53 protein-coding genes, 1 tRNA gene and 1 other RNA gene (2 of these 55 cut by a window edge) are annotated in these 57671 nt (G+C 58.6%); 19 read left to right on the top strand and 36 right to left on the bottom strand.

Going from position 1 to position 57671, the window contains the following annotated elements:
- From bamA to FHP24_RS19075, 10 genes are all read right to left on the bottom strand, one after another.
- Positions 1-392, bottom strand: the beginning of a protein-coding gene (bamA, locus tag FHP24_RS19030; protein ID WP_139677810.1) for an outer membrane protein assembly factor BamA. The gene continues 1945 nt to the left of window position 1, outside the view; the window shows 392 of its 2337 coding nt (coding positions 1-392); it begins with the start codon at positions 390-392; its stop codon lies beyond the left edge, outside the window.
- Between the two features lie 194 nt (positions 393-586).
- Entirely contained in the window at positions 587-1708 is a 1122-nt protein-coding gene (rseP, locus tag FHP24_RS19035) for an RIP metalloprotease RseP (protein WP_139677811.1), read from the bottom strand.
- 39 nt (positions 1709-1747) lie between these two features.
- Complete coding sequence (locus tag FHP24_RS19040; RefSeq protein ID WP_139677812.1) at positions 1748-2581, bottom strand: phosphatidate cytidylyltransferase; 834 nt, start codon at positions 2579-2581, stop codon at positions 1748-1750.
- Complete coding sequence (locus FHP24_RS19045; RefSeq protein WP_139677813.1) at positions 2581-3324, bottom strand: isoprenyl transferase; 744 nt, start codon at positions 3322-3324, stop codon at positions 2581-2583. The genes FHP24_RS19040 and FHP24_RS19045 overlap by 1 nt, the downstream gene beginning before the upstream one ends.
- A 49-nt stretch (positions 3325-3373) precedes the next feature.
- Positions 3374-3934, bottom strand: coding sequence for a ribosome recycling factor (gene frr / locus FHP24_RS19050; protein WP_139677814.1), 561 nt, complete (start codon positions 3932-3934; stop codon positions 3374-3376).
- A gap of 63 nt (positions 3935-3997) precedes the next feature.
- Positions 3998-4720: a UMP kinase gene (gene pyrH / locus FHP24_RS19055; protein ID WP_139677815.1), complete on the bottom strand. Its 723-nt coding sequence runs from the start codon at positions 4718-4720 to the stop codon at positions 3998-4000.
- 115 nt (positions 4721-4835) lie between these two features.
- Positions 4836-5762, bottom strand: coding sequence for a translation elongation factor Ts (gene tsf, locus FHP24_RS19060; RefSeq protein WP_139677816.1), 927 nt, complete (start codon positions 5760-5762; stop codon positions 4836-4838).
- A 243-nt stretch (positions 5763-6005) separates the two neighbouring features.
- Positions 6006-6773, bottom strand: coding sequence for a 30S ribosomal protein S2 (gene rpsB / locus FHP24_RS19065; protein ID WP_139677817.1), 768 nt, complete (start codon positions 6771-6773; stop codon positions 6006-6008).
- Between the two features lie 188 nt (positions 6774-6961).
- Positions 6962-7159: a hypothetical protein gene (locus FHP24_RS19070; RefSeq protein WP_139677818.1), complete on the bottom strand. Its 198-nt coding sequence runs from the start codon at positions 7157-7159 to the stop codon at positions 6962-6964.
- A 115-nt stretch (positions 7160-7274) separates the two neighbouring features.
- Positions 7275-8117, bottom strand: coding sequence for a cell envelope integrity EipB family protein (locus FHP24_RS19075; RefSeq protein WP_139677819.1), 843 nt, complete (start codon positions 8115-8117; stop codon positions 7275-7277).
- A 109-nt stretch (positions 8118-8226) separates the two neighbouring features.
- Here FHP24_RS19075 and FHP24_RS19080 point away from each other — a divergent pair, with 109 nt between their 5' ends.
- From FHP24_RS19080 to FHP24_RS19095, 4 genes are all read left to right on the top strand, one after another.
- Positions 8227-8697 carry a RidA family protein gene (locus FHP24_RS19080; protein WP_139677820.1) on the top strand — a complete coding sequence of 157 codons (471 nt, stop codon included), beginning with the start codon at positions 8227-8229 and terminating at the stop codon, positions 8695-8697.
- Positions 8694-9422 carry a glycerophosphodiester phosphodiesterase family protein gene (locus FHP24_RS19085; RefSeq protein WP_139677821.1) on the top strand — a complete coding sequence of 243 codons (729 nt, stop codon included), beginning with the start codon at positions 8694-8696 and terminating at the stop codon, positions 9420-9422. The genes FHP24_RS19080 and FHP24_RS19085 overlap by 4 nt, the downstream gene beginning before the upstream one ends.
- Before the next feature lie 21 nt (positions 9423-9443).
- Positions 9444-10640: a GNAT family N-acetyltransferase gene (locus FHP24_RS19090; protein ID WP_139677822.1), complete on the top strand. Its 1197-nt coding sequence runs from the start codon at positions 9444-9446 to the stop codon at positions 10638-10640.
- A 121-nt stretch (positions 10641-10761) separates the two neighbouring features.
- Positions 10762-11184: an HIT family protein gene (locus FHP24_RS19095; protein ID WP_139677823.1), complete on the top strand. Its 423-nt coding sequence runs from the start codon at positions 10762-10764 to the stop codon at positions 11182-11184.
- Here the strand turns inward: FHP24_RS19095 and FHP24_RS19100 are convergent, their stop codons facing one another.
- The 7 genes from FHP24_RS19100 to FHP24_RS19130 all read right to left on the bottom strand — a co-directional run bounded on the left by FHP24_RS19100 (position 11185) and on the right by FHP24_RS19130 (position 17709).
- A complete protein-coding gene (locus tag FHP24_RS19100; RefSeq protein ID WP_139677824.1) occupies positions 11185-11523 on the bottom strand; it encodes an AzlD domain-containing protein in 339 nt (112 codons plus the stop codon).
- On the bottom strand, positions 11523-12272 hold the full coding sequence (locus FHP24_RS19105) for an AzlC family ABC transporter permease (RefSeq protein ID WP_139677825.1): 750 nt from the start codon (positions 12270-12272) through the stop codon (positions 11523-11525). The genes FHP24_RS19100 and FHP24_RS19105 overlap by 1 nt, the downstream gene beginning before the upstream one ends.
- 93 nt (positions 12273-12365) lie before the next feature.
- Positions 12366-14891 (bottom strand): ATP-dependent Clp protease ATP-binding subunit ClpA, encoded by a 2526-nt coding sequence (gene clpA / locus FHP24_RS19110; RefSeq protein ID WP_139677826.1) that lies wholly within the window; start codon positions 14889-14891, stop codon positions 12366-12368.
- A 10-nt stretch (positions 14892-14901) separates the two neighbouring features.
- Positions 14902-15255: an ATP-dependent Clp protease adapter ClpS gene (gene clpS, locus FHP24_RS19115; RefSeq protein ID WP_139677984.1), complete on the bottom strand. Its 354-nt coding sequence runs from the start codon at positions 15253-15255 to the stop codon at positions 14902-14904.
- Positions 15256-15663: 408 nt separating this feature from the next.
- Positions 15664-15870, bottom strand: coding sequence for a DUF3126 family protein (locus FHP24_RS19120; RefSeq protein ID WP_139677827.1), 207 nt, complete (start codon positions 15868-15870; stop codon positions 15664-15666).
- Positions 15871-15984: 114 nt separating this feature from the next.
- A complete protein-coding gene (cysE, locus tag FHP24_RS19125; protein WP_139677828.1) occupies positions 15985-16809 on the bottom strand; it encodes a serine O-acetyltransferase in 825 nt (274 codons plus the stop codon).
- Positions 16810-16923: 114 nt separating this feature from the next.
- Entirely contained in the window at positions 16924-17709 is a 786-nt protein-coding gene (locus FHP24_RS19130; RefSeq protein WP_139677829.1) for an alpha/beta fold hydrolase, read from the bottom strand.
- 146 nt (positions 17710-17855) lie between these two features.
- Between FHP24_RS19130 and FHP24_RS19135 the strand changes: the two genes are divergently transcribed.
- Together FHP24_RS19135 and FHP24_RS19140 are read left to right on the top strand one after the other, a co-directional pair.
- Positions 17856-18101, top strand: coding sequence for a zinc-finger domain-containing protein (locus FHP24_RS19135; RefSeq protein WP_139677830.1), 246 nt, complete (start codon positions 17856-17858; stop codon positions 18099-18101).
- Between the two features lie 25 nt (positions 18102-18126).
- The gene (locus tag FHP24_RS19140; protein ID WP_139677831.1) at positions 18127-19290 is read left to right on the top strand and encodes an FAD-dependent monooxygenase; all 1164 of its coding nucleotides are present in this window, start codon (positions 18127-18129) and stop codon (positions 19288-19290) included.
- Here the strand turns inward: FHP24_RS19140 and FHP24_RS19145 are convergent, their stop codons facing one another.
- Positions 19291-20478 carry a cystathionine beta-lyase gene (locus FHP24_RS19145; protein ID WP_139677832.1) on the bottom strand — a complete coding sequence of 396 codons (1188 nt, stop codon included), beginning with the start codon at positions 20476-20478 and terminating at the stop codon, positions 19291-19293.
- A gap of 358 nt (positions 20479-20836) precedes the next feature.
- On the opposite strand from FHP24_RS19145, the gene FHP24_RS19150 reads away from it, so the two are divergent.
- The 4 genes from FHP24_RS19150 (at position 20837) to FHP24_RS19165 (ending at position 25136) form a co-directional block, all read left to right on the top strand.
- Positions 20837-21859 (top strand): amino acid ABC transporter substrate-binding protein, encoded by a 1023-nt coding sequence (locus FHP24_RS19150; RefSeq protein WP_139677833.1) that lies wholly within the window; start codon positions 20837-20839, stop codon positions 21857-21859.
- Between the two features lie 119 nt (positions 21860-21978).
- Positions 21979-23178, top strand: coding sequence for an amino acid ABC transporter permease (locus tag FHP24_RS19155; RefSeq protein ID WP_139677834.1), 1200 nt, complete (start codon positions 21979-21981; stop codon positions 23176-23178).
- A gap of 38 nt (positions 23179-23216) precedes the next feature.
- A complete protein-coding gene (locus FHP24_RS19160; RefSeq protein WP_394344651.1) occupies positions 23217-24335 on the top strand; it encodes an amino acid ABC transporter permease in 1119 nt (372 codons plus the stop codon).
- A 27-nt stretch (positions 24336-24362) separates the two neighbouring features.
- On the top strand, positions 24363-25136 hold the full coding sequence (locus FHP24_RS19165) for an amino acid ABC transporter ATP-binding protein (RefSeq protein WP_139677836.1): 774 nt from the start codon (positions 24363-24365) through the stop codon (positions 25134-25136).
- A 53-nt stretch (positions 25137-25189) separates the two neighbouring features.
- Here FHP24_RS19165 and FHP24_RS19170 read toward each other — a convergent pair whose 3' ends face one another.
- From FHP24_RS19170 to FHP24_RS19185, 4 genes are all read right to left on the bottom strand, one after another.
- The gene (locus FHP24_RS19170) at positions 25190-25846 is read right to left on the bottom strand and encodes a hypothetical protein (RefSeq protein WP_139677837.1); all 657 of its coding nucleotides are present in this window, start codon (positions 25844-25846) and stop codon (positions 25190-25192) included.
- Positions 25847-26520: 674 nt separating this feature from the next.
- Positions 26521-26597: transfer RNA gene (locus FHP24_RS19175), tRNA-Arg, on the bottom strand.
- A gap of 29 nt (positions 26598-26626) precedes the next feature.
- On the bottom strand, positions 26627-26932 hold the full coding sequence (locus tag FHP24_RS19180) for an ETC complex I subunit (protein ID WP_139677838.1): 306 nt from the start codon (positions 26930-26932) through the stop codon (positions 26627-26629).
- A 179-nt stretch (positions 26933-27111) separates the two neighbouring features.
- Positions 27112-28236 (bottom strand): ATP-dependent DNA helicase, encoded by a 1125-nt coding sequence (locus tag FHP24_RS19185; RefSeq protein ID WP_139677839.1) that lies wholly within the window; start codon positions 28234-28236, stop codon positions 27112-27114.
- Between the two features lie 191 nt (positions 28237-28427).
- On the opposite strand from FHP24_RS19185, the gene FHP24_RS19190 reads away from it, so the two are divergent.
- On the top strand, positions 28428-29270 hold the full coding sequence (locus FHP24_RS19190) for an aldo/keto reductase (RefSeq protein ID WP_139677840.1): 843 nt from the start codon (positions 28428-28430) through the stop codon (positions 29268-29270).
- On the opposite strand, the gene FHP24_RS19195 is transcribed toward FHP24_RS19190, so the two are convergent.
- From FHP24_RS19195 to FHP24_RS19205, 3 genes are all read right to left on the bottom strand, one after another.
- Positions 29267-30298: a capsular polysaccharide export protein, LipB/KpsS family gene (locus tag FHP24_RS19195; protein WP_246091838.1), complete on the bottom strand. Its 1032-nt coding sequence runs from the start codon at positions 30296-30298 to the stop codon at positions 29267-29269. The two genes, FHP24_RS19190 and FHP24_RS19195, sit on opposite strands and share 4 nt — an antisense overlap.
- A gap of 71 nt (positions 30299-30369) precedes the next feature.
- Positions 30370-30942 carry an acetolactate synthase small subunit gene (gene ilvN / locus FHP24_RS19200; RefSeq protein ID WP_139677841.1) on the bottom strand — a complete coding sequence of 191 codons (573 nt, stop codon included), beginning with the start codon at positions 30940-30942 and terminating at the stop codon, positions 30370-30372.
- 46 nt (positions 30943-30988) lie between these two features.
- A complete protein-coding gene (locus FHP24_RS19205; protein WP_139677842.1) occupies positions 30989-32776 on the bottom strand; it encodes an acetolactate synthase 3 large subunit in 1788 nt (595 codons plus the stop codon).
- A gap of 425 nt (positions 32777-33201) precedes the next feature.
- Here FHP24_RS19205 and FHP24_RS19210 point away from each other — a divergent pair, with 425 nt between their 5' ends.
- Positions 33202-35271, top strand: coding sequence for an ATP-binding protein (locus FHP24_RS19210; RefSeq protein WP_139677843.1), 2070 nt, complete (start codon positions 33202-33204; stop codon positions 35269-35271).
- Here the strand turns inward: FHP24_RS19210 and miaA are convergent.
- A complete protein-coding gene (gene miaA, locus FHP24_RS19215; RefSeq protein ID WP_139677986.1) occupies positions 35256-36176 on the bottom strand; it encodes a tRNA (adenosine(37)-N6)-dimethylallyltransferase MiaA in 921 nt (306 codons plus the stop codon). The genes FHP24_RS19210 and miaA overlap by 16 nt on opposite strands.
- On the opposite strand from miaA, the gene serB reads away from it, so the two are divergent.
- Entirely contained in the window at positions 36177-37067 is an 891-nt protein-coding gene (serB, locus tag FHP24_RS19220) for a phosphoserine phosphatase SerB (protein ID WP_139677844.1), read from the top strand.
- Positions 37064-37642: a GNAT family N-acetyltransferase gene (locus FHP24_RS19225; RefSeq protein WP_139677845.1), complete on the top strand. Its 579-nt coding sequence runs from the start codon at positions 37064-37066 to the stop codon at positions 37640-37642. The genes serB and FHP24_RS19225 overlap by 4 nt, the downstream gene beginning before the upstream one ends.
- Positions 37643-37650: 8 nt before the next feature.
- Here the strand turns inward: FHP24_RS19225 and FHP24_RS19230 are convergent, their stop codons facing one another.
- The 5 genes from FHP24_RS19230 to FHP24_RS19250 all read right to left on the bottom strand — a co-directional run bounded on the left by FHP24_RS19230 (position 37651) and on the right by FHP24_RS19250 (position 43019).
- The gene (locus FHP24_RS19230) at positions 37651-39300 is read right to left on the bottom strand and encodes a Do family serine endopeptidase (protein ID WP_139677846.1); all 1650 of its coding nucleotides are present in this window, start codon (positions 39298-39300) and stop codon (positions 37651-37653) included.
- Positions 39301-39505: 205 nt separating this feature from the next.
- Positions 39506-40441 (bottom strand): protease modulator HflC, encoded by a 936-nt coding sequence (hflC, locus tag FHP24_RS19235; protein WP_139677847.1) that lies wholly within the window; start codon positions 40439-40441, stop codon positions 39506-39508.
- Entirely contained in the window at positions 40438-41553 is a 1116-nt protein-coding gene (hflK, locus tag FHP24_RS19240; RefSeq protein WP_139677848.1) for an FtsH protease activity modulator HflK, read from the bottom strand. Before hflK ends, hflC begins: the two co-directional genes overlap by 4 nt.
- 141 nt (positions 41554-41694) lie before the next feature.
- On the bottom strand, positions 41695-42225 hold the full coding sequence (locus FHP24_RS19245; RefSeq protein WP_139677849.1) for a dihydrofolate reductase: 531 nt from the start codon (positions 42223-42225) through the stop codon (positions 41695-41697).
- Entirely contained in the window at positions 42225-43019 is a 795-nt protein-coding gene (locus FHP24_RS19250) for a thymidylate synthase (protein ID WP_139677850.1), read from the bottom strand. The genes FHP24_RS19245 and FHP24_RS19250 overlap by 1 nt, the downstream gene beginning before the upstream one ends.
- 152 nt (positions 43020-43171) lie before the next feature.
- Here FHP24_RS19250 and ssrA point away from each other — a divergent pair.
- From ssrA to FHP24_RS19270, 4 genes are all read left to right on the top strand, one after another.
- Positions 43172-43536: a transfer-messenger RNA gene (ssrA, locus tag FHP24_RS19255) on the top strand.
- Between the two features lie 119 nt (positions 43537-43655).
- Positions 43656-44159 carry an SspB family protein gene (locus FHP24_RS19260; RefSeq protein ID WP_139677851.1) on the top strand — a complete coding sequence of 168 codons (504 nt, stop codon included), beginning with the start codon at positions 43656-43658 and terminating at the stop codon, positions 44157-44159.
- Between the two features lie 26 nt (positions 44160-44185).
- The gene (locus tag FHP24_RS19265) at positions 44186-44380 is read left to right on the top strand and encodes a DUF4169 family protein (RefSeq protein WP_139677852.1); all 195 of its coding nucleotides are present in this window, start codon (positions 44186-44188) and stop codon (positions 44378-44380) included.
- Positions 44381-44463: 83 nt separating this feature from the next.
- Positions 44464-44754, top strand: a complete 291-nt coding sequence (locus FHP24_RS19270) for a ribbon-helix-helix domain-containing protein (RefSeq protein WP_180356054.1) — start codon at positions 44464-44466, stop codon at positions 44752-44754.
- A 3-nt stretch (positions 44755-44757) separates the two neighbouring features.
- Here the strand turns inward: FHP24_RS19270 and FHP24_RS19275 are convergent, their stop codons facing one another.
- The 4 genes from FHP24_RS19275 to FHP24_RS19290 form a co-directional block, all read right to left on the bottom strand.
- The gene (locus tag FHP24_RS19275; protein WP_139677854.1) at positions 44758-48426 is read right to left on the bottom strand and encodes an AsmA family protein; all 3669 of its coding nucleotides are present in this window, start codon (positions 48424-48426) and stop codon (positions 44758-44760) included.
- 52 nt (positions 48427-48478) lie between these two features.
- Positions 48479-49897 carry an FAD-binding oxidoreductase gene (locus tag FHP24_RS19280; protein ID WP_139677855.1) on the bottom strand — a complete coding sequence of 473 codons (1419 nt, stop codon included), beginning with the start codon at positions 49895-49897 and terminating at the stop codon, positions 48479-48481.
- A gap of 109 nt (positions 49898-50006) precedes the next feature.
- Positions 50007-53195: an efflux RND transporter permease subunit gene (locus tag FHP24_RS19285; protein WP_139677856.1), complete on the bottom strand. Its 3189-nt coding sequence runs from the start codon at positions 53193-53195 to the stop codon at positions 50007-50009.
- The gene (locus FHP24_RS19290; RefSeq protein WP_139677857.1) at positions 53192-54376 is read right to left on the bottom strand and encodes an efflux RND transporter periplasmic adaptor subunit; all 1185 of its coding nucleotides are present in this window, start codon (positions 54374-54376) and stop codon (positions 53192-53194) included. Before FHP24_RS19290 ends, FHP24_RS19285 begins: the two co-directional genes overlap by 4 nt.
- A 293-nt stretch (positions 54377-54669) precedes the next feature.
- On the opposite strand from FHP24_RS19290, the gene FHP24_RS19295 reads away from it, so the two are divergent.
- The gene (locus tag FHP24_RS19295; RefSeq protein WP_139677858.1) at positions 54670-57195 is read left to right on the top strand and encodes an ATP-dependent helicase; all 2526 of its coding nucleotides are present in this window, start codon (positions 54670-54672) and stop codon (positions 57193-57195) included.
- A 64-nt stretch (positions 57196-57259) separates the two neighbouring features.
- Here FHP24_RS19295 and FHP24_RS19300 read toward each other — a convergent pair whose 3' ends face one another.
- Positions 57260-57671: the 3' portion of an alpha/beta hydrolase gene (locus tag FHP24_RS19300; RefSeq protein WP_139677859.1), read on the bottom strand. 464 nt of this gene lie beyond the right edge of the window; only the last 412 of its 876 coding nucleotides appear in the window; its start codon lies off the right edge, out of view — the gene reads right to left on this strand; its stop codon occupies positions 57260-57262.

Genomic DNA, 57671 nt, shown 5'->3' on the forward strand with positions numbered 1-57671 from the left:
GTCTGAACAACACCTGCTAGCTTGTCGTCCTTGATCTTGCGGTTGCCGTTAAAGACGACCTGGTTGACCAGTTCGTTTTCAGCAACGGTCACGACAAGCGAGCTGCCGGAAACACTGATCTTCACATCAGAGAAGTAACCGGTCGCGTAGAGGCGCTTAACCGATTCATCGATGTCAGCACCGGAAAAGGTAACGCCGGGCTGAATGGTCAGATTGGAACGGACAGCCTCCTCGCCGGCGCGCTGGGCGCCACGCACCTGAACGCTGCGGATGACAGCAGCTTCGGCACTCGCAGCACTAGCAAGCACCATAACGCCCGAACCCGACGCGACAACACTAGCAGACAGCGCAAACGCCGACACTGCGTTCAAAAACTTTGAACCAGCCTTCATTTTCAATTCTTACCTTTTCCCGTTGTCCCTCGGCGGGTGGAGCCCGACTCCGGCCACGTGTGTCGTTTTACCTTCTTTTGCCCTACAAGCAAGCTATCGCGTTAATTTCTATTTACTTCCTTTTGAAGCGTGGCCTTGAGGCCACGCAACATTGGAAACATGGTGAATAAACGATTTATTCACCCGCAGCTTACCTAGCCAATAAGGTTGGTGATATCGTTGAAGGTGGCAAACACCATCAGACTGAGTACCATCGCAAGACCGATACGGAATGCGATCTCCTGGGCTCCCGCACCCAGGGGCCTCCCCCTCACAGCTTCTATTGCGTAGAAAACCAAATGGCCGCCGTCAAGCACCGGAACCGGCATTAAGTTCAAAAGTCCAATGGAAACAGACAGGACAGCGGCAAGCTGAATGACAGCAGCGAATCCGAGCGATGCCATTTGCCCCGAAGCCTGCGCCACACGAACCGGACCACCGAGCTGATCGGCCTTCATCCGGCCGGTCACCAGGTTTCCGATATAGCGGAACGTACCGGTTATGATGTTGCCGGTCTCTTTCACGCCTTCGGCGACAGCTTCAAGCGGAGTGAACGTCTCACGCCGGAAATTGCCACGTTCTTCATTGGTGACGACGCCGATCAGCCCGAGTTCCACCTTGTTGCCGAACTGGTCGTTGATCTCGGTGCGCTTCGGCACCATCGGCAGATCTATATCCTGACCATCCCGCTTAACTGTCACGATGATCGACGTCTCGGGTCGAACACTAACGTAACGGCGAACCTCTTCGAATGTGGAGATCTTGCTTCCGTCGAGTGCGACAAGGCGGTCACCCGGCAGAACGCCGGCGGCGGCAGCCGCGCTGTCTGGACGCACCTCTGCGACGACCGGATCTGCAATCATTTTTCCGTAGACGGAAAACAGGACTGCGAAGATGGCGATCGCCAGTATGAAATTGGCGATCGGGCCGGCGGCGACCGTCGCCGCACGCTTCCAAAGCTTTGCCCCAGCGAGAGTCTGAGCTCTATCGGCTTCGCTCATATGAGCAACGCTTGACGCATCAGGAAGGCTCGACGCATCTTCGTCGCCGAAGAACTTAACATAACCGCCGAGCGGGATAGCCGAAAGCTTCCAGCGCGTGCCGTGGCTATCGGTGAATCCGATCAGTTCTGGACCGAACCCTACTGAAAAGGCGGTGACCCGAATTCCGCTCCACCGTCCCACGAGATAGTGCCCCATCTCGTGGACGAAGACGAGCAGGGAGAGAACGAGGACAAACGGGATGATATAGCCCGTTATGAAACCGAAGATGGCCATCAATGTTTCCGCTTCACAATAACGAGGCTGGTCGCCATCCTACAGACCGAAGATGAAAGCTGCGACCGAATTGCTAACATGGCCCTTCATAGCCGTGTCCACAAGCGTCAGCAGGAATACGGCAAAACACGCAAAAACCAAGCCGTCCACGCGGTCCATCACGCCACCGTGTCCGGGGATGAGATGGCTGCTGTCCTTCACGCCGAAGCGGCGCTTGATGAAGGATTCGAACAGATCACCGACCTGGCTGGCGACAGACAGAAGAAAGGCAAGCGCCATTGTCCACAGGGAAAGCCGCGAAAACACGCCAAGCGTAAGCAGACCGCTGGCAGCGACGCCCGCCACTGTTCCGCCGATAGCACCCGACCACGTCTTGCCGGGAGAGATTCGCGGAGCAAGTTTCGGCCCGCCGATGGCCCGACCGACGAAATAGGCCAGTATGTCCGTACCCCATACGACCGCGAAGATGAAAAGCGTGGCGACGAAACCCGCCTGATTGTCTCCGCGGATTGCAGCAAGGGAAATGCCGCTCAAGCCCGCATAGACAATGCCGCCCGGCAGCCACCAGGAGCCGCCACCGAGAAGCACCATAAGCGCGGCCGTCACCGCACCGCCGCAAAGAAGCGGCATGGACAGCTCGCTGCTTCCAAACACGATATCACCGGCGATGAGCACGACGATGAGCCAGCCGAATGCATTCGTCTTGAAGTTCTGCTCAGCCAGACGGGTGATCGTCGACCATTCATAATAGATTAGCGGTGCGATTGCCGCAGCCACGATGTTGAATGCCGATCCGCCGACCCAGGTCGCGGTCAACACGACCACGGCCAGAACGATCGCGGATGCTATACGAAGCTTGAGTTCCCGTCCCATCAGCCCATGACCGCCGCGGGTCTGGCCGACAAGCCGCCGAAGCGTCGGTCACGCGAGGCGTAGATCTTGAGCGCTTCAATGAAAAGGTCTCGATTGAAGTCCGGCCAGTAGTCGGGCAGGAAGACAAATTCCGAATAGGCTGCCTGCCAGAGCAGGAAGTTCGAAAGCCGCTCCTCACCGCTCGTGCGGATGATCAGGTCCGGATCGGGTATGCCCGCGGTATCGAGATGGTCGCTGATCGTGTCAGCGGTAATCGCGGACGGATCCATGAGGCCCGCGTTGATCTTCTGCGCAATCCTCACGGTTGCACGCGCAATTTCGTCGCGGGAACCGTAATTGAACGCGATCACCAGCGTAAGCGAGGTATTGTTGCGTGTCGTTTCTTCAGCCTCCAGAAGAAGAGGTAGAATATCACCGCGCAGCTTGTCCCGCTCGCCGATAACCTTGATGCGCACGTTTTCGCGATGAAGTTCTGCCAGATCACGGCGGATGAAACGGCGCAGGAGCCCGAGCAGATCGCTCACCTCTGCTTCCGGCCGGTTCCAGTTTTCGGACGAAAATGCGAACAGCGTCAGATACCGGATGCCAAGTTCGCCAGCCGCCCGGACCGTTTCCTTGACGGCCTCGACGCCCTTGCTGTGTCCCATCGTCCGGGCCAGACCACGCTTGTTAGCCCACCGGCCGTTGCCATCCATGATAATGGCAACGTGCTCCGGAATGATCGCAATATCTGGCGTCAGCATATCCTATGCAATTCCTTCAACGGCCAAGGGAGGGAAATGGAGACCCAACCTAGACCTGCATGATTTCCTTTTCCTTATCCGCAAGCAAGCGGTCGACTTCAGAAATCGTCTCATCGGTCATCTTCTGAACCTTTTCCGACTGGGTACGACTGTCGTCCTGACCAATCACACCGTCTTTTTCGGCTTTTTTCAGGCCGTCCATGCCGTCACGACGAACGTGGCGGACGGCAACCTTCGCCTTTTCGGCATAATCATGCGCAACCTTGACGAGCGACTTGCGGCGCTCCTCATTGAGTTCCGGCAGCGGGATACGCAGGTTCTGGCCATCGACGATCGGATTAAGACCGAGATGCGATTCGCGGATCGCACTTTCGACTGCCCTGACCATCGATTTATCCCAGATGGAAACGCCCAGCATGCGCGGCTCGGGCACGGTGATGTTTGCCACCTGGTTCAGCGGTACGCGCGAGCCATAGGCTTCGACGGTGATCGGATCGAGAACGTTGGCCGAAGCACGACCGGTTCTCAAGGAAGCGATATCGCTCTTGAAGGCATTGATGGCGCCTTCCATGCGGCGCTTGATGTCGTTGAGATCGACTGATCCACTCATCGTTGGGACTCCATCTTGTTATCGGCAAACCTGTTTATCGGACAGCAGGTCCGCGGTAGATTCTCAGTTGTCGGATACGATCGTCTTGAGGCCGCCACCGGTCAAGATCTGCGCGAAGCCGCCTGGCTCATGGATCGAGAAGACGACGATCGGAATGTGGTTTTCGCGGGCCAGAGCGACCGCCGCAACGTCCATGACCGCCAGGCCCTTTTCCAGGACTTCGCTATGGGTCAGCGCGTCGAAACGGGTAGCATTCGGATCCTTCTTCGGGTCGGCGGAATAGATACCATCCACCTGCGTACCCTTGAAGATCGCCTCGGCGCCAATTTCGGCTGCACGCAGGGCGGCGGCCGAATCGGTGGTGAAGAATGGGTTGCCTGTGCCACCGGCAAAGATCACCACCCTGCCCTGCGCCATATGATGGAGCGCCTGGCGCTGCGAAAAGCTTTCGCAGATTTCCGGCATGGCGATGGCCGAAAGAACCACGGTGTCGATGTCGAGCTTGCGCAGCGACGTTGCGAGTGCCAGCGCATTGATGACGGTTGCCAGCATGCCCATGTGGTCACCGGTCACCCGGTCGCCACCCTTGGATGCGACAGCCACGCCGCGAAAAATGTTGCCGCCGCCGACGACGACGCCGACCTCGACGCCCATGCTTCTGGCTTCTGAGATATCCGAGGCAATGCGATCCACTACCGCGACATCGATGCCGAAGCCTTGGCTACCCATGAGGGCCTCGCCGGAGGCTTTGAGAAGAACGCGCTTATAGATGGGCTGAGACGACATGACGGCTCCTTGAAGGGCAAGACGATGCGGAGAGATCAAACGGCTTGCGGATACACGAAGGGCACCGGCTTGTCACCGGTGCCCCCAAGCTTTTCACTGCATTAGCGAACGAAAATCAGCCCTTGGCGACAGCAGCCACTTCTGCTGCGAAGTCGGACTCTTCCTTTTCGATGCCATCGCCGAGCAGAAGGCGAGCCATGCCGGTGACTTCGATCGGTGCGCCGACTTCCTTTTCGGCAGCCTTGACAGCTTCGCCGACGGTCAGGTCAGGGTTGATGACGAAAGCCTGCGACAGGAGAGCAACTTCTTCGAAGAACTTGCGCATGCGGCCTTCGACCATCTTTTCGATGATGGCTTCCGGCTTGCCGGATTCGCGTGCCTGTTCGATGAAGACGTGGCGCTCGCGTTCGGCGACGGCAGCATCGACTTCTTCGGCGCGGACGGCGAGCGGAGCCGTTGCAGCAATGTGCATGGCAACCTGACGGCCGATGGCGTTCAGCGCCTCCTTGTTGCCGGTCGACTTCAGGGCGACCAGAACGCCGAGCTTGCCGAGACGGTCTGCAGCAGCATTGTGAATGTAGGTCGCAACGACGCCGTCTTCGACTTCGAGAGCAACCGAACGACGCAGGCTCATGTTTTCGCCGATCGTGGCGATTGCGTCCTTGATCGTGTCGGTGACCGTCTTTCCGGTTGCCGGATAGGTGGCGGCGCCGACAGCTTCGACGGTACCGTCGGTGGTCAGTGCAACATCGGCAATGCCGCGAACGATCGACTGGAAGGCATCGTTACGGGCAACAAAGTCGGTTTCGGAGTTGACTTCGACGACAACAGCCTTGGTGCCGGCAGAAGCGACGCCGATCAGGCCTTCGGCAGCGGTGCGGCCCGACTTCTTGTCGGCCTTGGCGATGCCCTTGGCGCGCAGCCAGTCGATTGCCGCTTCGATGTCGCCGTTGTTTTCGGTCAGCGCCTTCTTGCAGTCCATCATGCCTGCGCCGGACTTTTCGCGCAGTTCCTTCACCAGTGCAGCGGTGATTTCAGCCATTGTGAGCCTCTTGTCGGTTCTTGTTGCGTGCCGCCGAAAAACCTCGGCGGGCTCAAGGTTTTGGGAACGAATGTACCCGGAAGTATGACAGGGTGATGAAAACCACCTCTGGCCTGCCCTCTCAACCGCGATCGGATGGATTGCGGGCGGACAGGAGCTTTAAACAAACTGAGGCCAGGGATGGTCTCTCTGGCCTCAGTCAAATGGAAAAAGCAGGAGCGGCACGCCGCTCCAACCTTGGCCTTAAGCTTCGGCTTCGCCTTCGAGAGCCGGCTCAACCGGAAGTTCGGCGGAAGCGCCGAGGTCACGGCCCGAAGCGCCCTGCTGGCGAGCGATGCCGTCGATGGCAGCGCGGGCGATCAGGTCGCAATAAAGAGCGATGGCGCGCGATGCGTCGTCGTTACCCGGGATCGGGTAGTCGATGAGGTCCGGATCGCAGTTCGAGTCGATGATCGCAACGACCGGAATGCCAAGACGCTTGGCTTCGTCGATCGCGATCTTTTCCTTGTTGGTGTCGATGATGAACATCAGGTCCGGAACGCCGCCCATGTCGCGGATACCGCCGAGAGCCTTGTCCAGCTTTTCGCGTTCGCGCTCGAGGTTGAGGCGTTCTTTCTTGGAGTAACCGGACTGTTCCGAGCCCAGGATCTCGTCGAGCTTGCGCAGACGGGCGATCGAGTTCGAAATGGTCTTCCAGTTGGTCATCATGCCGCCGAGCCAACGCGAGTTGACGTAATACTGGGCAGAACGCTTGGCCGAATCGGCGATCAGATCGGAAGCCTGACGCTTGGTACCGACGAACAGAACGCGGCCACCACGGGCAACGGTGTCGGACACGACCTGAAGGGCGCGCGACAGCATCGGAACGGTCTGGGCCAGGTCGATGATGTGGATGTTGTTACGATCGCCGAAGATGTACGGCTTCATCTTCGGGTTCCAGCGGTGCGTCTGGTGGCCGAAGTGGATGCCGGCTTCGAGAAGCTGGCGCATAGAGAAATCGGGCAATGCCATGCCTTGTTATCCTTTTCCGGTTGAACCTCCGCAAGGCGAACAGCACCCTCTTCGAGAATGCCACCGGGCGGAACGGTCCGGATTTCTCCCGGACAATCCCATGCCTTACGTGTGGAATGGTGGTGCCCATACAGGCGATTACGGGAAATTGCAAGCGCTGCCGGACAGCTTTCGCTATCCGTCCAACATCAGGCCTTGGCTCCGAGCCTCTGGCGCACCTGCTCTATACCCCCGCGAACATAGATCGTGTGCGGCTGCCCGGCGCTGCCAAGCACGGCAAAAGTGACGATCGTCACCCCTTCCTCGAAGGGCATCACATAGAGAATCTGCGCCGGATTGACGTAGACTTCCTGATTGTGGGTATTTTTAAATCCGATCAATGCCATGAATCACTCCTTAATACGGGGCAACTACAGCCATGAATCCAACACTGTGTCGAGTATCCTGACGTACACATTCAGTACTGCGACCGCGTGTGTCAGCCAGATCGAAAGCGTAGCTTCAGCGTGGCACGGCGGGACATGGATCCTGTTGCGTCTTCAGCAATTCCAGCTTTACCAGACTGCCTTCCAGTGAAAAATCGCCATAATCCATGGTCAGATCGCGGGTAATGCCGTTCTCGTAAAGCTTGAACGACATATTATAGACAGGCGTCGGATCTCCGGCTGCACCATCGTTGAAATACGCGATTGTGACCGGCCAGTAGGGGGTCTTGGCAAATTCGCCGGCCGCACCGGCTTCTGCATCGCTTTTTTCCGGCGTCTCCGCCTTGCCGATCACCGTCGAGGTCAAAAGCGCCTGATCGCCGTTCTCCGAGCCGTCGAACACGCGTGTTTCAAAAATCCGCTTGTTCTCCTTGGCCTGCTGAATGATATCGAGCATGTGGCTGGTCGGAAAAGCACTTGCCGGCAAGTCAACTTCCCTGCCATTCGCACCCTGCAGCTCGACCTTCACCCCGCTTTCGGCCTCGCTCGCATCCCCGGTGACGCTCTTGTCGAGCTGCTCGTCGGTGAAGGATTTGGTCTCGAAATGGAACTGCTTCGCCGACAGGTCTTCGAAGGTCTTGGTCTGCTGGTCGCTGACGCGGGTTTCTTCACCCGTGCTGATCTTCGTCACAAGGCGGAAGTTGGTCGTGAACCCCGTGCAGGCGGAACCGTTGAACTCATAGACCATGCGGCCGAACATGCCCTCGATACCCGATCGCTCCGACGCGTCCTTGAGCTTGAGGTCATAGATCGCCCGATGCGGAATAAGCAGACGTGCAGCATTATCGGCGCTGATCGGCGCGGCGGATGCGACACCGGCACTGGTGACGAGGAACAGCGCGAGGCTCGTGCGCAGCATTCACATTCTCCTGTTGGACTCGGGCGCGGGTGTTATAAGAACGCCATCAGCCAAGGTTATGACCTTGATGAAGGATTTTTGTACGCTTGACAACAAACCGGAGACCGAAATGTCCGATGCCATCGAAAGCCGCCTGGCGGAACTTGGAATTACCCTCCCCGTTGCTGCCGCCCCGGCCGCCAATTATCTGCCGACCCGCATCAGCGGCAACATGCTCTACATCTCCGGCCAGCTCCCGCTCGAAGACGGCAAGATCGCAGCGATCGGCCTTCTCGGTGCGGAAATCGACGTAGCCCAAGGCCAGCGCGCTGCAGAACTCTGCGCCATCAACGTGATTGCCCAGGCGAAGGCCGCCCTCGGTGGCGATCTGTCCCGCATCCGTCAGTTCGTCAAGCTGACCAGCTTCGTCGCATCGGCTCCGAGCTTCACCGAACAGCACCTCGTCACCAATGGCGCCTCCAACCTGATCGCCAACGTTTTCGGCGATGCCGGCAAGCATGCCCGCTCGGCCGTCGGCGTAGCCGGCCTGCCGTTCAGTGCCGCCGTCGAAGTCGAGGCCATCATCGAGATCGAAGCATGACCTCCGCATCCTGGATCAAGGACGTCCCGGTCGCCCATCGCGGCTACCACGACATGAACAAGCAGGTATGGGAAAACACGCTCACGGCATTTGCTCGCGCTGCGGATGCCGCTTTCGCCATCGAATGCGATCTCCAGCTTTCCGCCGACAGCGTTCCGATGGTTTTCCACGACGACAAGCTGGACCGCGTCTGCGGCATCAGCGGTGACGTGCGCGAGCGGACCGCTTCCGAACTTGGGCTGCTTTCGGTAGGTGGCACGGCAGACAAGATCCCGACACTGAGACAGATGCTAGACCTCGTTGCCGGTCGCGTGCCGCTCGTCATCGAAATCAAAGGCCGCAACGCCGAGGAAGATGACGGCTTTGTCGAGGATGTGCTGGAGGTTCTGGAAGGATATCAGGGCAAGGTCGCGCTGATGAGTTTCGATCATCACATCCTGCGCGATCTGAAGCGGGTCGAGGCTCCCTATCCGCTGGGCCTTACCGCCATGGGCGACAAGCCGGAGGAATTCTTCCAGCACGACGAGTCGATGCAGCTGGGACTGGATTTCATCTCCTACCATTGGCCGCACCTGCCGAATTCCTTCATCACCGCCCAAAGACGCGCCGGCACGCCGGTCATTACCTGGACGGTAAGGGATGAAAACGCGCTTGTGCATAGCTATCTTCACGGTGACCAGATAACCTTCGAAGGACTGGATCCACGTGAGATTGCTTCACGCTAAGGAAGTCGTGAATAATCGGGAATGACTGCAGACCTGACGATCCGTATCGAACAATCCTTCGCCGCGATCAGCCCGCAAAGCTGGTCGCGGTTGAGCGGTGCCTCGAAGGAAACCTCCTCCCCCGAGGTTCCATACAATCCATTCCTGTCGCATGCCTTCTTGTCCTCGCTTGAGGAATCCGGCTCGGCGATAGCCAAGACTGGCTGGCTCGGCCATCATGTCCTGCTCGAAAACGATGCCGGCACGCTGGTTGGCGCCATCCCCGCCTACCTCAAGAACCACAGCCAGGGCGAATATGTCTTCGATCATGGCTGGGCCGACGCCTTCGAGCGGGCCGGCGGACGCTATTACCCGAAATTGCAATGCGCCATCCCGTTCACACCGGCGACCGGCCCGCGCCTGCTGGTCTCCGCCGGTTATGATCGCGAGGTGATGCAGGCAACGCTGGCAACGGGTCTCCAGGAGGTGACATGCCAGCTCGGGATATCCTCGGCGCATGCGACCTTCGTGCCGAGCAACGAAATCGAAGCCTTCGAAGATGCCGATTATCTGCACCGCACCGACCAGCAGTTCCATTTCATCAACGAGGGTTACGCGAACCATGACGCGTTCCTGGAAACGCTTGCGTCACGCAAGCGCAAGGCGTTGAAGAAGGAGCGCCGCGCGGCGCTGGAAAACGGCATATCGATCGACTGGCTGACCGGCGCAGACCTTACCGAGGAGATCTGGGACCAGTTCTTCACCTTCTACATGGATACGGGCAGCCGCAAATGGGGCCGACCCTATCTCACCCGTAGTTTTTATTCGCTGATCGGCGAACGCATGGCTGACGACATCCTGCTGGTCATGGCCAAACGCGATGGCCGCTATGTCGCCGGTGCGATCAACTTCATCGGCGGCGATACGCTATACGGCCGCCACTGGGGTTGCATCGAGGAGCATCCTTTTCTGCATTTCGAGGTCTGTTATCACCAGGCAATCGATTTTGCTCTAGCAAAGGGTTTGAAACGGGTGGAAGCCGGCGCGCAGGGCGAACACAAGCTGGCCCGCGGTTATCTTCCCGCCACCACCCATTCCATGCATTACATAGCCCATCCGGGCCTGCGCCGCGCGATTGCCGACTATCTGGAGCGTGAACGTCAGGAAGTCGACGGCATGAGCGAATACCTGTCCGAGCACAGCCCCTTCCGCAAGGGCGAGCGCCAGCAGGACGACTGAACGAAGCAATTTCCAGCAAAAGTGGAACCGGTTTTGCGTCCGGAATTGCGTTGAAAGAAGCAGAGCGGTTCCGCGTTTCAAAGAAAGGCGGAAACACTCTGAAGAAAAGGAGAGGATTTCCATGGGTTACGACGACACCAACATCTTCGCAAAAATCCTGCGCGGCGAAATTCCGTGCCACCGCGTCTACGAAGATGCCGATACGCTGGCTTTCATGGATGTCATGCCGCAATCGCCAGGTCACCTACTGGTGATACCGAAGACACCTTCGCGCAACATCCTTGATGCTGACGCCGCCGTTCTCTCGAAAACCATTCCCGTCGTCCAGAAACTGGCCAAGGCGGCCAAGGAAGCGTTTGATGCCGACGGCATCACGGTGACCCAGTTCAACGAGCAGGCTGCGGGGCAGACCGTCTACCACCTGCATTTCCACATCATTCCGCGCTATGAAGGCGCAGGCCTGAAGCCGCATTCGGGCGGGATGGAAGACAACGCGGTCCTTGCCGCCAATGCGAAGAAGGTTGTCGACGCACTCGGATCCTGATCAGGCCTCGAGCAGAAACAGACCCGCGACAAGAATGGCGACCGGCACGATGACGCCGACCGCCACCTTCTTTCCAGTGGCCAGGAATATGCAAAAACCGATTCCAGCGGCAGCCAGCCTAAGCCAAAGAGGCGAATCAGCCAGCACGCCAGTCGGAAAGACGATCAGTTTGGCGGTAACCGCCATGACCAACGCGGTGGCGACCGCCCTCACCCAGTTGAGTGCTTCGGATTCTTCATTCAGCCGATTGCCGGCAAGCACGCCAAGCCAGCGCCAGAAATCCGTCGCGATAAAACCCGCAACGACGATCAGGACATAGGTGCAGTATTCCTCCAGCATCACGCGCCTTCCTCAACAGCCCGCTGCCGATGACGCCGATAGCGGTCGATCAGATAAGCACAGGTTCCGCCGCCGACGCCGGCAAGCAGAACGTCGAACTGCGGCACGACAAGAGCCAGAATCGGTCCAAGCACGATGCCGACGACGAACGCGATCCGGACCACGGGCTGGCTTGCGCTCGCCCAGATGGATGAGATGAAATAGACCGGCGTCAGCATGAACAGCGCGCCGGCCACGATCGGCGGAAACTGCGAAACGATTCCGTAGCTGATGCCGACGATCAGCGCATTTGTTGAGGTCAGCGTGATGCCGAAACCGGCAAAGAACGCGACGCGATGTTCGCGCGGGACATCACGCAGCCGGGTCGAGGCAAACACCCACGACGTGATCGCGATGAAATGCGAGAGAAACAGCAGAAGCCAGACCGGCGTTTTCGACGTGCGCATCTCCGGAACGATGGAGGCGACCATCGGCATCATGCGGATGGACGACAGCGTCACAGCCAGAAATGACGCCGCGATATTGGCGCCGCCGATCATTGATCCGACGAGTATCATCTGCGCCGGAAGCGCCCATATTCCGAGCGTCATCGCGACCGCTTCGGAACGCGTCAGCCCCGCCTGCACAGCAAACGCGGCAAACCCGACATAGGATGTCATGAGAATGATGGCCGGAAGGGACAGGATGCCGCGCATGCCCGTCAGGAACCATCTCAAGCTTCCGCGCTCATCGCGCTGCTCTAAAGACATCGGCATTCCATTTGCTGTTAATCAAATCCATGCCTACAAACACAAAGATGCCGGGACAAGCCCGGCATCTTTCTTTCAATCGATATGACGCAATTACTTGGCTTTCGGCACTCGCGGAACCGTGCTGCCCTTGCGCGGCTTCGGCGCATCCTCGGCAATCACGTCGCCGTCGTCATCCGCCTTTGCCTTGGCAGAACCACCGGCCTTGCCCTTCGGCGCGGCCTTCTTGGCAGCCTTCGGCTTGACGACCTTGGCTTTCGCCTCGTCTTCGGCTTCCTTGACTTCAGCCTCCGGCTTCGGCTTCACCGGCACAGCTTCCGGAATGGAATCAAGTACCAGCTTGTCCTTGCCATCTTCGCCCTTGCCGACCGTGACACGGACCACACCACCCTTGCGCAGAGCCCCGAACAGGATCTCGTTGGCAAGCGGCTTCTTGATGTATTCCTGGATCACGCGAGACAACGGACGGGCGCCCATCTTCTCGTCGTACCCCTTGTCCGCCAGCCAGGCGACAGCATCCTGATGCAGGTCGAAGGTGACGTTGCGTTCGGACAACTGCGTTTCCAGCTGCATGACGAACTTCTGAACGACCTGATGAATGACATCCGTCGGCAGCGGCGCAAACGGGATGATTGCGTCGAGACGGTTGCGGAATTCCGGCGTGAACAGACGGTTGAGCGCCTCTTCGTCTTCGCCGGAACGCTTGGAGGAACCGAAGCCGAAGGCGGCCTTGGCCATTTCCGAAGCGCCCGCATTGGTCGTCATGATCAGGATGACGTTGCGGAAGTCGATCTTCTTGCCGTTGTGGTCTGTCAGCGAACCATGGTCCATGACCTGCAACAGGATATTGTAGATATCCGGATGCGCCTTTTCGATTTCGTCGAGCAGCAGCACGCTGTGCGGATGCTGATCCACCTGGTCGGTCAGAAGACCACCCTGATCGAAGCCGACATAACCGGGAGGTGCGCCGAGCAGTCTGGAGACCGTATGGCGTTCCATATATTCCGACATGTCGAAGCGCAGGAGTTCCACACCGAGCGAAGCGGCAAGCTGCTTGGCGACTTCCGTCTTGCCGACGCCTGTCGGGCCGGAAAAGACGTAGGAGCCGATCGGCTTGTTCGGTTCGCGCAGGCCGGCACGGGCCAGCTTGATGGCGGTCGAAAGTGCCTCGATCGCCACATCCTGCCCGTAGACCACCGAGAGAAGTTCCTTTTCCAGGTTGGCGAGAACGGCCTCGTCATCCTTGGAAACGGTCTTCGGCGGTATCCGCGCCATCGTTGCGATCGTTGCCTCGATCTCCTTCTCGGTGATCAGCTTGCGGCGCTTGGAGGCCGGCAGCAGCATCTGCGCCGCACCGGTCTCGTCGATCACGTCGATCGCCTTGTCCGGCAGCTTGCGGTCGGAGATGTAGCGGGCCGACAGTTCGACAGCCGACTTGATCGCCTCGTTGGTGTAGCGAAGCTTGTGGTAGTCCTCGAAATAGGGCTTCAGACCCTTCATGATCTCGATCGCATCCGGGATCGACGGCTCGTTGACGTCGATCTTCTGGAAACGACGCACCAGAGCCCGGTCCTTTTCGAAGAACTGGCGATATTCCTTGTAGGTCGTCGAACCGATGCAGCGAATCTGCCCCGAGGACAAAGCCGGCTTCAACAGGTTGGACGCATCCATGGCACCGCCCGACGTCGCGCCCGCACCGATGACGGTGTGGATTTCGTCGATGAACAGCACCGCGCCCGGATAATCTTCCAGTTCCTTGACGACCTGCTTCAGGCGTTCCTCGAAGTCACCGCGATAGCGGGTGCCCGCCAGCAGTGTGCCCATGTCGAGCGAGAAGATCGTCGCATCGGCGAGCGCTTCCGGCACCTTGCCTTCGACGATGCGCTTGGCGAGACCTTCAGCGATCGCGGTCTTGCCGACGCCAGGATCACCCACATAGAGCGGGTTGTTCTTGGAACGGCGGCACAAGACCTGGATCGTCCGGTTGACTTCGGAATGGCGACCGATCAGCGGATCAATGCGGCCGTCCTTGGCCTTGTCGTTGAGGTTGACGCAATAGGCCTTGAGCGCATCCGCCGGCTTCTTGGCGGCGCCCTCTTCCGGCTCGCCGCCACGTGGCGGCTTGGATTCTGAATCCGGCTCTTCGGAACCGCGCGGCGAACGGGTCTGGGAGGAACCCGGACGCTTGCCGATACCGTGAGAGATATAGTTGACCGCGTCGTAGCGGGTCATTTCCTGCTCCTGCAGAAAGAAGGCAGCGTGGCTTTCGCGCTCCGCGAAGATCGCGACGAGCACGTTGGCACCGGTTACTTCTTCACGACCGGAAGACTGGACATGGATGACCGCCCGCTGGATGACGCGCTGGAAGCCGGAGGTAGGCTTCGAGTCTTCGTCATAGCCGGTCACGAGGTTGGCAAGTTCGTTATCGACATAGTCGGCAACGGTCTTGCGCAGGTTTTCAAGGTTGACGTTACAAGCGCCCATGACCGCCGCCGCATCCGCGTCGTCTATCAACGCGAGAAGCAGGTGTTCGAGCGTGGCATATTCATGATGCCGCTCGTTGGCGAAGGTCAGTGCCTGATGCAGCGCCTTTTCAAGACTAGGCGAAAATGTGGGCACGTCGGGTTCCTCACTTCTTTTCCATGACACATTGCAGCGGATGCTGGTGTTGTCTGGCGAAATCCATCACCTGGCTTACCTTTGTTTCCGCTACTTCGTAGGTAAATATGCCGCATTCGCCCACGCCGTGGTTATGAACGTGGAGCATAATGAGCGTGGCAGCCTCCCTGTCCTTCTGAAAGAACCGCTCCAGTATGTGGATGACGAAATCCATCGGGGTATAATCGTCATTCAAGAGGAGTACGCGATACAGGTTCGGGCGTTTCGTCTTGGGCTTCGTACGCGTGATGACCGAGGTTCCGCGGTTGGCGTTATCCCCGTCACCATCTTTTTCTTTTTCCATAGAGATCGGCACTGCGATCATCATTTATCATCCCCAGGTGCCGGCGACCATCTTCAACGTTGTGGCCTGCCGAACTCCAGTCTTTCTAACTTAGTCCATTGGACGCGGATTTTAAGCCCCCTTTGCGGCGGCGCAATCACTATTCCGCCAGAGAACGACCCAACCTGCAAAAATTAACACCCATCAGCCCATCGAACGCAAACGCGAAGCGACCGCACCTGACGATTGTCAGCCACGAACATGCATCGCGTGTGCATGAGATATCGGTGTGGAGGCAAATCTCACAGAGACGGACCGTACCGGCCGTTCTCTATTAATGGGGTTGGAAAGATCGTCTTACAAGGGTGCGAGCGGCTGCCGGGGGCAACGAAAAGCCCCACGAATCGAAAGCGGGCCAAAACGGCCCGCCGATAAATAATGTGCGGTTTATCAGTCCAGGTCGACGTCCAAGATGGCCATCGAGAAATTGTAGGAACGCTCGCCATCCTCGTCATCGACATAAACGACGCCGAGAAACTCTTCGCCAAGATAGACTTCTGCCGAATCGTCCTTGCGCGGCCGTGCCTTGACGATGATCTGCGGGTTCAGAAGGCGCTTGAAATAAGCGTCGATCTTTTTGATTTCGTCGGGCTTCACGACAATCTCCGTTTTCTATTCAAGTTGCGGCGCTTGTTGCATGGGACCGCGGCAAAAGTAAAGCCGACAAGCCCCTGGCCTGCCGGCTTCAACTTGTATTTCACGTTCGGTCGCTCAGTCCTCGGACATCAGCAACTGGTCCATCACGCGCGCCGGTTCTGAACACCCTGCTGTTCCGACCACCTTTGCCGGAACCCCTGCAACTGTGGACTTCGCAGGGACCGGTTTCAGCACCACGGATCCGGCCGCAACGCGCGAGCAAGAACCGATCTCGATATTGCCGAGGATCTTCGCGCCGGCACCGATCAGCACGCCATTGCCGATCTTCGGGTGCCGATCGGCGCCCTCCTTGCCGGTTCCGCCAAGTGTCACGCCGTGCAGGATCGAGACATTGTCACCAATCACCGCCGTTTCGCCGACAACCAGACCGGTCGCGTGATCGAGGAATATGCCCTTTCCGATCCGCGCTGCCGGATTGATGTCCGTCTGGAAAACGCTGGACGAGCAGCTTTGCAGGTAAAGTGCGAAATCACGCCTTCCGCGGGTATAAAGCCAGTTCGCCAGACGATGGGTCTGGATCGCGTGAAAGCCCTTGAAGTAGAGCACGGGCTCCATGAAGCGCAGGCAAGCCGGATCGCGGTCATAGACCGCCTGAATGTCGACGCGAAGGATCGAACCCCATTCCGGCCATTCCTCCAGCATCTCCATGAATGTCTGGCGAAGGAGGACGGCCTGCAGATCCGGATGATCAAGGCGCTCGCAGATCCGATGGACCACACACTCTTCGAGCGAACGATGGTTCAGAACGGTCGAGTACAGAAAAGCCGCGAGAAGCGGGTCGTGCTCGATGGCGAGACGTGCCTCTTCCTTCAACGTATCCCATATTGGATCGACCGTTGTGACGCTATCCTTGATGCGAATGTCCATTCTCGGGGGCATGGCCCACTCCTTTTTGCCCTCGGTTTTCCCAGAGCACATTATATAGAACAACTTTATCGGAACACCAATGCGCGTAAAATCGCATTCCGTTGATCGTTAAGATCAGAGAACCGGCTACCGGCTGGCCAGTTCCGCATAGAATTCCAGAACCGCTTTTTTGAAGACCCTGTCGCCGACCGCCAGCATATGATCGCGGTTCGGAATATCGAGCGCCCGTGCATCCGGCATGAGATCCGCCAGTTCCTGTGCAGATCCGGCGATATCGTCCTTGGTTCCGACGCCGATCAGTGTCGGAGCGTCGATCCGCCCCATGTCCGAACGTGCGACAAGATCGCGCGACCCGCGGATACAGGCCGCAAGTGCTTCTTTATCGCTTTTCGTCTGGTCCGCAAAGGCGCGGAACATCTTGCCGCGCTCGTGGGTGATCGCCTCGACCTCGGGCGCAAGCAACGCATCGGCGATCGGATCCCAATCACCGACACCATCGGTCATGCCAATCCCGAGCCCGCCCAGAACCAGCGACCGAATGCGCTCCGGGTGAGCCAGGGCTGCAAAGACGGAAATTCTGGCGCCCATCGAGTAACCGAACAGGTGAGCTTGCGGGATGCGCAGATGGTCGAGCAGCGCCACCAAATCCCCGGCCATAACCCAAGGGCGATAGGCTTCCGCATCGAGCGGCTTGTCGCTACCGCCGTGACCGCGGTTATCCATGGCGATAACCCTGTAGCCGGCATCACCAAGCGTCTTCAGCCAGCCGGGATGCACCCAGTTGACCAGCGCACTCGAAGCAAAGCCGTGAATGAGAAGCACCGGATCGCCACTCGGATCACCTTCATCAAAATAGCAGAGATTAACTCCGTCATGGACGAAAGACGTGAAGGCGGGCGCATTCAAATTCATCGGGCTGTCCTTTGTTTTCGCCGATCTATAATGGATCGGTGATCGCCACAGAACCCGGTGAAGAAAAAAATCCAGCTGATTTCCCCCTACCCAATCGATGCGCGGGCGGATAATGTCCGGCGAAATCAAGCGGCAGGGAGAAGATCATGGCTGGCCACAGCATTCCTCACTTTCAAAACGATGGCGGATATCCGGTTATCCAGATCGGCGTGAAGGAGTTCATGTGCACCGGCGCCTCCGTGCCCTTCGACCATCCCCACATTTTCATCGATCTCGGCGACGACGTCGAAAAGGTCTGCTCCTACTGCTCAACTCTCTACAGGTATAATCCGGGCCTGAAAGCCGAGCAGACAGATCCTCCGGGCTGCGTTTTCCACGTCAAGGCAGCGTAGACGTAAATTTTCAGGCAGCAAGCCAATGCATCTAGACAGGATTGCGATTGTGGGGGCAGGCATGGCCGGCCTTGCCGCAGCGCTGAGCTTTTCCCGCGTGGGCATAGCTTGTGATATTTTTGAAGAAGCCAATGATCTGGTGGAAGTAGGCGCAGGCCTGCAGATGTCGCCCAACGCTTCTGCGATCCTGCGCGAATTCGGCGTGCTGGAGGACCTCGAAAAGGTCTGGACAGAGCCCCGCGAGATAAACCTTGTCTCGGGCACATCCTTGAAGAAACTGGCCGGTGTGCCCGCAGGTGATTTCGCCAGAAAGCGCTGGAAAGCGCCCTATGGCGTACTTCATCGCGCGACACTGCAGGCGGCGCTGCTTGCAGCGGTGAAACGCAATCCGCTCTGCACGGTCAAGATCGGCACCCCGATCAGAGGAACCCTGCCCCAGGCGGTTCGCGATATCACTGGCACCCCTTATCCATTGGTGATCGGGGCCGATGGCGTCTGGTCCAATGCGCGGGCATCGGTGCCGGACGCGCCGCAACCCGATTTCTCCCGCAACATTGCCTGGCGCTTCACCATTCCTTTGGAGGAGGCGCCCACCTGGCTGGCTCGTGATTGCGTAACCGCCTTCATGGGCCCATCGACGCACCTCGTTGCCTATCCGCTGAAGGAAAAGGCCGCATTCAACATCGTCGCCATCGCGTCCGGCATCAGTCCCGGCGCGACATGGGAAGCGCAGGCGAGCGAAAGCCAGCGCGGCATGCTGATCAAGCAGTTCGGCGGCTGGAATGCGGAGATCATCGCTCTCCTCAGCCGGCCCGCCCGACCGACATTCTGGCCGCTTCATGAAGTGACGTCAGGTCGCTGGCACAACGGTCGAGATGTCGTGCTGATTGGCGACGCGGCCCACGCAATGATGCCGTTTTCTGCACAAGGCGCGGCTATGGCGATCGAGGACGGTTTCGTCCTTGCCAATGAAGTGACGAGGGCAGCCACCCTGCCCGCCGCATTGGCAGGTTTCGAAAGCCTGAGAACAAGGCGCGCTGCAAAAGTGAAGGCACGTGGCTCGTTCAACCGTTTTGCCTATCACGCCCGCGGTCCGTTCCGTATCGGCCGCGATATCGTCCTGTCGCTACGTCCGCCGCAATCGCTCGCGGCGGACCTGGATTGGCTCTACGGCTACCGCGTAGACTGATCAGACAGCTGCGGCGGCCAGGAACCCCTGTTCGAGATCCTGTTGCAGGTCGGCGATGTCTTCGAGTCCGATCTGCAGACGAATGACGGGACCCTCCTCCGGCTGCTTGCGAATCGTCCTGTCCGACAGGTTCACATGCAGAGCAAGGCTCTCGAATCCGCCCCAGGAATACCCAAGACCGAAGTAGGTGAGAGCATCGAGGAAGGCGTGTGCCTTTGCTTTCGCGTTGTCGGAATCGGCCTTCAGCACGAATGAAAATACGCCGCTGGCACCCTTGAAATCCCGCTTCCAGATCGCGTGACCTGGAAAACTAGGTAGCGCCGGATGAAGGACACGCGCCACATCGTCGCGCCCTTCCAGCCACTGGGCGATCGCCAGCGCACTTTTCTGATGGTGCTCAAGACGAATGCCCATGGTCCTGAGACCACGCAGGATCTGATAGGAATCATCGGGCGCACCGCATATGCCCATGAGGATTCGCGTCTCTTCCAGCTTCGGCCACCATTGGGCATTGGCCGAAACAGACCCCATGATGATGTCGGAATGACCGGACGGATATTTCGTCGTGGCATGGATAGATACGTCCACGCCAAAATCGAGCGGCCGGAAATAAAGCGGCGTGGCCCAGGTATTGTCCATCGTCACGACGCAGCCGTGCTTGTGGGCGGCGTCGGCGATTGCGCGGATATCCTGCATCTCGAACGTGTTGGAACCCGGCGCCTCGGTATGCACCAGCTTCGTGTTCGGCTTGATCAGCGCATCGATACCCGCACCTATTTCGGGATCATAATATTCGATCTCGACGCCGAGGCGCGTCAGCATCGTATTGCAGAAATTCCGGCAGGGCGTGTAGACCGAATCGACGATGAGGGCGTGATCACCAGCCGACAGATAGGCAAGGAACGGCACGGAAATCGCCGCCAGACCAGACGGGACAAGGATAGTCCCTGCCGACCCTTCCAGCTCATCGAAAGCAGCACATAGGGCGTCCGTCGTCGGCGTTGCTCGTGTCCCGTAAGAATAGGGCTGGCCACGTTTTTCCATCGTCTCTGAATCGGGAAACAGCACGGTCGAGGCGTGAACGACCGGAGGATTGACGAAGCCGTGATAGGATAGCGGATCGTTGCCGATATGTGCGAGGCGCGTATTGGCGCCAGCGGAACCGAGCATGGAAGTTTTCTTGGTCATCTCGTGGGGGAACTCTCTAGGCGGGAAAACTTTCTTGTCGCGCCACGGAGACTAGAGGTCAAGTCCGGTCGATGCGCCGTAAAGTTGAGTGAAGGTCAGATGCAAAGCATAAAGGCACTCATTTCAGCACATGTCGCACCTAATGTAGGCAAACGCCCATTCACTGGGCATAAAATTTAATTTTACCTTGTTTCAAACGCAATTCATGCTGGTGAGACTTGACCCTCAAAGCATTTGCGAATGAGATAGGCTTGCTTGCCGCTGGAGGGTTGGCATGCAACCGGCCGTATTCGAACAAATATCCAAGGGGAGCGGCACGGTGACATCAGAAAATAAAACACAAACAAAGGTTGGGAAAATGAAAAAGACAATTCTGTCAGTCGCGATTGGCGCTGCAGCCCTGGGTTTGGCCTCGGCAGCTTCTGCAGCCACGCTTGATGACGTTAAGGCAAAGGGTGTCGTAACCTGCGGTGTCAGCGCCGGTATTCCAGGCTTCTCGAACCCGGACGACAAGGGCGAATGGACCGGTATCGACGTTGATTACTGCCGCGGTATTGCTGCTGCCGTATTCGGCGATCCGACCAAGGCAAAGTTCGTTGCCCTGTCGAGCAAGGACCGTTTCCCGGCCCTGCAGTCCGGCGAAGTCGACGTACTGACCCGTAACACCACTTGGACGATCAGCCGCGACACGTCGCTCGGCTTCAACTTCCGTACCGTCAACTACTATGACGGCCAGGGCTTCATCGTGAAGAAGAGCCTCAACGTGAAGTCGGCACTCGAGCTTTCCGGCGCTGCCGTCTGCGTCCAGACGGGCACGACCACCGAGCTTAACCTTGCCGACTACTTCAAGGCCAACAACCTGCAGTACAACCCGGTCGTTTTCGAAAAAGAAGCCGATGCAACCACGGCTTATGACGCCGGCCGTTGCGACGTCTACACGACCGACCAGTCGGGCCTGTATGCAATCCGCCTGAAGATGAAGAACCCGGACGAGAACATGGTTCTGCCGGAAGTCATCTCCAAGGAGCCGCTTGGCCCGGCCGTACGCCAGGGTGACGACAAGTGGTTCGACGTCGTATCGTGGGTTCATTACGCCATGGTCAATGCCGAAGAACTCGGCATCACGTCGAAGAACGTCGATGAGCTGAAAGCCAGCGGCAGCCCGGACATCAAGCGTATGCTCGGCAGCGAAGAAGGCTCCAAGATCGGTACCGACCTCGGTCTGACCAACGATTGGGCCTATAACATCGTCAAGCAGGTCGGCAACTACGGCGAAGTCTTCGACCGCACCGTCGGCCCGAACACGCCGCTCAAGATCGAACGCGGCCTCAACGCTCTGTGGACCAAGGGCGGCCTGCAGTACGCTCCCCCGATCCGTTAATCGGTTACAAGCGCAAAGCAGTCGCATGGAGGTGGATCACATCCACCTCCATGCATTTAAAGTTCCCGTAAGGGCAAAAAGTCTCCAAAAGGAGACATATAAACAAAGGGGATTTGTTTATGGCCGGCATGGCGCTCAATTCCGATACGCCAACTACCAGCAAGAAGGCCTCCTCCCTGATCTATGACCCGAAGGCTCGCGGGATTTTTTATCAGGTACTGACGTTGGCGGTGGTCGTCCTCTTCGTCTGGATGGTAACGCAGAACACGATAGATAACCTGCGAAGAGCCAACATCGCTTCGGGATTCGGTTTTATTCAGGGCCGCGCCGGTTTCGATATCGGCCAGTCGCTGATCGCCTATTCCAGCGATTCCACCTATGGCCGCGCACTTCTCGTCGGCATCTTGAACACCTTGCAGGTGGCCGTCCTCGGCATCATTACGGCCTCGATTATCGGCTTCATCGTCGGCATCGCCCGTCTTTCGCAAAACTGGCTCATCGCCAAGCTGGCGCAGGTCTATGTGGAATTCTTCCGCAATATCCCGCCGCTCCTCGTCATCCTGTTCTGGTACAAAGGCGTTATCGCCGTGCTTCCACAAGCGCGCGACTCCTTCAACTTGCCCTTCCAGACCTACCTCAACAATCGCGGCCTGTTTGTGCCCAAACCGATATTCGGCGATGGTGCTTGGGCAATCGCCGTGGCATTTCTGATTGGCATTGTCGCAACGGTATTCGTGGCGCGATGGGCAAAGCAGCGGCAAATGCGCACCGGACAGCCGTTTCATACGGTTTGGACGGGCTTGGGGCTGATCCTTGGTCTGCCAATCCTCACATTCCTGGCCCTTGGCGCACCGCTAACCTTCGACTATCCGATTGCGGGTCGGTTTAACCTCACAGGTGGTTCGGTCCTGGGACCGGAATTCATCTCGCTTTATCTGGCGCTCTCCTTCTACACAGCCTCCTTTATCGCCGAGATCGTGCGCTCGGGCATCAAGGCTGTGCCGAAGGGCCAGACCGAAGCAGCGAACGCACTCGGACTGCGGTCGAACGCCATCACACGGCTGATCGTATTGCCGCAGGCGCTCAGGATCATCATCCCGCCGCTGACGAGCCAATATCTGAACCTTACCAAGAACTCTTCTCTCGCGGTCGCTTGCGGATTTGCCGACATTTATGCAATCGGCGGCACGATGCTCAACCAGACCGGTCAGGCCGTTGAGATCGTCGCCCTCTTCCTTATCATCTATCTGTCCATCTCGATTACCACGGCAATATTCATGAACTGGTTCAATGCCAAAATGGCGCTGGTGGAGAGATAATAATGGCAATCAACTCTTCGACTTTCATACGCCAGGACATGTTGGCGCCCCAACCGGCACCGCTCGGCGTCAGCGGTGCATCGCACTGGTTCCGGACCAAGCTCTTCGCAACGCCGAAGGATACGGTCCTGACCATCCTTGCGCTTGCCCTGCTCGCCTATCTAGTCCCGGGCATGATCAACTGGCTGTTCATAGACGCCGTCTGGACCGGCTCGGACCGCACCGCATGCGCAACCGTCATCCAGGGCGGTGTCCTGCCTGATGGTCAATCCGGCGCATGCTGGGCGTTTGTCGACGCAAAATTCCAGCAGTTCATGTTCGGTCGCTACCCGCTTGAGGAACGCTGGAGACCGATCCTCGTTGCGGTGCTCTTCGTGATCCTGCTCGTTCCGATGCTGATCCCGAAGGTTCCCCACAAGGCATGGAATGCGCTTGCGCTGTTCATCATCCTGCCCTTCATCTCGTTCTTCCTGCTGATTGGCGGCTTTGGCCTTCCGCATGTCGAGACCCAGCTTTGGGGCGGGTTGATGGTAACGTTGATCCTCTCCTTCTTCGGGATCACCGTATCGCTGCCATTGGGCATCCTGCTGGCGCTCGGTCGACGTTCTCAGATGCCGGTGATCAAGACGCTCTGCGTTATCTTCATCGAGATTATCCGCGGCATTCCGCTCGTCACGGTTCTGTTCATGGCAAGCGTCATGCTGCCGCTGTTTTTGCCGAATGGGTGGACATTCGACAAGCTGCTGCGTGCGCTGATCGGTGTTTCGATCTTCTCGGCGGCCTATATGGCTGAAGTTATCCGCGGCGGCCTGCAGGCTATTCCGAAGGGTCAGTTCGAAGGCGCGGATTCGCTGGGGCTGAGCTACTGGCAGAAGATGCGCCTGATCATCCTTCCGCAGGCGATCAAGCTGGTTATCCCGAGCATCGTCAACACCTTCATCGGCCTGTTCAAGGATACGTCTCTCGTGTCCATCATCGGCATGTTCGACCTTTTGGGCATCGTCACGCTCAACCAGTCGGATGCGAACTGGTCGACGCCAGTGACGCCGATAACAGGTTACGTCTTCGCTGGTTTCATATTCTGGCTTTTCTGCTTCGGCATGTCGCGATATTCCGCTTTCATGGAGCGGCACCTCGACACGGGCCACAGGCACTAGCCACAACAAGAGTTAAAGGGGAAAACAATGGCTGAAGCCCTAACCAAAAAACTGACCGTTTCCTCGACTGAGGTTGCCGTCGAAATCATCGCGATGAACAAGTGGTACGGTGATTTCCACGTGCTGCGCGACATCAATCTGAAGGTGATGAAGGGCGAGCGTATCGTCATTGCAGGGCCTTCGGGCTCCGGCAAGTCAACGATGATCCGCTGCATCAACCGGCTGGAAGAACACCAGTCAGGCAATATCCTCGTCGACAATATCGAGCTCACCAACGATCTGAAGAAGATCGACGAAGTGCGCCGCGAAGTCGGCATGGTGTTCCAGCACTTCAACCTTTTCCCGCATCTGACGATCCTGGAAAACTGCACGCTGGCACCGATCTGGGTACGCAAGATGCCGAAGAAGGAAGCCGAGGAAGTGGCGATGCACTACCTCAAGCGCGTCAAGATCCCGGAACAGGCAAACAAGTATCCGGGTCAGCTCTCCGGTGGCCAGCAGCAGCGCGTGGCGATCGCCCGCTCGCTCTGCATGAAACCGAAGATCATGCTGTTCGATGAGCCGACCTCGGCGCTCGATCCGGAAATGGTCAAGGAAGTGCTCGACACGATGGTGAGCCTTGCCGAGGAAGGCATGACCATGCTGTGCGTCACCCATGAAATGGGCTTTGCCCGTCAGGTCGCCAACCGCGTCATCTTCATGGACCAGGGCCAGATCGTCGAGCAGAACTCACCTGCCGAGTTCTTCGACAATCCGCAGCACGAGCGCACAAAGCTGTTCCTCAGCCAGATCCTGCACTAGAAATCGTCAGGACATCCATCTGGAAAGGGCGCCTCACGGCGCCCTTTTTCGTTTCACCATTTGTAGGAATAGTTGGCATTCACGCTGGAGACGGTCGTTGCATCCGTGAAATTTCTGTTCACGTTGCCGCTGAGCGTGATGTTGTCGCCAAGCGGTTGCTCGAAGCCTAAACTGGCGCCCACTGCTGAAAAACTCGCAGAACTGTTGGCGACGGCGACGAATGCCGTTCCGGTTTCGCGCTGCCTCAGCTTGATGGATTGGCTTGCGTCGAGCCCCGCCCAATCCTTCTGCGCGCCGTCGTAACGGACCGCATAGGTGGCCTGGCGCTCCACGTTGAATGACGGCGTGGCAATCTGCTTCTCGTAATAGTTCATCGTGATGGCGGCGCTGCCCGCAATGCCATCCATGTTGATCCCGATATCGCGGCTCATCTGGGATGCCGGCCGCTTTCTATCGACGGTCTTGATCCTGCTCCAGAACTTGAGAGGCGTGTTCACCACCTCGCCGGTCTTGGATGAATCGACACCGACATTGAAGCCGGCCTCGGTTTCGAGCCGCACGGGAAGCCGCATGCCCAGCTTCACCGAATAGCTGGTGTCGGAATTTTTGATGGGTTGCCAGATCAGCGGACGCTCATCCGCGCGGCTCGAGCTTGAAGTAAAGGCGGCGAGCAAGACCCCGCTCGCCATAGCGAGAAAATGTCTGTTCATATGTATCCCCACTCGAAGGCTCAAAAACAATGCAAGGGCCGGGGCCGCCCCGCGCGGCCCGCAAAAAACCATTTCAGTGTATTGAAGGCGCCGAACCTGGAACTCCTGCTCCCGGCGCCAAATCTACCTTCCCCTGCGTGACGCAACGGAACCGATGGGAAGAATGATACCTCACAATGCGCTGCAGCGAAATTCCAAAAGCCGTTTCGCATATGCGAACAAGGACAGGTAAAATCTCACCATGCAGGAACAAAATTGGCGTTAAGCCGTTGCTCTCCGCTCATCTGAGGGAGAGAATCCGTGAATCTCACGTTCGCGTCAGCGCTATTGATTGTCTTGGCTCCAGTGTTGGCGGAAAACGCCTCTGCCGCGTCGATAACCTATGGCAGCGTCGGAATTATTCGGGGATCTGAGATAGACGATCGCTATATCACCACAAGAGACGCCTGCATGCTGGAGGCATCGACGCCACCGCGCGGAAATCCCCGCACGGACAACTTCTATAGTCAAGCCTCTCTGAGAGCCTGCCTCTACCGCCACGGCTTTTCAAGCAAAGGGGATTACGTTTATCCGGTGCCCCTATTCGGAAGCCCTGGGCGCATATTCTGATGTATTAGCAGGAAAACTGCAGCTTTCGGCCACCGACTACACATCGTCTAAGTCATTGAGAATATTGGCGACCCCTGCAGGAATCGAACCTGCGACAACCTGCTTAGAAGGCAGGTGCTCTATCCAGCTGAGCTAAGGGGCCTCTGGGCGGCAGGTTATCTGCCGCGTCAATCAATGTGTCCAGGGCTGCAGGCGGTTGAAACGGAAGTTATCCGTATATGACAACGACTGCCGGTTTGCTTCTTTCGGGTGGATAACCCGGTATTCAATGCCCTCGCGCTGAGCATAGGCTTCCGCCAGTTCCTGCGTTTCGAAAGTCAGCCGCAACTGCTGCTTCATATCGCCTGAAGACGTGTAACCGAGGATCGGATCGATGCTACGCGGCGTTTCCGGATCGAATTCAAGAACCCAGAGACGGGCCTTTGCCTTGCCAGACTGCATTGCAGTTTTTGCAGGACGATAGATCTTAGCAGCCATGAGTTCATCAACCCCATAAATCTCTCAGCATTCCAGACATGCAACATGCCTGAAAATTCTGCCAACTGACTCAACGTCAACTGCAGCTTTGCTGTTAAAACGCTTTTGCCGCGTCCCCGGTTCATTGTCAACGACCAGTATAACCGCAAAGCCGAGCCAGCTACAGCAAGTCCCTGCCCTTATCTCACAATCGTCAGCGTCTCGGCAGCACGGGTAATGGCCGTGTAAAGCCAGCGTTCGCGTGTATCGCGAAATGCATAACTCTCGTCGAACAGAACCACGTTGTTCCACTGCGAACCCTGCGCCTTATGGCAGGTCAGCGCATAACCATAGTCGAATTCGTCATAACGCTTGCGCGTCGACCACGGAATTTCTTCCTCGCTCTCGAAGGCAGCCTTGAGCAGCTTGATCTTAGCTGCACCGCGATCCATGTCGTCGTCTTCCGGCCGGATCATCAGGTTGATGCCGGGTTTTACCGTTTCGCGCGAGGAACTCATGACCTGCCAAAGCGAGCCGTTGAGCAGCCCCTTGACCTGATCGTTGCGCAGGCAGACCAGCTTGTCGCCCGATTGAGGATAGTCGGCGGTAAAGCCCTTCAACTCGCGCAGGCGCTGGTTATAGCGTTTGCGGGTGCGATTGGTGCCGACGAGCACCTGGTCGGCGTCCATCACAAGCTCCTGGGTCACCTCGTCCCGAGAGATCACCTGCGCCTTGCCGTAATCGCCATACATGATCTCCTTGCCTTCGCGCACCTGCATGGCAATCTGGATGATCGGATTGTCCTGCGCTTGGCGATGGATGTCGGTCAGCAGATAATCAGGGTCCTGCTCGGTGAAGAAACCACCGCCGGACACGGGCGGAAGCTGGCCGGGATCGCCCAAAACCAAGATCGGCGTACCGAAACTCATAAGGTCCTTGCCGAGCGCCTCATCGACCATCGAGCATTCGTCGATGACGATAAGCGCGGCCTTGGCGACCGGGCTCTGGCGATTAATGGCGAACATCGGCGAGATCGAGGTTTTGCCGGTCTCTTCGTCTTCCACCGCCTCCTCGCCGCGCGGGCGATAAATCAGCGAGTGAATGGTCTTCGCGTTACGGGCACCTCTGGAGCGCAGAACCTGCGCCGCCTTGCCGGTAAAGGCCGCAAACAGAACCTCGCCGTCCACATGCTCGGCAAAATGTTTGGCAAGCGTTGTTTTGCCGGTACCGGCATAGCCGAACAGGCGAAAAACCTGGCTACGCCCGTCCTTCAGCCAGCGAGAAACGGCCTTGAGGGCCTCGTCCTGTTGCGGTGCAAATTGCATGCGGCGACTTGGCAGGATTCTCGACGAAAGCGCAACAGAAAAGAACGAAAGATGAATCAAAGGCAGGGATAAGACGGCGTGTTTTTATGATCGAGCAGATTTGTCGCGGAGAACATGGACTAGCCGCCGCTTGGCTTACCGTAAGAAAGCCTTAGGTTAGCCTTTTACAGGCCAGTCCGAGGTTTTGCGACATGTCAGACATTTCTTCTGCAATTCTCCCCTCCGGCACCTTGCTGCCAGCGCTCGGGCTTGGAACCTGGAAGATGGGTGAAAATTCCAGCACTGCCGAGCAGGAGGTTAAAAGCCTCAAACACGGGCTCGATCTCGGCATGACGTTGATCGACACGGCAGAAATGTATGGTGAGGGTGGGGCCGAAATCATCACCGGAAAGGCGATTGAGGGACGCCGCGACGAGGTGTTCCTCGTCAGCAAGGTCTATCCCTACAATGCCAGCCACCAGGGCGTCATAGACGCCTGCGAGCGCAGCCTTCAGAGGTTGAAGACCGAACATCTGGACCTCTATCTTCTTCATTGGCGTGGCGAGCATGATCTTGAAGAGACCGTTGCCGGGTTCGAGCAGCTGCGCAGGTCAGGCAAAATTCGCGAATGGGGCGTGTCCAATTTCGACGTCGAGGACATGGAGGATCTGATGGAGGTTGAGGACGGTGAAAAATGCGCCGCCAATCAAGTACTCTACAATCTTGCGCGCCGGGGCATCGAATACGATCTCCTGCCATGGTGTCAGGAGCGCGGCATTCCTATCATGGCCTATTCTCCTATCGAACAGGGCCGCATCCTGCGCAACACGGAACTGATCCGCATCGCCAAGGCCTATCAGGCAACACCGGCCCAACTCGCCCTCGCCTTCGTTTTAAGAACGCGCAACACAATCGCCATCCCGAAATCCAGCGATCCGCATCGTGTCGAGGAAAATGCCGGAGCAATCGGGTTGGAGATCAGCAGGGAGGATTGGGCAGCGCTCGACGCGGCCTTCGCGCCACCCTTTCGCAAACATCCGCTGGAAATGCTTTAGGTTAACAGCCCCGCGCGTCCGGCAACGATCGCATCGATCGTCTTAAACACATCCGTCGCCTGCCACGTCTCGGGATTGCGGTAGATGGGATAACCGATGAGAGCGGCAGCGGCGAGTTGGTCGATGCTGCGCTTCATGCCACGGCGTTTCGAGACGATCTTTCGGGCAGGTTCGCTCATATGATCGTCGGTCAGGCCCCAGCCGGCATAAAACGGCGCCGCGTAACAGCGCACCGGCACGCCGCGCAGCAGAGCGTCGAAGCCGAACTGGCTTGCCACCGTCCAGACCTCGTCGACCACCTTCAGGATCGAAGCCGCCGACACGGGTTCCGTTGACAGGGTAACGCCCGGCCGGCCTGACGCCATTTCGGTGAGATAGCCCTTCCGATAACCTGCAATCACGTCCGGATGGGTGCGAACGATACAATCAGCACCGCTCGCCAAAGCATCGTTGAGCATGATCGAGAAGGAAGCCGCAGAGCCCAGCGACAGCGGAACGGAAACGTCCCCCCTCACCTGGTCGATGAGAAGAATTCTCCGCTTGCCGCTTTGTTCGAACCTCGGTTCCTGATGGGGCAGATGATTGTATTTCGACAGACCGTGTAGAACGATTGCCTCACGGATATCCTTTGCACCTTGTCCATCTTTTTCGGACGCATCGATGATGAGCCGCTCCAGGCGTGATGATCTGGATGCATCCATCGAAAGAGCCAGATCGTCGGCAACGATGGAAAGCGGCAATACACCCGATTTCCCGAGTTGCACGGAGCGGAGAAATCCGTCCTCAAGCCGCCAATGCGGCAGACGGCGGGCCGTGGCGATCGTCTCCGTCATCTTCGCGACGATGCGACCGCCCCAGGCAATCGTCCCGCCGAGATCAGGAGCAAAGCAATTCTGGATGTCCGACAGTCCGAGATAATCCTTGACCCACGGCATGTCCTTGCGAAGCCAGCGCATAGCACCGAGCCGCGTCTCGACGGGGGGCAGCCAGGGCTTCCCCCCGATCTTGCCGGGATCATTATATTTCAAGGCAACGACCGTCCACGTTTGAACCGAGTTGTCATCGCCTATCCCGGACGGCCGCTTTTGTCGAATCCCGGTTACATACCCTGAGCGCCGCGGTTCATCGCAGCGATACCCGTGCGGCAGACCTCGATAAGCCCGAGCGGCTTCACCACCGCAACAAACTGGTCGATCTTCGAAGACTTGCCGGTGATCTCGAAGATGAAGTGACCGACCGTCGCATCCACGACCTTGGCCTGGAAGGCGTCCGCCAGACGCAGAACCTCGGCCCGGCTTTCGCCAGTCCCCGCCACCTTGATCAGCGCAACTTCGCGCTCGATCGGGCGCTCCTGACCAAGCTGGCCAGCGCGTACTGTCAGATCGACGACCCGGTGTACCGGTACGATCCGCTCGAGCTGCGCCTTGATCTGCTCGAGTACGGTCGGCGTGCCGTTGGTGACGATCGTGATGCGGGATAGGTGGGACTCGTGTTCCGTCTCCGAAACCGTGAGGCTTTCGATATTATAGCCGCGGCCGGAAAAAAGGCCGATGACGCGGGCAAGGACGCCCGGCTCGTTGGTGACGAGAACCGATAGCGTATGGCTCTCGACCTTGGCGGTCTCCGGGCTGATGAAATAGGCCGAGCCGGTCGGTTGCTGATGTGCGTTCATGATCTGGGTCCGTTCCTTAAAATGTCGTCAGGAATGCCGGCTCGCATCAAACGAGCTGGCGGCCCTTTGCATCGATGGCGGTCGCGACGGCTTCGTCGGAAGCCTCGTCCGGCAGCAGCATCTCGTTATGTGCCTTGCCTGACGGGATCATCGGGAAGCAGTTGGCGAGATTGGCAACGCGGCAGTCAAAGATGACGGGCTTGTCGACCGCAATCATCTCGGCAATCTTGTCGTCCAGTTCTCTCGGATCGTCGCAATAGATGCCGACCGCGCCATAGGCTTCCGCCAGCTTGACGAAGTCCGGCATCGCCTCGGTATAGGAGTTAGACAGGCGGTTGCCGTGAAGCAATTGCTGCCACTGGCGCACCATGCCCATATACTGGTTGTTGAGGATGAAGATCTTCACCGGAAGGTTATGCTGGATGGCACAGGACATTTCCTGAATGCACATCTGGATCGACGCATCACCGGCGATGTCGATGACGAGGGCTTCCGGATGCGCGACCTGCACGCCGAGCGCAGCAGGCAGGCCATAGCCCATCGTGCCGAGACCACCCGAGGTCATCCAGTGGTTCGGCTCTTCGAAACCGAAGAACTGCGCCGCCCACATCTGGTGCTGGCCGACCTCGGTTGTGATGTAAGTGTCCCTGCCCTTCGTCGCCTCGGCCAGACGCTCCAGCGCATATTGCGGCATGATCACGTCGTTCGAATTCTTGTAGGAAAACGACTTTCTTGCGCGCCAGGTTTCGATGGACGCATGCCATTCGGAGGTCTGCGCCTTTTCCGGCTTTTTCGGCAGCGCCCGCCAAAGACGGACCATGTCATCCAGCACATGGCCGACATCGCCGATGATCGGGATATCGACACGGACATTCTTGTTGATCGACGACGGATCGATATCGATATGGACCTTGCGCGAATTCGGCGAGAATGCATTCAGGCGACCGGTAATACGGTCATCGAAGCGCGCACCGACGCAGACCATGACGTCGCAGTCATGCATGGCCATATTGGCTTCGTAGGAGCCGTGCATGCCGAGCATTCCGAGCCAGTTCTTGCCCGATGCCGGATAGGCGCCCAGTCCCATCAGCGTCGAGGTGATCGGGAAATCGGTCAGCTCGACCAGTTCGCGCAGCAGCTTGGAGGCCTCCGGGCCTGCATTGATGACGCCGCCGCCGGTATAGAGGATCGGCCGACGGGCAGTCGCCATCAGTTCGACGGCAGCCTCGATCGCCTTCAGATCGCCTTCGATCTTCGGCGTATAGCTTTTGCTTGCCTGTGCCTCCGATGGCGGCACATAGGTGCCGGTGGCGAACTGCACGTCCTTCGGGATATCGACGACAACAGGACCGGGACGGCCGGTCTGGGCGATACGGAACGCCTCATGGATGACGCCAGCCAGCTGGTTGACGTCCTTGACCAGCCAGTTGTGCTTGGTGCAGGGGCGCGTGATGCCAACCGTATCGGCTTCCTGGAAGGCGTCGGAGCCGATCAGCGTGGTCGGAACCTGGCCTGTCAGGCAAACGAGCGGGATCGAATCCATCAGCGCGTCCTGCAGCGGCGTAACGGCATTGGTGGCACCGGGACCGGAGGTGACCAGCATGACGCCGACCTTGCCGGTGGAGCGGGCGTAACCTTCGGCGGCGTGGCCGGCCCCCTGTTCATGACGGACGAGAATATGCTGGATATCGTCCTGCTGAAAGATCTCGTCATAAATCGGAAGGACGGCGCCGCCCGGGTAACCGAAGAGATGTTCGACGCCGTTGTCCTTCAATGCGCGAAGAACGATTTCGGCGCCTGTCATTCGGTTGCCGTTATCCGTCGTATCCGTCATGTCATGTCCTCCTGATGTCTGGCCTTTTATCTGCAACGGCCGGGATTGCTGCTGGAGTTTTTTGCTTCCGGTCTGGCGTTTTCAGAATGAGTGGCCGGAAACAAGGCATAAAAAAAGGCCCCTTGAGGAGCCTGTCTTTCCGCGCATGGGTGGCTATCGCCGGACGGTTACACCGTCCTGCCCATGCGCGTTCCCACCACAATAAGTGCCTTCGAAATCTTCATGGTCGGGAGTGTTAGCTGCATAATGCACATTCGTCAACGCGACGTTTGAGCAAAATTCCTCTGCCAGCCTTGTTTTCAGTCAACCTGAGCGTTTCATCGGCAAAGCCTATACCACTTATTAAGCGCCAAGCCATAATTTGCGTTTTCAGTACGTCACTATGTGCTGGCTAGAATTTTTATCCCCAATGACAGGGGCACCTTTTGCTGAATGACGACACCCATCGCCCTCCCTCAGGTGGAGAGCAAGATCGTCGGGATCCTATGAAGCCGGGAAACCGCTTTTTGGGCCGGGTTGTCGCATGCAATGGCGCCCATGCAACGATCGCTGCAATAGCAGAGCGCGGGGAAACCGAGCTCACCGAACTCTGGTCTGTCGGCCGCCTCATTTCGATTACCGTCGGCAAGAACCGCGTCGTGGCTCTGGCCTATTCGATGCAGACCGGCATACGCGACTGGTCGGAAAACGACGACACCAAGTTCCAGATCGAAGTCGAGCTGCTGGGCGAAGTCCGCGTCGACCCGGATGGGCGAGAGCAATTCTCCAGAGGCATATCGCGATACCCCTATCTGGGAGCCGTCGCGCACCGGATACGCTCGTCGGATCTCGTCAAGATCTACGACCCGGGTAAAAGCGAAACATGCGTTGTCGGAAAGCTGACCCAGGACGACAGTATCGACGCAGCCATCCATGTACCGACAATGCTGTCCAAGCATTTCGCCATTGTCGGCTCCACCGGCGTCGGCAAGTCGACGGCGGTTTCTCTGCTGCTTCACAAAGCGATTGAATCCGACCCTAAACTCAGGGTTCTGATCCTCGATCCGCATAACGAGTTTGCAGCGGCCTTCCCCGAACACGCGGTGACGATCGACACAGATACGCTCGACCTGCCCTTCTGGCTGATGCGGCTCGAGGAATTTGCCGAAGTGGTTTTCCGCGGACGACCCGCGATACCCGAAGAACTCGATATTCTTCGAGACCTCATTCCGGAGGCCAAGCGCGCCTTTCGTGGCAGCGATTCCAGCCTGACGAGAAGAAGCACCGAAAAAAGCTCGGTGACGGCCGACACGCCGGTCCCCTACCGAATGGCAGATCTCCTTGCCTTGATCGACGATCGCATCGGCCGGCTGGAAGGCCGCTCGGAAAAACCGTTCCTCCGGTCGCTGAAAATGCGGGTGGTTTCCGCCATCAACGATCCCCGCTACAATTTCATGTTCTCCAACAATACGATCAATGACACGATCATGGAGACCATCGCGCATATCTTCCGCATTCCAGGAGACGATCGGCCGATCTCCACCTTCCAGCTCGCCGGCATCCCCTCGGAAGTCGTCAACTCGGTGGCCTCGATTCTCTGCCGGATGGCCTTCGAAATTGCCCTGTGGAGCAACGGCGCCATTCATATGTTGGTCGTCTGTGAAGAAGCGCACCGTTATGTGCCGGCCGATCCCAATCTCGGCTTCATTCCGACCCGCCAGGCGATTGCGCGTATTGCCAAGGAAGGCCGTAAATACGGCGTTTCCCTCGGCATCATCACCCAGCGGCCGGGAGAGCTTGACCAGACCATTCTTTCACAGTGCTCGACGCTGTTTGCCATGCGCCTTTCTAACGATCGCGACCAGGACATCATCAAGTCGGCGATCCCGAATTCATCGGTCTCCACCACCAGCTTCCTGTCTTCGATCGGCAATGGCGAAGCGATCGCATTCGGCGAAGCGATCGCGGTGCCGATGCGGATGAAATTCAGCCATGTCGATTACAGCCACCTGCCCAAGGCTCATGGGATAGTCGACAAGAATCATGAGGAAACGCCGGATACCGTCGACTTGCGCACCATCGTCTCGCGCATGCGCTCCGCCGGTGGACCTGACATCACCACCTTTCAGCAAAGCTATCTGGCAGCCGAAGCAGCGGGCGCCATGCCAGCCGCCGCATTCATTCCGGGCACGCATGGCGATTTCCCACCGGCAAGCGATGCCGAACTTGATCGATGGAAGCGGGAGATCGGACCGGCGGGTGCCGCGGAAGCAAAGCCAAGCGCGGCGGCGGAGCCCTATCGGCCCGACATGTTGCCGAGGCCGACAAGGGTCGAGCCAACACCGCCATTGGATAGCCGGGTTAGCTGGCGGGATCGGCCTGCCCCGCCCGCAGCTCCAGCGCCGACACTCACACCCGAACCGATTGCAAGGCCAAATCCGTTTGTGAAGCGGGAGGGCTCTTTCCGGGATAGCCTGCTGAAAAAACCATTGAGCAGTCTTTACGACAAGGACTGAACGGAAGCGGGCGTCCCGTCGATCCGGCTCCAGCTTTCATCCATCTGATTGCGGAACCATGTCATCTGCCGTTTTGCATATTGCCGGGTCAGCGCCGAGGAGCGTTCGATCACCTCGCCTCTCGACATCTTGCCATCCAGCATGTCGGCAATCTCCCGCACCCCGATCGCCTTCATCACCGGCAAATCAGATAACGGACTTTGCCTGAGCAACGCCTGGACCTCATCGATCGCCCCCTGATCGAGCATCTTCTCGAAACGACGATTGATGCGGTCATGAAGAACGGCACGGTCGGGCAGCACGACAAATTTCCGGGACCGCGCCGGATCCACAATCATCGGCCCCTGCCTGCCCTGAAAATCCGCGATCGATCGGCCTGTCGCCTGCAGGACTTCCAGCGCTCGAACGATCCTCTGTCCGTCCCTCATTTCCAAACTGCCGGCCATCGCCGCATCCTTGCGCGACAACTCGGCGTGGAGCGCCTCGGGACCTTCCTGTTTCAACCGCAGTCGAACCTCGCAACGAATGTCCTGGGGTATCTCCGGCATGTCGGACAAGCCCCCGGTCAGCGCCTTGAAATAAAGTCCGGTCCCTCCGACGAAGACAGGCAGCTGGCCACGGGAGCGGATTTCGGAGAGGAGAGCCGTCACGTCCCGCAGCCATTCCCCGGTCGAATAGGCGCTCACCGCCGTCACATGACCGTAGAGATGATGCGGTATTCCCTGCATCTCTTCTTGCGAAGGGCGCGCGGTCAGCATCCGCAACGTGTCGTAGACCTGCATGCTGTCGGCGTTGATGACGACACCATTTCGTGTCTGAGCCAATTGCACAGCCAGCGCCGACTTGCCGCTGGCCGTCGGCCCGGTTATCAGGATCGCGTCGATGTCTTGCACAAGGTTTTCCATATGGCTTTCGTTGCCACGCTCATTGCCCATCCGTCAAATCCGGTTCTCAACTCGGCTCTCGCAGAAAAGGCAGCCGAGGCCGTCAAGACTTCGGGACTCTACTGGCTTGCCGACGGCGTCGCCTGTGACATCGCCCTGCATGACGACCAGGATATCACGGCGGCAGAAGCCGCTTTTCGCACGCTGATAGCAGACGCCCCGATCGATGTCGTCGTGCAACGGACGGAAACACGCCGAAAGCAGTTTCTCATAGCCGACATGGATTCCACCATGATCGGGCAGGAATGCATCGACGAACTGGCCGATGTCGTTGGACTGAAGGACAAGGTGGCAACGATAACCGCGCGTGCAATGAATGGCGAGATCGCCTTCGAGCCCGCTCTTCGGGAACGCGTCGCCCTGCTCAAGGGCCTTCCGATCACGGTGGTCGATGACGTGATTGCAAAGCGTATCACGCTGACATCCGGCGGCCGCGAGCTGATTGCGACGATGAAATCCAAGGGACATTACGCCGCCCTCGTCTCCGGCGGCTTCACCGTCTTCACCAGCCGGATAGCGGCAACGCTCGGCTTTGATGAGAACCGTGCCAACATCCTGATCGAAAAAGACGGCATCCTGACCGGTGAAGTTGCCGAACCGATTCTCGGCAAACAGGCGAAGGTCGATGCACTGGAAGAGATTTCGGCAAGGCTCGGTATCACGCCGGACGACGTGATCGCGGTCGGAGACGGCGCCAACGATCTCGGCATGCTGGGAATTGCAGGATCCGGCGTCGCCCTTCATGCCAAGCCCACCGTGGCCGCTCAGGCGAAGATGCGCATCGACCACGGCGATCTGACCGCGCTGCTCTATATCCAGGGTTATCGGAAGAGCGACTTCGTCAGCCAATGAGCCAGCGGGTCGCGATCGTCGAAACGCCCCGCCTGATACTGGGCACATGGCTGAAGACCGACCGCGACCTTTTTCGCGAAATCAATGCCGACCCGAAGGTGATGGAGTTCTTCCCCTTTCGGCGAAGCCACGAGGAAGCAGATGCCTTCCTCGGCAAGCTGAACGGGATGATGAGTGAGGACGGGCTTGGGTTTTACGCCTTGGTGCTGAAGGATACGCAGGAACCTGTCGGTTTCTGCGGCCTGTCCCACCCGAATCTCCCCGGCATATTCCCCGATGACATAGTCGAGATCGGCTGGCGTCTCGCCACACGCTTCTGGGGAAACGGTTATGTCACCGAAGCGGCAAAAGCACTACTGGAACAAGCCTTCTCGCGCCGCGACGTCGATATCGTGGTCTCCTTCGCGGTCGAGACAAACCATCGCTCGACCAGCGTGATGCAACGTCTTGGAATGTCTAGACGACGGGAGCTGGATTTCAGCCATCCCCGCGTTCCCGACACCCACCCGCACCTGAAACGGCACGTCGTATATACCGTCTCAAAGGATGAGTGGCAGGCCCGCAGGCCTGCCTGATCTCTGTCTCAGTCGAGCGGGATAGCCACGAAGCGCAGATTGCCGGCCTTGTCCGCGATCATGATATGCGCGTTTCTGCGGCCTTCCGCCTTGAGCGCATCCATCCTGCTGGTAACGTCACTTGGCTGCTCGACGAAATCCTGCGCCACTTCGACGATGACTTCGCCCGGCTTTACGCCCTTTTCGGCAGCCAGCGAACCGGCTGCCACCTCAGTCACCACCACGCCCTCGACGCTCTCTGCGATATCGAAGCTCTTGCGGCGATCTTCGTCGAGCACGGCGATCGTCATGCCATAAGCCTGAACCGGTTCCTTGCTCTGCTCCGCACTCTGGTCGCCCCCGTTGTCGGGATTGGGTACATCGCTGTCGTCCGGCTCGTCCCCATCGGCTTCTGGAGACTGAACGCTGTCTTCCAGACGCCCCGGCGTCACCTTGACGGTCTGTTGCTTGCCGTCGCGCAGGATGACCACGTCGACTTCCTTGCCGACAGGGCTTTCGGCGACGATACGCGGCAGGTCGCGCATCTCGTTGATCGACTGACCGTCGAAGCTGACAATCACGTCGCCGGCCTTGATCTCACCGTTCTTGATCGGTCCGTCATTGATGATACCGGATACGAGCGCGCCTCTTGCTCGGTCGAGACCGAGGCTTTCCGAGACTTCATCGGTTACCGGCTGAATGCGCACACCAAGCCATCCGCGCCGTGTCTCGCCGAACTCAATGAGCTGGCGCACGACGTTCTCGGCAATCTCCGTCGGCACGGCGAAGCCGATACCTATCGAACCGCCCGAAGGCGAAATGATTGCCGTGTTGATGCCGATGACCTCGCCGCGCATGTTGAACAGCGGTCCACCGGAATTGCCCTTGTTGATGGCCGCATCCGTCTGGATGAAGTTGTCGTAAGGGCCGGCGTTGATATTGCGCCCGCGTGCCGAAATGATACCGAGCGTCACCGATCCGCCGAGCCCGAACGGATTGCCGATCGCCATCACCCAGTCGCCGATGCGCATGCGGCGCGAATCCCCGAAAGGTACCGCCTTCAGCGGCGATTTCGGCTCGACTTTCAACACCGAGAGATCGGTCTTGGTATCCGTTCCAATCAGGGTCGCCTTGAGCTTGGAGCCATTGGCAAACACCACCTCGATATCGTCGGCGCCTTCGATGACATGATTGTTCGTCACCACATATCCGGTCGAATCGATGACGAAGCCGGAGCCGAGTGACGAGACCTTCTGATTGCCGCGCTGGCCACCCTCGCCGTCGAAGAAATCGTCGAAGAACTCCTGGAAAGGCGAACCCTCCTGGATCTGCGGCTGCTGCGGGCCCTTACCGCTATTCTTGACGCTCTGCGACGTGGAAATATTGACCACCGCATCGAGCAGGCCTTCGGAGAGATCTGCAATCGATGCCGGCCCTGCGGGTGTCATGCCCGCTTTGGGTGAAGGCGGAGGATTGAAAGATGTCGATGGCGGCGCAGGCGCGGGCAGCATTGCGCCCGGCGCGCTCGGCCGCGCTTGTGAGGGAGCAGATGGCGCCTGGGCTTGAGCCGGAGCATCGGGCTGCGTCTGAGCCCAGCTGGACATGGGCGCAGCGGCAACGGCCAGAGCAATGCCTCCCGCGGCAATGCGCTTCCAGGACGATCGAACCTGCTGAGCCATCTGGCCTCCTCACATTTTGGACTGTCTGCATTGCCCTCAGAATGTGGGCTTTGTCGGTCTGCTTATAGGAACGACTGAATCGGGCAGAGTTTCGGCAGAGAATAGGGTGGAATGAACCGGCAGGAAATTACCTTTTCGTGAGGAAGCCGCCCCTCTGCACATAAAACGTGAAAAGGGCGGCCAAAGCCGCCCTTTCCTGATCGATTTAGTTTGCTGGAGCCGGTGGAGTGGAAGCCGCAGCTCCTGCCGGCGGAGCGCTCCGTCCATCCGGTGACTCGAAGAACTTGAAGAAATCAGAGTCCGGCGAAAGCACCATCGTCGTGTTGTTGTCTCCAAGAGCCGAAACATAGGCTCGCATCGAGCGATAGAACTCGAAGAAGCTCGGGTCGCGCTGGAACGCTTCCGCAAAGATCCGGTTGCGCTCGGCATCGCCCTGACCGCGCAGGATTTCAGAATCCTTCTGCGCTTCGGAGACGAATTCGACAACTTCACGGTCGGCAATAGCCCGGCGACGCTGGCCAGCTTCGTTACCGCGGGCGCGGATAAGCTCGGCTTCGGCTAGACGTTCCGCCCGCATGCGCTGGAAGGTCTGCGAGGAAACTTCCTGCGTCAGATCGGTACGGCGAATACGAACGTCGCGGATCGAGAGGCCAAGCGATTCGGCCGCACCGTTCAGGTCAGCGCGGACTTCCTGCATCATCGAAACGCGTTCGTCAGAAAGCGCTGCACTGAAGTTACGCAGACCGTAGACCCGGCGCAAGGCCGCATCCAGACGGGTGCTGAGACGGGACTCCGCAGATTCCCGGTCACCCGAGACCGTTTCGCGGAAACGCCTTGGATCTGTGATCGCGTAGACCACGAAGGCATCGACTTCGTAGAACGCGCCGCCACGAACCTGAACACGGATATTGTCCAGATCGAATCGCAGCGAACGGTTTTCTACATATTGAACCCGGTCGGCGTCCATGAAGGCAAACGGCAGCTTGAAATAGATGCCGGGCTGATCCTTCACGTCCTGGATTTCACCGAAACGGATGACAATGGCTTGTTCACGCTGGTTCACCACGAATACCGAGGAGTAGACGAGGAAAAGGATTACCGCGAGGCCAACGAGAATGGCGGGCAGTCGGTTGGAAATCATCGGCTGCCTCCCTGCGGCTGTGCTGCTTGATTGCGGATCATCTCATTGAGCGGAAGATACGGAACCGCACCCTGCTGCTGACCATCCATGATGATCTTGTTGGACGATTTCAGCACGGTTTCCATCGTCTCGATGAAGATGCGGCGGCGCGTCACTTCAGGCGCGTTTGCATATTCGTTGTAGATGGAGACGAAGCGCTGGGCCTCACCCTGTGCCTCGTTGACAACCCGGTCCTTGTAAGCCGAAGCTTCTTCACGGATCTGTGCCGACTGACCACGGGCCTGACCGAGCTTCTGGTTGGCATACTGGTTTGCTTCTTCGAGGAAGCGGTCTTCATCCTGCTCGGCGCGCTGCACTTCTTCGAAGGCATCGGCAACCTCACGCGGCGGTGCCGCATCCTCGATCGGCACGGCATTGATTGCGATGCCGGAACCGTAAGTGTCCATCGTGCCCTGAATGATATTGCGAACTTCCGTGGAGATGCCTTCACGGTTATCGCGGAAAATGTCCTGGGCAGGACGGCGTCCGACGATCTCGCGCATGGCGCTTTCCGCTACCTGCTGCAGCGTTGCTGCCGGTGTTTCCAGGTTAAACAGATAGGCCTTCGGGTCGGTGACGGTGAACAGAACCGAGAACTGTACGTTGACGATGTTCTGGTCGCCGGTCAGCATCCAGCCGGCGTTGGAATTCGATCCCCGCGGTGCACCGATATTCTGCTGCTGCTCGGTCACCTTGACGATCTCGACGGTTTCAAGCGGCCACAGATGGAAGTGCAGGCCCGGCATGGAAATTTCTTCCTTGGGCTTACCGAACCTCAGTTCGACGCCACGCTCGTCCGGCTGCACGGTATAGACGGACTGGAAAACCAGGAATGCCGCGATGACGAGCAGCACGATAACCATCGCGCCACCATTGAAGCCCCCCGGTACGATCCCCTTCAGCCGATCCTGACTACGACGGATGATGTCCTCGATATCGGGCGGGCCGCCATTACCGCCGCCGCCATTACCGCGCGGACGATTTGGTCCCTGTCCCCATGGACCTTGATTGTTGCCGCCACCGCCGCCGCCGCCCCAAGGGCCGCCGCCGCCATTCTGATTGCTCCAGGGCATCAAAACCTCTTTGTAAGTGTCTCCCTTCCCACACAACTCAACTCTTCGAAGAGTTACGAGGGTTACCGCCCGTTATAGGTATCAGAAGCGGCGCTTTCAACGCGCGTTCAATAACTTCCAAGTCAACGGTAACGAAATGTTTCAGTTTGCCGCAATTTTCCGGCGATAGATGGCAAAACGCGTCGCATAATTGTCCTTCTCGCCAGCAGGCACGGCTTCTTCGGAGACCTTCTCGAAAATTTCGGGATCGATATCGGGGAAAAAAGTATCGCCATCGGCAATGTCGGTCTCGACATGCGTCACATAGAGGCGTTCGACCAAATCGATCGATTGCCGGTAGATCTCGCCGCCTCCTATTATGCCGATTTCATCGACTCCAGTCTCGGCAGCGACCACCTGCGCTATAGCCACTGCCGCCTCCACAGAGCCGGCGAGCTGCGCACCTTCGATATGGCTGGATAGGTCACGCGTCACTATGATATGCGGCCGTCCGGGCAAAGGTTTGCCGCCGAAAGAATCAAGCGTCTTGCGACCGACGATCATCGGCTTGCCGAGCGTCATCGCTTTGAAGCGTTTGAGGTCGGTCGAAAGCTTCCACGGCATATCGCCATCACGACCGATCACGCCGTTGCGGGCGACGGCAACGACTATCGCAAGCGGAACCCGCGCCATCAGACGGCCACCGCTGCCCTGATGTGTGCGTCGGCGACGTAGTTTTCGAGTTCGAAATCCTCGAACTTGAACCCGAAAATATCCTTGATCTCGGGATTGATCTTCATCGTCGGCAGCGGCTTCGGATCACGGGTGATCTGCAGCTTGGCCTGCTCGACATGGTTTGAATAGATATGGGCATCGCCGAACGTGTGAACGAATTCGCCGGGCTTGAGACCCACGACTTGCGCAACCATCATCGTCAGCAAGGCATAAGACGCTATATTAAAGGGTACGCCCAAAAATATGTCGGCCGAACGTTGATAGAGCTGGCAGAAGAGTTTGCCGTCTGCGACGTAGAACTGGAACAGGCAATGGCACGGCGGCAGCGCCATGTCGTCCACCTGCGCAGGGTTCCAGGCCGAGACGATATGCCTGCGGGAATTGGGGTTGGTCTTCAGTCCCTCTATCAGCTGTACGATCTGGTCGACATGACCGCCATCCGGCTTCGGCCAGGAGCGCCACTGATAGCCGTAGACCGGACCGAGATCGCCGTTTTCGTCGGCCCATTCGTCCCAGATCCGGACGCCGTTTTCCTTGAGATAGGCGATATTCGTATCGCCCTGCAGAAACCACAGCAGCTCATGGATGATCGACTTGAGGTGAAGCTTCTTCGTCGTCAGAACCGGAAAGCCGTCCGACAGGTCGAAACGCATCTGATATCCGAAAACGGAGCGCGTTCCGGTGCCGGTGCGATCACCGCGATCGGTCCCGGTTTCCATCACATGCCGGAGAAGGTCGAGATACTGTTTCATAGGTGCTGCCCGCCGATTCCTGAATTTCGGACTTACATAATAGCATGGCAGGCGGACACCAATCACCTGCCGGTGACGCATTGCGGTTTTTCCCGGCTTTTCAGATCGTCATGTCCCCGCCTTTTCAAGATCGTCATGTCAATGTGACAAGCCCCCTTTTCAACGGCCATGCAAACACCTATATCAGCCTTGCCGGACTTCGGTCCGGATATGGCGATAAACGGTCGGTGTAATAAACCTATTGGACCCGGGGGCGGTACCCGGCGCCTCCACCATAAACTGGCCTCTGATGGCCAGTTTATGATGGGGGCGAAATAGGATCGACAAGGGCGTAAAGATCGAACTTTTGCTCGGCATGATACCGCCGTTATCGGGTCACAAGTGTAGTTGCAAATGACAACAACGCTAAGGGTTACGCTCTCGCTGCCTAATGGCGGTGCGGGAAATCCGAACTAAGTCCTTACGGTTAGCCCCGTAAGGCGGGGTCCGAAGGCACCTGGCAACAGAAGCCTTCACCTTCCCTTTTTCATGGAATACAATCATGAACTGACTCGACGGTTCGGGACTTCCGTACGCGGGCATGGCATGGCATAACGCGTCTTACTAAAAGACGTTAAAAGGGAAAGACAGGACCGCATGGCTCAGGATCATATCCGTTACGATATTCTGGCACAGGATGCGTTGCGTGGCGTCATTCGGAAGGTCCTCACCGAAGTCGCGGCGACGGGCCGCTTGCCCGGTGACCATCATTTCTTCATCACCTTCCTGACCAACGCGCCCGGCGTGCGCATATCGCAGCACCTGAAGGCGAAGTATAACGAACAGATGACCATCGTCGTCCAGCACCAGTTCTGGGACTTGAAGATCACCGATACGCAGTTCGAGATCGGCCTCTCCTTCTCCGACACGCCGGAGCGGCTGGTCATTCCCTTCAACGCCATTCGCGGCTTCTATGACCCCTCGGTGAATTTCGAACTCGAGTTCGAAGTTCCGATGACCGATGAAGAAGAAACCTCCGCAGAGATCACTGCCATCCCTGTCGAGGCCGTCGCCAAGTCGTCGGAACCGGCAAAGGACGACGGTGAAGAGAAGAAGGAAGGTTCGGTCGTTTCGCTCGATTCGTTCCGCAAGAAACAGTAGGCGCCAGATCGGCCGAGGACCGTTCCATGGGTGACGTCGTCAATCTCCGGCAGTTCAAGAAGGCCAAAGCTCGCTCTGAAAAAGAGAAACATGCCGATCAGAACCGAATCAGCCATGGCCGGACCAAGGCTGAGAAATCGCTGACCGGTGCGCTAAACGAGAAAGCAGAGAAGATTCTCGATCAAAGCAAGCTGGAAAAGTCTCGAAAAGATCCAGACTGAGTGGACATTAAGGGCCTGTTAGCTGTGCCTATTTGGGTCGCTTGACGAGCACCGTTCCGCCAAATTTATAGGGGCCTCTGGTCATGACGATCACGGAGCCACTCTTGATCCATAAGCATTCCGCAACCCTTCACGGGCATCGAACGAGTTTCTCCCTCGAGGATGAATTCTGGTGCGAATTGAAGGCGATCGCCAAACAACGAGGCATGAGCCTCGCCGGCCTTATCACCGAAATCGATGACCAGCGCGGGGGCCTCGGCAACCTCTCGTCCTCGCTGCGCCTTTACGTTCTTCGCTATTTGAAGGGATCCGCCCCGGCAACCGGAAACGACGTGCCGGATAACGTGGAGAGTATCCACGAGGTGCATGCCTGAGTATTATTGGCCGATGCCCGGCAGGTTCCCCTCGCCGAACGGCCGGATGGATTGATTGCCGGGTTGCAGATTTTCGTTGGTCGGCGGCACGGTGAGTTGAAGCTCGCTCGCCTTGCGCTGCCGCTCCTGTTCCGCCGCCCTAGCCGCCTCGATCATCGCCTGACGCTGTCGTTCCTCTGCTTCGAGCCGCGCTTTTTCGGCTGCGCGTTCCGTAGCCCTGAAGTTATAAAGCGAAACTTCACGGCGAAGGCGCTGCTTTTCAAGCACGCTTGATTGAAGCATCTCGACACGGCGGCGCTCCTGTTCATAGGCGCGCAGAGACAGGAAGTTCGTCAGCGCCGACACATCGACGCGCTCGCGAGGCGCTGTCCGGTCACCCGAATAAAGCAGGCGGACTGTGGGATCGCCTCCCGCGACGGCTTCGTCACCAGGGTGATAGGTTACGGCAACAGTTGCATTCATGCCATGCTCGAAAACGCTGGTATTGCCTTCTGCGGCAAGGATGAGCCCGCCGGCTGGCGACCTGATTTCCTGAACACGCAACTCGCCGCCGCTGATCGAAAACGGAACGCGTATCTGTCCAAGATCGACGCTACCCTGATGAACTAGACCGGCCACCTGCCTGCCGACCTCGGTTTCTTTCATTTCTCCCTTGGTAGCATCGGCTGACGCCATCATGTGCTCAAGCAGGTCCGCATTGATGCCACGAACGGTCAGGCCGGAAAGCTGGACGTCACCCGATCCGCTGAGTGCTGCGGCGAGATCGCGCATGCTGCCTCCGCTCGCTTCCGCCGAAGCTTCGAAACTAACCCTGCCACTTGCAACGGGATGATCGTCATTTCGCCAGACGAGCGACGACAGATCGGCATTCTCGACACGCAGTTTGGTCTGCAGGATACCCGTACCATTACCATTGGAGATCAGCAGTTTCCCTGCGATCTTTCCACTCTGCCAGTCGCCGACAACGTCATCGAGCGAAATTCCGCCACCTCGATGGCCAAGCCTTGCCGAGAAATTCGTTATGCTGCCCAGTTCTCCCGCATGGAAGGCTTTGGCCTTCATGTCGAGAGAGACTTGGTTATCCCCAAAAACCGGCAGGGAGAATGGTTCTGCCGATGGCTTGCCATTACCTGGTTCTACGGCAGGACCGAAAACCGCATCTCCGAGCCAGGCAAGATCCAGCGTGTCCACGGCAAGCGCACCGTCAGCCTTCAGGTTAGGCGCGCTACGGTCTATCGAAAGACGTCCCTCGATATGGTTGCCGTCTGCATCACCACGCAGCGATGTGACCTCGATAGATTTGTCCGAAAGAGCGAAATCAGCCTGCAGATCCAACGGCAGTCCACCGCCGAATTGCGGAATCCCGATGCCTGTGAGGAGCAGATAAGGCTCGATGTTCTGGCTCTTCAGCTCGATATGTCCTTGCCCCTCGGCGAAATCATTCGCCATCAGGGAGATATCGCCGCTGGCCGTGGCAGATGTTCTTTCCGTCCTGAACGACAGTTTCGCGCGGGCCGGCTTATCAGAGGACTTCCGGACATCGAGCGCAAGGTTGCCTGGCCCGTCACCGCCGAAGGGAAGAATATCCAGTCCGGCCTGACCGAGCAGGATTTCCGATTTCGGATTGTCCAGCGATGCGGTGATCGCCATCTCATCCCCGCCCGTCAGGTTGAACAGGGTCGGCAAATCGACATCGGCCTTGACTGCACTGCCGTTGATGGCGCCAGCAATCTTCACGACCGCACCGCCCGTGTCCTGGCCGATCGTCAGGTCTGCGGTCAGATCCGTGTCGGAATAGAAGGCCGCATTGGCGCTCAGGCGATCAAGAACCGGGTGGGTCGGCAATTGCTGCTTCAGCATCGCCATGAACGCCGTTGGATCTTTGGACTGGAAATGGACTTTTGCGATACCGCGATATTCAAGCAGCGAACCTTCGATCTCTCCCTCCGCCGAGATCCGGGAACCGGCAATGTCGCCGACGGAGAGATGGCCCAGCGACAGAACACCGCCCGCCATGGTGAAGGCCGTATCGACATTTTCCGCAACAACGCCCGACGCCGTGAACTTCTGGGCCTTGAGCTTCGCCTCCAGCCGGTGGTCGAGCACGCTCCGGCCGGCATCCTCACCGGTCACCAGCGAGGCGAGCGCCCTCATCGCATCGAGATCTATCTCGTCGCCCGAAAGGTTCACGGACAGACCCGGCGAATGGGCGCCCTGAGACTGCCGCTCGAGACTCCCTTGAAGCGTGGCAGGCCCGATCGCGAGTTCCAGATCGTCGAAACGCTGGATATCGCTTGTCAGGTCGACCTTGGAAGAAAAGCCGGCCGTGCGAAGCTGCCGGATCGCCGGATCGACACGGCCCGAAAGCCAGTCGGCCAGACCGGAAGGCTGGGTGGAGGCGAAAAGTACATTACCCTTGAAGGACGGGCTACCCTGCAGAACCAATGCTCCGCCGGCTTCCATCCGGGTACGCCCCGGAAGGGTCGCGATTGCCTTGTCGACCGTCCATCCTCCGTCCGCCGGACGCACGTCGAGCTGGATATCGCGGATCGTCGTGTCGTTCAGAATGACGGCCGGCAGCTTCAGGCTGGCCCGGCCGGGAACCTGAGGGATGGGTATCGACGCGGCCATCTCGACGAAAGCTTGAAGCCGGCGTTGCGCAGAGGCGGCAGCGTCCCGACCCGTCTTGCCACGCGTTCCCTGTTGGCCAAGCTTGTTGACGTCGATCTGCTGGCCTTCGGCCGTCAGCAGGAACTCCTGCTTGCTTCCTGTATCGAGCGTCGCTTCTCCAGTAACGACGTAAGGATCGTTTAACGCCCCGACCTCGAGCCGATAGTCGGCAACACGTATCCGATCGTTGGTAATTTCGAAACCACCCTTAACACGCGGGCCCGGCGGCGGTGCCGAAACCGGCTCCGTTTCGTCCTCTTCCTGCAGCACATTCGCGGTGAAACTGCCGGCATAGGTCGGCACATTATCGGCCAAAGTCAGTTCGCCCTCAAGATTGACCTCAAGAGGTTCCTCTTCGGGCCAGAGCCGCAGCCGGAGCGGCAGGCGTCGTGCCTCGGCATCGACTGTTCCCGTAATCAGGCTGAACCGCGCTTCCTCGCCATCGAGAATGGCATTGCCATCACCGCGCCAGGGGCCGGCAAGCGATGCGGCCGACATTTCGGCCGTCAGTCCTGTGAGGTTTCTGGTTCGTCCGGACTGTTCGTCGATCACCGAAACCGCGGCATTGCTGACATGAACGTCCTCGATCACCACGACACGCGTGGGAATCGCGGGGCGGCTCCCACGCATCCAGTCGAACGTCCCATCCTTCAGAACGTGGACGCGCACCGTCGGGTTTTCGATACGCATGTCGAAGATCCGCGCCTCTCCCGAAAGGAAGGGAGCCAGTTCCATGTCCATGGAGAAACTGGCGATCTGCGCCAATGGCTGACCGTCCAGATCTTGGCCTACACGGACATCGTGCAGCGTGATCGAGGGAAACGGCAGGATGCGGGCATCGACGTCGCCATGCACCGAAACCTTCTTGCCGAGCATGCGGCTTGCCTGCTGCTCGAACTCGACGCGGAAGCTGGACCAGTTGAGAAAGAACGGCGCAATCAGAGCTGCAAAGAGCACCAAGACGATCAAACCGCCGATTGCCACCATCACGCGTCCGAACACCGTCCCAGTCTCCTTTTTCAATCACACTAGACGATCGACCGTCTCGTTCAAGTCACGCCTGCGCCATTCGGAAGATCTTACCGGGATTAAAGATGTTTTCGGGATCGAGCCCCTTCTTGACCGAGCGCATCACGTCCAGCGCGCCGCCGAGTTCCTCGTCGAGATAGGAGATCTTGCCCTGCCCTATGCCATGTTCGCCGGTACAGGTGCCGTCCATCGCGAGTGCGCGACGGCTGAGCCGCTCGGTAAACGCCTCGACATTGGCGACCGAGGCCGGATCCTTGTCATAGAAGAGCACCAGAACATGAAAATTGCCGTCGCCCGCATGGCCGACGATCGGCGCAAGCAGGCCGGAACTCTGGATATCGGCCTGGGTCTCGGCGACGCACTCGGCAAGCCTCGAGATCGGCACGCAGACATCCGTCGAAAGACCGTTCAGCGAAGGATCGAGCGCACGACCGGCCCAATAGGCATTGTGGCGCGCATTCCAGAGCTTTGTGCGCTCCTCGGCATTCGCGGTCCACTGAAATTCGTCACCACCGCATTCGGCAGCGATCTCGGCAAACTGCTCCGACTGGATACGGACCGTATCTTCCGTACCGTGGAATTCGAGAAACAGCGTCGGCTTTTCCGGATAGGAGAGATCCGAATAGGCATTGCAGGCCTTGATCTGAACGTCATCCAGCAATTCGATACGCGCGACCGGAACGCCCATCTGGATCGTCATGATAACGGCATTGCAGGCCGCCTCGACGCTCGGGAAGGCGCAGACGCCACCCCCGATCTTTTCAGGGATACCCTGCAGCTTGAGCGTCACCGAGGTAATAACCCCGAGAGTGCCTTCCGCGCCAACGAAAAGCCGCGTCAGATCATAGCCAGCCGAAGATTTCCTGGCCCGACGTGCCGTGCGGATTTCCTCACCGTCTGCAGTCACGACCGTGAGTGCTAACACATTGTCCTTCATCGTCCCGTAACGCACCGCGTTCGTGCCCGATGCGCGGGTAGAGGCCATGCCGCCGATCGTGGCGTTGGCACCTGGATCAATGGGGAAGAAAAGGCCGGTGTCGCGCAATTCGCGATTGAGTTCCTCACGGGTGATTCCGGGTTCGACAGTGACGTCGAGATCTTCCGGGCTGATCCGCAACACCTTGTTCATCCGGGAAAAATCGACCGAGATACCGCCCGAAGGCGCATTCACCTGGCCCTCGAGCGACGAGCCGACGCCAAAGGGAATGACGGGAACGCGATGTTCCGCGCAGGTCCTGACGACGGATTTCACATCTTCGTTCGTCTCGACGAAAACGACACCATCCGGCAATTGTGCCGGCAGATATGTGGTCGTGTGCGCATGTTGCTCACGAAACGACTGGCCGGTCTGAAAGCGATCCCCGAACGCCTGCTTCAAAATACCGAGAACTGCCCTGATCCCGTCTTCATTGCGCGCGCCAGACTGAACGTCCCGAACTGCCATCTCGAAATCTCCTGCATGCTGAGCAGGAGATTGGTTAGGAGACAGGGCCTTGTTTGTCCAGCCGAAACGAGGTCAGCACGGTACGTGGCCTACCATTCGTGACCGATCCCTATTCGGCCGCCATGAGAGGTGGCTGCTTGCTGTCGTTCGCCCGACCCTTTTTCGCATTTTCCAGTTCGTCATGGAAACGCGCTTCTTCATGCGCATGCGGCTTGGCGAAGCGGGCAAGCAGAAGATAAGCGACCGGCGTGATGTATAGAGTGACCAGCGTGGCGAACCCGAGACCGCCGACGATCACCCAGCCGAGCGCGATACGCGCCTCGGCACCGGCGCCTTGAGCCAGAACCAGCGGCAGCCCACCGATCACGGTCGCGATCATCGTCATCATCACGGGACGCAGACGCAGGCTGCAGGCCCGCTCGATCGCCTCACGGCAATTGGCACCCTCGTTACGCAGGTGATTGGCGAATTCGACGATCAAAATACCGTTCTTGGCCATCACCCCGACAAGCAGCACCAGGCCGATCTGGCTGTAGACATTCAGGCTTGATCCGGTCAGCACCAATGCAAACGCGGCGCAGGCAAGCCCCAATGGCACCGTCGACATGATAATGACCGAAGAAAGCACGCTTTCGAACTGGGCAGCCAAGACCAGAAAGATGATGGCGATCGCAAATCCGAAGGTGAGCGCCATGCCGCTGGAATTTTCCTTGAGCGTTGCAGCTTCAGCAAGCGGGATCAGACGCGATCCCTGCGGCATCAGCGGCTGTGCAAGTTCGGTCGCAACCTGAACCGCCTGGCCGAGCGAAACGCCATCCTTGAGTCCTGCAGAGAAGGATACCGATGCGAGCTGCTGTTCGCGACGCAGGGTCGGCGAAACCGCCCGTTCTTCCAGTGTCGCAACCGTCGACATCGGCACCATCCGACCATCCTTGGTCTTCAGGAAAATGCTTTCGAGATCGGTTGGATCGTCGATAGGTCTTGTCGTCGACTTGAGCTTGACCGGGATCGCCTCGCCATTGACGAAGACATCGACGACGGAACGACCTTCGAGCAGCGACTGCACCGCCGTCCCGAGATCAGTGATGTTTATGCCCAGGTCAGACGCCCGCTCGCGATTGACGGTCACGAAGATCTGCGCCTGGTTCGGCTCGTCGTTGAGACGCGGCGTATCGAACAGATTGGTCTCGCGCAGGGAATCCACGAGCTTTGTCGCCGCTACGGTCAGCTGTTCGTGGTTCGTGCCGACCAGCGCCATCTGCAAACCATTGCCGGCGCCCCGGATACGAAGGCTGTTCTGCTGCTGCGCAAAGGCCCGCAGCGCCGGCACGGTTGCCGTCGCCGCATTGATATCCTTGACGATCTCCGCCTGGCTGCGGTCACGTTCCGACCATGGAGCGAGCGTCAGCACCATGAAGCCGTTGTTCTTGGCGCCGCCCTGCCCCGAGATCGAATAGATATTCTGGATTTCGCCGGAATCGACAAGCGGCTGAAGTTTTTCTTCGACCTGCTGCAGCTTGTCGCGCATGTATTTCAGGCTGACGCCTTCGGGCGCCGTAGCCCGAAGAAAGACCATCGCCCGGTCTTCTGCCGGCGTCAGCTCGCTCTTGACCGTCTTGAAAGCCATGAAGCCGGCACCGCCGAACAGAAGCGCGACCACAACAACCGCAGCCGGCGCATTCAGGCAGGCATGCAGGGTCGTGCGGTAGACATTGGCAAACAGCGTGCCGAACCTGCCAAGCAGACCGTCATGTTTTTCCTTGATCGGCTTGGTCAGCATCCGGGATGCAAGCATCGGGCAGAGCGTCAGCGCAGTGATCGACGAAAGCGCCACGGCGAAAGCCAGAACGAAGCCGAATTCGCGGAACAAGCCGCCCATCTGGCCGGGAAGGAACGAGAGCGGGATGAAGACTGCGGCAAGCGTCGCCGTGGTCGCAAGAACCGCGAAAAACACTTCCTGGGTGCCGATCACGGCAGCGGCGCGCGGCCCCATGCCTTCGGCTCGTCGCCGCACGATATTCTCGAGCACGACGATCGCGTCATCGACCACGAGGCCTGTGGCGAGAACGATCGCCAGCAGTGTCAGGATATTGATCGAGAAACCGACCATATAGATCGCAACCAGCGTGCCGATCAGCGCCACCGGCATGGTCAACGCAGGAATGAGCGTCGCCTTCCAGTCGCGCAGGAAGAGGAAGATCACCAACACGACGATCGTGCCGGACAGGGCCAGCGCAATCTCCACCTCGTGCAGCGCCCCCTCGATGAACACGGCATCATCGCTGGTGATTGCGATCCGCGTGCCTTCGGGAAGGCTTTTCGACAGTTCGGCAACGGCAGCCCGCACGCCCTCCGAAATACTGAGCGTGTTGGACTGTGCCTGGCGAAGTACGCCGAGACCGACGCCCTGAACGCCGTTTGAGCGAAGCGCGGTCGTCCCGTCATCCGGTCCGAGCATCACGGTCGCAACATCGCGAAGCCTGATGTTGTCTCCGATCAGGATATTCTCGAAATCCTCGGGTTTGGTGAGGTTGGCGGTAGCGCGAACGACGATATCCTGCGTCGAGGATTCAAGCGATCCTGCCGGCACATCCATCGCCGCCGTCGACAATGCGTTGGAAAGGTCTGCAATCGTCAGGCCACGGCTCGCCAGCGCGGTCTGGTTCACGTCGACGCGAAAAATCTTTTCCTGGTCACCGTAAAGTTCGACGTCAGCAACGCCATCCACGGCCGCAAGCCGGTCGGACACTTCATTATCGACGAGAAGCGTCAGTTCCTCCATCGACATGGTGGACGAGGTGACGGCAAGCCGCATGATCGGCTGGCTGTCGCTGTCCGCCTTGATGATGCGCGGTTCGTCGGCATCCTCCGGCAACTGGCCGGTCACCCGCCCGAGTGCATCGCGCACGTCGTTTGCGGCAACGGCCAGATCGGCTGTGTCGCTGAATTCGAGTGTAACGCGGCTCTGGCCGAAATCGGAGACGGACGAGATCGACTTCAGACCGCTGACGCGCGCGACGGCACCTTCGATGACGTCCGTCACCTCCTGGTCCATCGTTTGCGCAGATGCACCGTCGTAAGTGGTGCGCACGCTGATGACAGGCTGATCGACATCCGGCAATTCGCGCACTTCGACGCCGACAAGGGCTGCGAGACCCGCGACGACAAGCAATGTGTTGAGAACCGCAGCAAGGATGGGGCGCCGGACGAAAAGCGCGGCAAAACCCTGCTTGCCGGGTTGAGCCTGTGATGCGCCCTGTGGCGTCTCTTGCGACTGTCCGTTGTTATCCGCGCTCATCGGCTGGCAACCTCCGGCGGCTTCTCACCGGCAATACGAACCGTACCACCTTCGCGAACGCGCTGCAGGCCTTCCGTCGCAATCGCGTCACCCTCATTGATCTCCGCAGCGACAAGGATCGCATCCGGATTGCGCTGGATGATCCTGACCCGTGTCTTTACCGACTTGTGATCCTCGATACGCCAGACGAACGAACCCTGGCTGTCCCATTGAATGGCCAAAGGATCGACAGCGGGATACGTTTCGCCGGGAAAGCGCATCGTCACGCCGAAGGACATGCCCGCCCGCAATTGGTCGTCGCCATTGGGGATCTTGGCGCGAATGCGGATGGTGCGGCTAGCTGGATCGACGCGGTTGTCCACCGCCTCGATAGAGCCGTTGAATGTCTGCCCCGGACGTGAAATGGACGTGGCTTCGACCGGCATATCGTTCTTGACCTGCACGGCAAAACGCTCTGGAGCCCAGAAATCGACGAGCAGTTCGGATCGGTTGTCTATTGTTACGACATTGCTTGTCGTCGTGACGTTGTCGCCGATATTGATCGCGACGATGCCGACAATCCCATCGATCGGCGCCACAACGGAACGTCGTTTAAGCGCAAGCTGTGCATTGGTCAGCGCGAGCTGGGCCGTTTCCTCGGCAATCTGCGCATCCAGGACATCGAGGCGGGAGAAACTTTTCAGATTCCTGTAGCTCTCCGACTTTTCTTTCGCGCTGCGCAGAAGCACCTGCGCCTGGTCACGCAGAATGATCTGCTCGTCGTCGTCGAGCTTGGCAAGCGCCTGCCCCTTCTTCACCCGGTCGCCGGATTTCACCAGGATCTCGTTGATCGTGCCGGAGGCCTGCGGCATCACGATGACCGATTGAATCGCCTCGCCATCGCCGATGGCAGACAGGCTGTCATTCACGACACCTGTTCCGACCGGCCTTGTCGAGACGAGCACGGCCTGCGCTTCTCCCGAACTCCGCTGATTGCGGCCCGAACCCGTCGCGCGTTGCCCATTCCCAGCGACTGTCGCAGAAACCGGTTCGCTTGCTTTCGGATTAATCGCGGAAACGATCGTCTGAGGAACGCCCATGGATACCAGCGTACGGCCAGCATCGGCCGACAGATAAACCCAGAAACAGAGGCCTCCAAGTAAAACCGCAGCCGACAAAAGAAGCTGGTTCCAGATCCGCATGCATATCCTCGCAACTATGATTGGGTTGTGAGGAGTATCCCCGTTTCCCTATGAACACGCAATGGCTGTGCCATCGCCTTACCGATTTGTAACATCACGGGATTTCACGCTTATGTCAGAATGAACCCATACCGCCCGTTGCAGAAACCAGACCATCCATCCCTGTCACCGAGCTGAACGAATTTCGCGTGTTATCGTTCAATTTGCCTTGTGATGCGCTTTTCCTCCGCAAACATTGGAATGAAAAGAGAACATCGACTGGCCTTTCGGTCTCGAATCACTACATTGGCCGCATGAGCAACAGTTTCGACGATATTCCGTTCTTCGACGAAGAGCCGGAACCCGCGCCGCGCAGGCAGCAGGTCCCTTCCGATCGCCAGCAGCCGACACAGAGCGGGCCTTTGGGCGGATCTCAGGGTGGACTTGGCATCGCCGCACGCGCCATGGCCGCACGCGACGGCGCACGCCCTGCCGCCGACTATCTTTCCGGCCTCAACCCGGAACAGCGCGAAGCGGTGGAAACGATCGACGGCCCGGTTCTGGTGCTCGCCGGCGCCGGCACCGGCAAGACGCGCGTGCTGACCACCCGTATTGCGCATATTCTGGAGACCGGCCGTGCATGGCCGAGCCAAATTCTCGCCGTCACCTTTACCAACAAGGCGGCGCGCGAAATGAAGGAGCGCATCGGCGTTCTCGTCGGCGGCGCTGTCGAAGGCATGCCGTGGCTCGGGACGTTCCACTCGATCGGCGTCAAGATCCTCCGGCGCCATGCGGAACTGGTGGGCCTGCGCTCGGACTTCACCATTCTCGACACCGACGACGTCGTCCGGCTGATCAAGCAGCTGATCCAGGCCGAAAATCTCGACGACAAGCGCTGGCCGGCAAAACAGTTCGCCGGCATGATCGACGGCTGGAAGAACAAGGGCTTGTTGCCGCCCGACATTCCGGAAGGCGATGCGCGCGCTTTCGCCAACGGCAAGGGGCGCGAGCTTTATGCCGCCTATCAGGCACGCTTGAGAACGCTGAACGCCTGCGATTTCGGCGATCTTCTGCTGCATCCGATCACGATCTTCCGCAAGACGCCGGACCTTCTGAAGGAGTATCACCAGAAGTTCCGCTATATTCTGGTCGACGAGTATCAGGATACCAATACCGCACAGTATATGTGGCTGCGTCTTCTGGCCCAGCGCCCCAAGGACGTGCCTCAGAACGTCTGTTGCGTCGGTGACGACGACCAGTCGATCTATGGCTGGCGTGGGGCGGAGGTGGACAATATCCTGCGTTTCGAAAAGGATTTTCACGGCGCCAAGGTGATCAAGCTGGAGCGCAATTATCGTTCCACCGAACATATTCTCGGCGCTGCCGGTCACCTGATCGCGCACAATGAAGGCCGGTTGGGCAAAACGCTGTTCACCGATCGCGTCGATCCCGACGACGAGAAGGTGATCGTCCATGCTGCCTGGGACTCGGAAGAAGAGGCCCGCGCTGTCGGCGAGGAAATCGAACGGCTGCAGCGTGGCGATGGAGACGGCAAGAAGCATGCGCTCAACGATATGGCGATCCTCGTGCGCGCCTCCTTCCAGATGCGCGAGTTCGAAGACCGTTTCGTCACGCTCGGCCTGAATTATCGCGTCATCGGCGGCCCGCGCTTTTACGAACGGCTCGAAATCCGCGATGCCATGGCCTATTTCCGCCTCGTCTGCCAGCCGGCCGACGATCTGGCCTTCGAGCGTATCGTCAATACCCCCAAGCGAGGGCTTGGCGACACGACCATACGTTATTTGCACGACTCCGCCCGCGCCCGCGACGTTCCGATGTTGCAGGCCGCTTCCGAGATGGTCGAGACGGACGAGTTGAAGCCGAAGGCCCGCAAGGCGCTGTTCGATGTCGTGCAAAACTTCAGGAACTGGCAGGAGCGACTTGAAAGGACGGAACACACGGAACTTGCCGAGCAGATCCTCGAAGAGTCCGGCTATACCGACATGTGGAAGAACGACAAGTCGGCGGAAGCACCGGGTCGTCTCGACAACCTGAAGGAACTTATCCGCTCGATGGAGGCCTTCGAATCCATGCGAGGTTTCCTCGAACACGTCTCGCTCGTCATGGATGCCGAGCAGAACGAGAACCTGGATGCCGTCTCGATCATGACACTCCATTCGGCAAAAGGCCTGGAATTCGAGACCGTCTTCCTTCCTGGCTGGGAGGAAGGCCTGTTTCCGCATCAGCGCGCACTCGATGAAGGCGGCCGGTCCGGGCTCGAGGAGGAACGTCGTCTCGCTTATGTCGGCATTACTCGCGCCAAGCGGCGCTGCCATATCTGGTTCGTCTCCAATCGCCGCATCCATGGTCTCTGGCAATCGACCCTGCCGTCACGCTTCCTTGAAGAGCTGCCGCAGAGCCATGTCGATGTGGCGGCCTCCGACTCGTCGAATTACGGTGGTTACGGAGGGCGCGGCGGTTACGGCCAGTCGCGTTTCGACAAGGCCGAACCTTTCGCCAACTCCTATTCGACACCCGGCTGGAAACGCGCCCAGGCCAACAAGACCGACGCCACCCGCGACAACTGGGGCAACCGCTCCGGCCACGCGGTGGAACGCATCGGCTACGGCGAAAGCGGCCCGCGCGGTCGCACGATCGACGGCGAACTCGTGGCCAAATCCGTGGCCGACACGCCCTCGAAATTTTCGATCGGCGACCGGGTCTTTCACATCAAGTTCGGCAATGGCAATGTTGCAGGCATCGAGGGCAACAAGCTGACCATCGAGTTCGACCGAGCAGGGCAGAAGCGCGTGCTGGATGGGTTTGTGGAAAAGGCGTGACGGGAGCCGCTACGCCTTTTGCCGCATCCATTTTTGACGACATACGTCCAGCAGTAAAATATGCCTATCTCACTCCGAGTGAATCCAGGAAAGCATCAACCCGGTGGGTGTAAGTGCCGGCAAGGCCGAGAGTGCTGTTGATCGCGCCATGGCGCAGCGCAACCTTGAGAACCTCGGCTCTTCCGCCAGCGCGGCCGGCAAAGGCGTCGGCCTGCGGGCAGGAATCGCGCCGCAGGCTGGAACATACAAGCAGCATGGGCGGCACGTTTCCGTTCAACTGTAGCGCTGGCGAGGCTTTTGACCAGAAGCGTGGATCGCTCCCGAACACCCGATCATAAAACCTGGGATGGCCTGGCCGCTCCATGATCGCCGAAACATCGTAGGCTGCGCTATCGAGCGCCACCGTTCCTGCCCATTGCTTTACGCCTGCCTTTTCAGCGATCGAACGATCTGTAGAGACGAGTGCCACGAGGTGA

The sequence above is a fragment of the Aliirhizobium smilacinae genome (assembly GCF_006335145.1).
Classification (GTDB): Bacteria; Pseudomonadota; Alphaproteobacteria; order Rhizobiales; family Rhizobiaceae; genus Neorhizobium; species Neorhizobium smilacinae.

Bases quoted from the DNA above. Each gene is read 5' to 3' on its own strand.
- FHP24_RS19040 (WP_139677812.1), bottom strand. From the start codon at position 2,581: ATGGGACGGGAACTCAAGCTTCGTATAGCATCCGCGATCGTTCTGGCC.
- FHP24_RS19245 (WP_139677849.1), bottom strand. From the start codon at position 42,225: ATGGCGCGGGTTCCGCTTGCGATAGTCGTTGCCGTCGCCCGCAACGGC.
- hflC (WP_139677847.1), bottom strand. From the start codon at position 40,441: ATGATTTCCAACCGACTGCCCGCCATTCTCGTTGGCCTCGCGGTAATC.
- FHP24_RS19145 (WP_139677832.1), bottom strand. From the start codon at position 20,478: ATGACCAAGAAAACTTCCATGCTCGGTTCCGCTGGCGCCAATACGCGC.
- FHP24_RS19150 (WP_139677833.1), top strand. From the start codon at position 20,837: ATGAAAAAGACAATTCTGTCAGTCGCGATTGGCGCTGCAGCCCTGGGT.
- FHP24_RS19155 (WP_139677834.1), top strand. From the start codon at position 21,979: ATGGCCGGCATGGCGCTCAATTCCGATACGCCAACTACCAGCAAGAAG.
- FHP24_RS19105 (WP_139677825.1), bottom strand. From the start codon at position 12,272: ATGTCTTTAGAGCAGCGCGATGAGCGCGGAAGCTTGAGATGGTTCCTG.
- FHP24_RS19135 (WP_139677830.1), top strand. From the start codon at position 17,856: ATGGCTGGCCACAGCATTCCTCACTTTCAAAACGATGGCGGATATCCG.
- rpsB (WP_139677817.1), bottom strand. From the start codon at position 6,773: ATGGCATTGCCCGATTTCTCTATGCGCCAGCTTCTCGAAGCCGGCATC.
- FHP24_RS19075 (WP_139677819.1), bottom strand. From the start codon at position 8,117: ATGCTGCGCACGAGCCTCGCGCTGTTCCTCGTCACCAGTGCCGGTGTC.
- clpS (WP_139677984.1), bottom strand. From the start codon at position 15,255: ATGATCGCAGTGCCGATCTCTATGGAAAAAGAAAAAGATGGTGACGGG.
- FHP24_RS19070 (WP_139677818.1), bottom strand. From the start codon at position 7,159: ATGGCATTGATCGGATTTAAAAATACCCACAATCAGGAAGTCTACGTC.
- FHP24_RS19270 (WP_180356054.1), top strand. From the start codon at position 44,464: ATGACGATCACGGAGCCACTCTTGATCCATAAGCATTCCGCAACCCTT.
- FHP24_RS19205 (WP_139677842.1), bottom strand. From the start codon at position 32,776: ATGACGGATACGACGGATAACGGCAACCGAATGACAGGCGCCGAAATC.
- serB (WP_139677844.1), top strand. From the start codon at position 36,177: ATGGCTTTCGTTGCCACGCTCATTGCCCATCCGTCAAATCCGGTTCTC.
- frr (WP_139677814.1), bottom strand. From the start codon at position 3,934: ATGAGTGGATCAGTCGATCTCAACGACATCAAGCGCCGCATGGAAGGC.
- pyrH (WP_139677815.1), bottom strand. From the start codon at position 4,720: ATGTCGTCTCAGCCCATCTATAAGCGCGTTCTTCTCAAAGCCTCCGGC.
- FHP24_RS19140 (WP_139677831.1), top strand. From the start codon at position 18,127: ATGCATCTAGACAGGATTGCGATTGTGGGGGCAGGCATGGCCGGCCTT.
- FHP24_RS19100 (WP_139677824.1), bottom strand. From the start codon at position 11,523: ATGCTGGAGGAATACTGCACCTATGTCCTGATCGTCGTTGCGGGTTTT.
- cysE (WP_139677828.1), bottom strand. From the start codon at position 16,809: ATGCCCCCGAGAATGGACATTCGCATCAAGGATAGCGTCACAACGGTC.
- FHP24_RS19130 (WP_139677829.1), bottom strand. From the start codon at position 17,709: ATGAATTTGAATGCGCCCGCCTTCACGTCTTTCGTCCATGACGGAGTT.
- FHP24_RS19090 (WP_139677822.1), top strand. From the start codon at position 9,444: ATGACTGCAGACCTGACGATCCGTATCGAACAATCCTTCGCCGCGATC.
- FHP24_RS19045 (WP_139677813.1), bottom strand. From the start codon at position 3,324: ATGCTGACGCCAGATATTGCGATCATTCCGGAGCACGTTGCCATTATC.
- FHP24_RS19180 (WP_139677838.1), bottom strand. From the start codon at position 26,932: ATGGCTGCTAAGATCTATCGTCCTGCAAAAACTGCAATGCAGTCTGGC.
- FHP24_RS19290 (WP_139677857.1), bottom strand. From the start codon at position 54,376: ATGCGGATCTGGAACCAGCTTCTTTTGTCGGCTGCGGTTTTACTTGGA.
- FHP24_RS19285 (WP_139677856.1), bottom strand. From the start codon at position 53,195: ATGAGCGCGGATAACAACGGACAGTCGCAAGAGACGCCACAGGGCGCA.
- FHP24_RS19280 (WP_139677855.1), bottom strand. From the start codon at position 49,897: ATGGCAGTTCGGGACGTTCAGTCTGGCGCGCGCAATGAAGACGGGATC.
- FHP24_RS19265 (WP_139677852.1), top strand. From the start codon at position 44,186: ATGGGTGACGTCGTCAATCTCCGGCAGTTCAAGAAGGCCAAAGCTCGC.
- FHP24_RS19185 (WP_139677839.1), bottom strand. From the start codon at position 28,236: ATGCAATTTGCACCGCAACAGGACGAGGCCCTCAAGGCCGTTTCTCGC.
- FHP24_RS19225 (WP_139677845.1), top strand. From the start codon at position 37,064: ATGAGCCAGCGGGTCGCGATCGTCGAAACGCCCCGCCTGATACTGGGC.
- FHP24_RS19085 (WP_139677821.1), top strand. From the start codon at position 8,694: ATGACCTCCGCATCCTGGATCAAGGACGTCCCGGTCGCCCATCGCGGC.
- FHP24_RS19230 (WP_139677846.1), bottom strand. From the start codon at position 39,300: ATGGCTCAGCAGGTTCGATCGTCCTGGAAGCGCATTGCCGCGGGAGGC.
- miaA (WP_139677986.1), bottom strand. From the start codon at position 36,176: ATGGAAAACCTTGTGCAAGACATCGACGCGATCCTGATAACCGGGCCG.
- FHP24_RS19165 (WP_139677836.1), top strand. From the start codon at position 24,363: ATGGCTGAAGCCCTAACCAAAAAACTGACCGTTTCCTCGACTGAGGTT.
- FHP24_RS19095 (WP_139677823.1), top strand. From the start codon at position 10,762: ATGGGTTACGACGACACCAACATCTTCGCAAAAATCCTGCGCGGCGAA.
- rseP (WP_139677811.1), bottom strand. From the start codon at position 1,708: ATGGCCATCTTCGGTTTCATAACGGGCTATATCATCCCGTTTGTCCTC.
- FHP24_RS19080 (WP_139677820.1), top strand. From the start codon at position 8,227: ATGTCCGATGCCATCGAAAGCCGCCTGGCGGAACTTGGAATTACCCTC.
- tsf (WP_139677816.1), bottom strand. From the start codon at position 5,762: ATGGCTGAAATCACCGCTGCACTGGTGAAGGAACTGCGCGAAAAGTCC.
- FHP24_RS19190 (WP_139677840.1), top strand. From the start codon at position 28,428: ATGTCAGACATTTCTTCTGCAATTCTCCCCTCCGGCACCTTGCTGCCA.
- FHP24_RS19295 (WP_139677858.1), top strand. From the start codon at position 54,670: ATGAGCAACAGTTTCGACGATATTCCGTTCTTCGACGAAGAGCCGGAA.
- FHP24_RS19250 (WP_139677850.1), bottom strand. From the start codon at position 43,019: ATGAAACAGTATCTCGACCTTCTCCGGCATGTGATGGAAACCGGGACC.
- FHP24_RS19260 (WP_139677851.1), top strand. From the start codon at position 43,656: ATGGCTCAGGATCATATCCGTTACGATATTCTGGCACAGGATGCGTTG.
- FHP24_RS19160 (WP_394344651.1), top strand. From the start codon at position 23,217: ATGTTGGCGCCCCAACCGGCACCGCTCGGCGTCAGCGGTGCATCGCAC.
- ilvN (WP_139677841.1), bottom strand. From the start codon at position 30,942: ATGAACGCACATCAGCAACCGACCGGCTCGGCCTATTTCATCAGCCCG.
- hflK (WP_139677848.1), bottom strand. From the start codon at position 41,553: ATGCCCTGGAGCAATCAGAATGGCGGCGGCGGCCCTTGGGGCGGCGGC.
- FHP24_RS19170 (WP_139677837.1), bottom strand. From the start codon at position 25,846: ATGAACAGACATTTTCTCGCTATGGCGAGCGGGGTCTTGCTCGCCGCC.